We start from the raw sequence: 57,671 nt of genomic DNA on the forward strand, positions 1-57,671 counted from the left end.
CCCAGTCTTTCTCGATTTCGTAGATCGTCAGCAGCGCACGCTGGGCGTCGCGTGCATATTCCCCGGCGTCGAGCCGGCGCAGCGCTTCTTCCGCACGATCGAGCAGACCCGCCTTCAGGAAGTCCTGGCCCAGTTCGAACAGCGCATGATCACGCTCGTTCACGGGCAAATCGGCGCGGCTCAGCAGGTTCTGGTGAATCCGGATCGCGCGGTCGGTTTCGCCGCGCCGACGAAACAGGTTACCGAGCGCGAAATGAAGCTCGATTGTCTCCGGATCGAGCTTGACGACTTCGATGAACGCATCGATGGCCTGATCCGGCTGCTCGTTCAGCAGAAAATTCAAGCCGCGGAAATAAGACCGCGGCAAATTCGCGCTTTCGGACAACAGTGCCTTCAAGTCGTAGCGCGACGCCATCCATCCGAACGCAAAAGCGACGGGAACGGCGAGCAGCCACCAAAAATCGAGATCCATGCGAAGGGTCGGAAAGGCGTGAGTAAAAGGAGCGCGAGGCGGCCCCGTCCTTAGATGACGGGCGGCATCGGCGGCTCGACGACGACAGCCGGCGTCTGCTCGCGTGCGATACGCAGGTCGCGCCGCAAGCGGCCATTTTCGAGCTTCAGACGCACGACTGCGGGCAGCGCCGAGACCAGCCCGGCAAGCAGGCCGACAGCAAAAAATCCGAGACCGATCAGGATCAGCGGCGCTTGCCATGCGTATCCGGCGAAGGTGATCGTGGTGCTCTGCGTATTGCCTAGCGCGAGAACGAGCAGCACGACGAACACAAGCACACGGACCAACCAGACGATAAATTTCATGAACGCTCTCTCGACGTCGAATGCGGTTGTTCTTGTGGCGCCCGGTGCGCAGGCGGCTCATGCGACGCGGCTCAGTGCCCGGCAATGATGTCCGACGCAACGGCGCCCGACGCAACGGCGCCCGACGCAACGGCGCCCGACGCAACGGCGCCCGACGCAGCGGCGCCCGACGCAACGGCGCCCGACGCGCCGGCACCCGCACAAAAGTGCCCGTATTGTAATGGAAAGGATGTCGGGCCGGCCGCCCTGGCTGGCCCGCGAAGCCGAACCCAGACCGTCGCGCTGTCCGGCGAGAGCAGGACGAGCGCGTTCCGTGCCCGCCACACCCTCATCGACGCGCGTCCCGAGGCAGTAGTCGGCCACTGGAGCATCGAACCCGATGAACCAATAAAAAAGCGCCCGAAGGCGCCTTTTCGAAACGTTTGCCGGTTTTCACTGTGGGCCGTGGCGTCGACGATGCGACGGCAGCGTCACTCTTCGCACAGCACATCGCGCCCGCTCGGGGCGCGCCGCGCTTAGAGATCGTCGTCCGCCTGGCCGAGCTTCAACGGCTCGCCAGCCCGACCGTCCACCCGCTCGCGCAATTCCTTGCCGGGCTTGAAGTGAGGCACGTGCTTTTCAGGCACCTCCACCTTCTCACCCGATTTGGGATTACGCCCGACGCGGGACGGACGACGGTTCAGACCGAAGCTGCCGAAGCCGCGAATTTCGATGCGATTGCCTTTGGCCAAAGCCTCCGACATCGCATCGAGCATCGTCTTGACCGCGAAATCCGCATCCTTGAGAACAAGTTGCGGAAATCGCGCTGCCAACTGGGCGACCAATTCCGATTTGGTCATACTGCGGCAGACCTCTCAACGCTTACTGATTTTGGCCGTCAAGCTTGGCCTTGAGCAGCGCGCCGAGGTTCGTCGTGCCCGATGCCGCCGAGCTCGTGTCGGCCGCCAGGCCGCGGATCGCTTCTTGCTGCTCAGCGGAATCCTTGGCCTTGATCGACAGGTTGATGCCACGCGACTTGCGATCGATGTTGATGATCATCGCATTGACCTTGTCGCCTTCCTTCAGCACGTTGCGAGCATCTTCGACGCGGTCTTGCGCGATTTCCGACGCACGCAGGTAGCCTTCGACCTCAGCCGACAGCGCAACGACTGCACCCTTGGCATCCACCGTCTTCACCGTGCCGTCGACGATCGAGCCCTTGTCGTTCATGGCAACGAAGTTGCTGAACGGATCGCCTTCGAGCTGCTTGATGCCGAGCGAGATGCGTTCCTTCTCGACGTCGATGCCGAGCACGACCGCTTCCACTTCGTCGCCCTTCTTGTACTTGCGCACAGCCTCTTCGCCGGTTTCGCTCCACGACAGATCCGACAGGTGGACCAAGCCGTCGATACCACCAGGCAGACCGATGAACACGCCGAAGTCGGTGATCGACTTGATGGCGCCGCTGATCTTGTCGCCCTTCTTGAAGTTGCGGCTGAAGTCGTCCCAAGGATTCGGCTTGCACTGCTTCATGCCGAGGCTGATACGACGACGATCTTCGTCGATCTCGAGCACCATGACTTCGACTTCGTCGCCGAGCTGAACGACCTTCGACGGAGCGACGTTCTTGTTCGTCCAGTCCATTTCCGAAACGTGGACGAGGCCCTCGATGCCCGATTCCACTTCGACGAACGCGCCGTAATCGGTGATGTTCGTGACCTTGCCGAACAGACGCGTACCCGACGGGTAGCGACGCGAGATGCCTTCCCACGGATCGTCGCCGAGTTGCTTGATACCCAGCGAGACGCGGTTCTTCTCTTGGTCGAACTTGAGGATCTTGGCCGTGACTTCCTGGCCGACCGACAGCACTTCGCTCGGGTGACGCACGCGACGCCATGCGATGTCGGTGATGTGCAGCAGACCGTCGATGCCGCCGAGGTCGACGAACGCACCGTAATCGGTGATGTTCTTGACCACGCCGTTGACGATCGCGCCTTCCTTCAGCGTCTCGAGCAGCTTCGCGCGCTCTTCGCCTTGCGTCGCCTCGATGACGGCGCGGCGCGACAGCACGACGTTGTTACGCTTGCGGTCGAGCTTGATGACGCGGAACTCGAGCGTCTTGCCTTCGTACGGCGTCGTGTCCTTGACGGGACGCGTATCGACGAGCGAACCCGGCAGGAACGCGCGGATGCCGTTGACCATGACGGTCATGCCGCCCTTGACCTTGCCCGTGATCGTGCCGGTCACGAGTTCGTTGTTGTCGAGCGCCTTTTCCAGCGACAGCCACGATGCCAGACGCTTGGCCTTGTCGCGCGACAGGATCGTGTCGCCATAGCCGTTTTCGAGCGCGTCGATCGCGACCGAAACGAAGTCGCCCGCCTGCACTTCTACCTCGCCCGCGTCATTCAGGAACTCTTCGAGCGGGATGTAGGCTTCGGACTTGAGACCCGCATTGACGACCACGAAGTTGTGGTCGACACGCACGACTTCGGCGGAAATCACTTCGCCGGCGCGCATGTCTTGCTTGGTCAGCGACTCTTCGAAGAGGGCCGCAAATGATTCGGTGTTCGGGTTGGAAGTTTGCAGGTCGGACATAAAAATCGTAAATGCATGGCTTCGCGAGTGGTCTCGAGAATCAGGGCCGGCAGCCTGGCCGGACACGCTGCGACATCGATGCGAGCGCCATACGGGGTTAAGGGTTGATTCCACGCCTGAAACGCCGACTGACGTTCCGGGCACCACCTACCGCTCCCGATACCATCCCACCACTTCTTCGACCGCCTGGTCGATCGATAGCGAAGAGGTATCGAGCAGCTTTGCGTCTGCCGCGGGCTTGAGCGGCGCGACGGCGCGATTGCTGTCGCGCTCGTCCCGGTCGCGCAAATCCCGGAGCAAGTTCTCCATACTAGCAGAAAAGCCTTTTTGGATCAATTGCTTATGCCGTCTGGCCGCGCGCGCTTCCACGCTGGCCGTCAAAAACACCTTGAGCACCGCGTCCGGGAAGATGACGGTGCCCATGTCGCGCCCGTCGGCAACGAGCCCCGGCTCCTTGCGAAACGCCCGCTGACGCGCCACCAGCGCCGCGCGCACGTCCTGGTGGACGGCGATCGCCGACGCCCGGTTACCGACTTCCTCGGCGCGGATCTCGCTCGACACGTCGACGCCGTCGAGTTGCGCGCAGCCTTCCCGAAACGTAATGTGCAGGTCGCTTACGAGCGCGGCGAGCGCTTCATGGTCGGCGGGCGCGATGCCGTAACGCACGCTCGCAAGGGCGGCGAGCCGGTACAGCGCACCGCTGTCCAGCAGATGAAAGCCGAGTCGGGCGGCGACGAGCGCCGCAACGGTGCCCTTGCCGGAAGCGGTCGGGCCGTCGATAGCGATGACGGGAGTCTGGTGAAAAGGACGGGTCGGTTTCATCTAAGGAGAGCAGATCAAGCGCGAACGAGCGACTTGAAGCGGTCAAAATATTCGGGAAAAGTCTTGCCGACGCACTTCGGGTCGTTGATGCGTACCGGCACGCCGCCGAGCGAAACCAGCGAAAAGCACATCGCCATGCGGTGATCGTCGTAGGTGTCGATCTGCGCGTTCGGCGTGAGCCGCGCGGGCGGCGTGACGACGAGGAAGTCTGCGCCCTCCTCGATCGTGGCCCCCACCTTGCGCAGCTCCTTGGCCATCGCCGCGATGCGATCGGTCTCCTTCACGCGCCAACTGCCGATATTGCGCAGCACGGTCGTGCCGCGAGCGAACAGCGCACAAACGGCGATCGTCATTGCCGCATCGGGAATCAGGTTGAAATCCATGTCGACCGCTTCGAGCTGACCGTGATCGTGGCCCACGCCGCGCACCTCGATCCAGTCTTGCGCGATCGTGACGTTCGCACCCATCGCGGTCAGTGCGTCGGCAAACGCGACGTCGCCCTGAATGCTGTCGCGGCCAACGCCGGCGACGCGCACAGGGCCGCCCCCGATCGCACCGGCGGCCAGGAAGTACGACGCCGAAGAAGCATCCCCCTCCACCATGATCGTCCCGGGTGACTGATAGCGCATGCCGGCAGGCACCGTAAAGCGCTGCCAGCCTTCGCGCGCGACCGTCACGCCGAAGCGCGCCATGAGCTTGATCGTGATTTCGATGTAGGGCTTCGAAATCAGCTCGCCCTCGACTTCGACGACGATCTCGCCGCTCTTGCTGCGCACGAGCGGAAGTGTCATCAAAAGCGCCGTCAGAAACTGGCTCGAAACGTCGCCGCGCACGCGGATCGGCTCCTCGACGGCGATCGCGCCGGCACGGATGCGCAGCGGCGGATAGCCCTCGTTCGCCTCGTAATCGATGCGTGCGCCAATCTGGCGCAGCCCGTCGACGAGATCGCCGATCGGCCGCTCATGCATGCGCGGCACGCCGTGCACGCGGTAGTCGCCGCCATTGACGGCGAGCGCCGCGGTCAGCGGACGGATCGCCGTGCCGGCATTGCCGAGAAAGAGATCGGCCGTTTTCGCCTGGAACGCACCGCGCGTGCCCTGTACGACGCAGACGTCGGCGTCAGCGTCGCGCGTCAATTTGACGCCGAGCTTCTCGAGCGCCGCAAGCATCACGCGCGTGTCGTCCGAATCGAGCAGGTTCGAAATCTTCGTCTCGCCTTCGGCAAGCGCTGCCAGCAAGAGCACCCGATTCGAAATGCTTTTCGAGCCGGGCAGATTGACCGTGCCCTGCGCGCGCGAATACGGTCCGAGATCGAGGTAATCCATGAGATGTCCTTTTATTTCGGGGCAAGACCGACGGGGACGCCGGCTTGGGCACCGCGCTCCTGCCATTGCCGACGGGCTTCGCGCGAACGGGCGAATACGGCCTCGAGTGCCGCGCCATCGCCGGCGACGATCGCTGCGCGCAAGCGCGCCAGCACGTCCGTGTAGCCGTCGAGTTCGTCGACGAGCGCTTCGCGGTTGGCCAGGCAGACATCGCGCCACATTTCGGGACTCGAGGCCGCGATGCGCGTGAAGTCGCGAAAACCGCCGGCCGCGAACGAGAATTTCAGCGCCGCGTCAGGCGTGTTCAAAATGCGCTCGACGAGCGCGAACGACAGCAAATGCGGCAGATGGCTGACAGAGGCAAACACGCGGTCGTGCTGTTCGTGGCTCATCGTGCTGACGATCGCCCCTGTCGCACGCCAAAGCGATTCGATGCGCTCGACGTCTTGCGGGCGGTTCTCGGCAAGCGGGCACAGCACGACGTTGCGTCCGACATAAAGATCGGGCAACGCCGCTTCGACGCCGCTCGACTCGCGCCCGGCAATCGGGTGGCCCGGGACGAACTGCGCGGCCCGGGCGCCAAGCGCGGCGCGCGCCGCGCCGACGACGTCCGACTTGGTGCTGCCTGCATCGGTGACGATCGTCTGTGTATCGAGGAACGCCGCGATGCGTTCGAGCAACGGCTGCGTCTGCGCGACGGGCGCGGCAAGCAGGACGAAATCGGCGCCGGCCAGCGCGGCCGCCAGCCCGGCGTCGTCATCGAGCGCCGCGACTTCGTCGACGACGCCGAGCGCGAGGGCTCGCTCGACGGACGCACGAGACCGGCCGACGCCGACGATGCGCCCGCATCGGGCCGCACCGGCGCGCTCGCGCAGCGCGCGAGCCAGCGAGCCCCCAATGAGCCCCACGCCGATGATCACGAGTTTGTCGAAAGTGCAAACGGTCACGCGTTACTCGCAAGCTGAAAAATGGCGCGCACAAGGCGCGCGACACTGACCATGGTCAGCCAGGCTCGATATTCGTCGCGCAATCAACCCTGCGCGAGCGCCTTCCCTAGGGCAGCGATGAACGCCTCGTTTTCCTCGGGCAGGCCGATCGTCACACGCAGCCACTGCGGCAGCCCATAGTTGCCGACCGGGCGAACGATCACGCCTTGCCGGAGCAGGGCGAGGTTCACGCGTGCGCCGGCGCCGTCGTCGTTGCCGACGCGCACGAGCACGAAGTTGCCGAACGACGGCACGTATTCGAGGCCGAGCGTGTCGAACGCCTCGGCCAGACGACGATAACCCGTTGCATTCAACTCGGCGGTCCGTTCGAGGAACGCGGCATCGCCGAGCGCGGCGATGGCCGCCGCCTGCGCGATCGTGTTGACGTTGAACGGTTGCCGCAGTCGATTCAGCAAATCGGTCAGTTCGGGCTGAGCGATCGCGAACCCGACGCGCAGCCCCGCAAGGCCGAACGCCTTCGAGAACGTGCGTGAAACGACCAGGTTCGGATAGCGACGCACCCACGCGATCGAATCGTAGCGATGCCGGGCCGCAAGATATTCGGTGTAAGCCTCGTCGAGCACGACGACCACGCGCCTGGGCACCCGTTCGAGAAATGCTTCGAGCGCAGGGCCTTCGATAAACGTGCCGGTCGGGTTGTTCGGGTTGGCGATGAACACCAGCCGCGTGTCGTCTTCGATCGCCGCAAGCATGGCGTCGAGGTCATGTCCGTAATCGACGGCGGGGACGACGATCGCGCGCGCGCCGAGACCCTGCGTGGCGAGCGCGTAGACGGCGAACGAATACTGCGAATAGACGACCGATTGCCCTTTCTCGACGAACGCATGCGCGGCGATTTCGAGGATGTCGTTGCTGCCGTTGCCGAGCGTGATCCATTCGGCTGGCACCCCATAGCGCGCCGCGAGCGCGGCCTTGAGCTCGAAGGCGTTCGCGTCGGGATAACGCCCCAGCTCGGCGGCCGCCCGCGTCATGGCGGTTTGCGCCGACTCGGGTATGCCAAGCGGGTTTTCGTTCGAAGCCAGCTTCACGATGCGTGCTTCGTCGAGCCCGAATTCGCGCGCAACCTCCGAAATCGGCTTGCCGGCGACGTACGGCGCGATCTCGCGCACGTAGGAAGGGCCATACTGCATTGTCATGTTGATCTCCAAAGCGGGCGGTGGGGATTCACGAGATCCAGCGATGCGAGCCGGCATGCGCTCTGGCAAGCGAGCCGCTCGCAGCTCCGACGGCGGCACACGCCCGTGCCCGCATTAACGCGAGCGCGGATAGGAACCGAGGATCTTGAGGAACGCGGCCTTTTTCTCCAGCTCGGCGAGCGCCGCAGCGACGGACGCATCCTCGCGATGACCTTCCACATCGATGTAAAAGTAGTACTCCCAGGTGCCGACACGCGCCGGCCGTGACTCGAAGCGCGTCATCGACACGCCGTGACGGGCCAGCGGCTCGAGCAACTTGAACACTGCGCCCGGCTCGTTCTTCACCGAGACGATCAGAGACGTTTGGTCGTGCCCGCTGCGGCCCGCCGGCGCGTGGCCGATCATGACGAAACGCGTGCGATTGTGCGGGTCGTCCTGAATCACCGGATGCGCGATCTGCAGCCCGTAAAACGAAGCCGCGCGATCGCTGGCGATCGCCGCCACCGTTGGATCGTGAGCGGCCATGCGCGCTGCTTCGGCGTTGCTCGAAACCGCTTGCCGCTCGACGTGCGGCAGGTGCGTCGCGAGCCAGCGCTGACATTGCGCAAGCGCCTGCGCATGCGCACAGACCCGGGCGATGCCCGTCAGCGCTCCGCTTTGCGTGAGCAGGTTGTGCCGGATCGGCAACGCGAGCTCGCCGCCGATCAACAACCGGGACTGCAGCAGCAAATCCAGCGTGCGCGACACCGCACCTTCGCTCGAATTTTCGACCGGCACGACGCCGAACTCGGCGCCGCCCGCCTCGACCGAGCGAAACACCTCGTCGATCGACAGGCACGGCAAGCCTTCGATCGAATGACCGAAGTACTCGTACATCGCCTCTTCGCTATAGGTGCCCGCGGGGCCGAGATACGCCGCCGTGACGGGGTGCTCGAGCGCGCGGCTTGCGGCCATGATCTCGCGCCAGATCGCGCTGATGTGATCGCCCGCAAGCGGTCCCGCGCTCATGCCTTGCAAGCGCGAGATGACCTGCTGCTCCCGCTCGGGCCGGAATACGGGCGCGTTGTACTGCTTTTTGACCTCGCCCACTTCGAGCGCGATCGCCGCGCGCTGGTTGAGCAGCGCGATAAGCTGCTCGTCAATCGCATCGATTCGATCGCGCAGCGGCTTCAGTTTTGAATTGAGTTCGTCGTCCATGCGTAAAACGGCTGAGTATCGAAAACAAGCGGCTTTTCGGCCGCCCCGTCCCGCGCGATTCAGGCGCGAGTCCGTTCGAATTCCAACATGTACTCGACCAGCGCTTTGACGCCTTCGAGCGGCACCGCGTTGTAGATCGACGCCCGCATGCCGCCGACGGACTTGTGGCCCTTGAGCTGCATCAGCCCGCGCGCCTTCGCGCCGGCCAGGAAATCTTCGTTGCGCGATTCGTCCGCGAGGAAGAACGGTACGTTCATCCGCGAACGCGACTCGCGTTCCACCTTGTTCATGTAGAAGCTGCTCGCGTCGATCGTGTCGTAAAGCAGCTTCGATTTCTGGAGGCTGCGCGCCTCCATTTCCGTCACCCCGCCCTGCCGCTTGAGCCACTTGAAGACGAGGCCCGCGATGTAGATCGCGTACGTGGGCGGCGTGTTGTACATCGAATTGTTTTCGGCAACGATGCGCCATTCGAATGCCGACGGGCAAATCGATAGCGCGCGGTCAAGCAGATCCTCGCGCACGATGACGATCGTCAACCCGGCCATGCCGATATTCTTCTGCGCGCCGCCGAACAGCACGCCGTATTTGGCGATATCGAGCGGGCGCGAGAGCACATGCGACGAGATGTCCGCCACGAGCGGAATATCGCCGAGATCGGGGATCTCGAACGTCTCGACACCATGGATCGTCTCATTCGTGCACAGGTGGACGTAGGCCGGATCGTCCGACAATTGCCACTCGCTGCGCCGCGGAGCGCGTGTAAAGCCATCCGCCGTCTCGCCGCTCGCGGCAAGATGCGGCTTGCAGTACTTCCCTGCTTCCTTGAACGACTTTTGCGACCACGATCCCGTGATGACGAAATCGGCTACGTCCCGCTTGCCGAGCATATTCATCGGCACGATCGCGTTCTCGCCGAGCCCGCCGCCCTGCAGGAACAGCACGCGGTGGCTGGCTGGCACCTGCATCAGATCGCGCAGGTCGGTCAGCGCCTCTTCATGGATCGACATGAACTCGCGGCCGCGGTGGCTCATTTCCATCACACTCATGCCGCTGCCGTGCCAATCGAGCATCTCGTCGGCCGCCTGACGCAACACCTCTTCGGGCAAAGCCGCTGGCCCGGCCGCGAAATTGAAGACGCGCATCGTGAGAACCTCTGCAAATGGATGAATGGACGCGAGCCGCGGCCCTCGCCGCCAACGGAACGCGCCGGCGCATTCCTCAAATAGATAATGGCCGTTCGCGCATTTCGCGCAAACGGCCATTATCGCACCGCCGACCGAAAACCGCTTGAGCAGGCCCCAAAACCGGCCTACATCAACAGGCCCAAGCGGGCCTGTGCGGCTTACTTGCCCGGCTTGACCGCGGCGACTTCCTTATCGGCTTGCGTGCGCGTGGCCTGGATCGATTGCGGCATGTACTTCTGCATCAACCCGCCGACGACATCGCGGCCGACCTGGTCTTGCACCTGAATGAACTTGCGACCCGTCGGGCTCTTGTAGAACGTCGTCAGATCCTTGATTTCCTGCGTCGAATAGTACTTCGCGTAAGCGTCGTACTGCGCTTGCATGGCGTCCTGACGGAAAGCGTCCGTCGTGAACACCTGGCCCGCGGAATCAACGAGCTTCTGCACGGCAGTCTTCTGCAGCGCCGGCACGGCCGCCTGCTTTTGCTTGTCGCTCAGCGTCTTATTCTCCGAGAGCGCTTCCGAAAGGATTTCAGGCACGTACTGCTTGGCTTGCATCTGCGCGCTGTTGCCAATCGCGCCGACGAGCTTTTGCGCGTCGATCGCTTCGAGCAGTTCCTTGATCGCAGCCTGCTTGGCCGGATCGACCGGCGCAGCGGCCGCAGCAGCGGAAGACGCCGGCGCCTGGGACTGGAGCGCTTGCGCCATTGCGAAAGTCGGCACGAAAGCAGCCAGCAGCATCCATTGCTTGAATCGTAGTTGCATCATCACTCCCTCTAAAAAATGAATCGTCAGCGCGCGAAGCCCGTCAGGCCCGGTGCGATGCAGCGCCACGGTCGACCGCGGCCAGCATGTTCACCGATAGCGCGATCGCTCGTGCGGTTCGTTGTCTTTCGTCAAAAACCAAGGGCTGCGCCGTGCGACACGCACAGCGGGCGAAAACTGCCGCACGCCCGCCACCCGTTGCCGCTCCGCGCGCATATTACTGCGCGTCGTCCTCGCCCGCTTCCTCGTCGGCCGCCGCACCGTCGACATCGACGTCGATATCGACATCCGGATCGGCTTCGGCGATTTGCTGAAGGCCGGACAGCTTCGTACCCTCGTCAAGGCTGATGAGTGTAACACCCTGAGTCGCCCGGCCCATCTCACGAATCTCCGCCACACGTGTGCGAATTAACACACCGGTGGTGGTGATCAGCATGATCTGGTCGTCGGCGTCGACGAGCGTGGCGGCGACCACCTTGCCGTTACGCTCGGATGTCTGGATTGCGATCATGCCCTTGGTGCCGCGCCCGTGCCGCGTGTACTCCGTGATCGGCGTGCGCTTGCCGTAGCCGTTTTCGGTGGCAGTCAGCACCGACTGCGTCTCGCTGCCGGCCACGAGCATCGCGATGACCTGCTGCCCCTCTTCCAACTGCATACCCCGCACGCCGCGCGCCTCGCGGCCCATCGGGCGCACGTCGTTCTCGTCGAAGCGGACGGCCTTGCCGGCGTCGGAAAACAGCATGACGTCGTGCTGGCCGTCGGTGATGTCCGCGCCGATCAGGTAATCGCCCTCATCGAGACCGACCGCAATGATACCTTTGCGCAATGGTCTGCTGAAAGCCTCGAGTGGCGTCTTCTTGACCGTGCCCAGCGCAGTGGCCATGAAGACGAACTTGTCGGCCGAGAATTCCTTGACCGGCAGCACCACGTTGATCTTCTCGCCTTCCTGCAGCGGGAACATATTGACGATCGGGCGGCCGCGCGAGTTCCGCGATCCCTGCGGCACTTCGTACACTTTGACCCAATAGACGCGGCCGCGATTCGAGAAGCACAGAATATGATCGTGCGTGTTCGCAATGAACAACGTATCGATCCAATCGTCTTCCTTCATTTGCGTGGCCTGCTTTCCGCGCCCGCCGCGCTTTTGCGCCCGGTACTCGGAAAGCGGCTGCGACTTCACATAGCCCGAGTGCGACATCGTCACGACCATGTCCTGCGGCGTGATCAGATCCTCGGTATTGAGCTCGGTGGCGTTCAGCTCGATCTTCGAACGGCGCGCATCGCCGAATTCCGCTTTCACCGACGTGAGTTCGTCGCCGATGATGGCCGTAATCCGTTCGGGCCGCGCGAGAATGTCGAGCAGATCAGCAATTTGAGCCATGACTTCACGGTATTCGCCGATGATCTTGTCTTGCTCGAGCCCGGTCAGGCGCTGCAAACGCATTTGCAGGATTTCCTGCGCCTGCGTGTCGGACAGCTTGTACAGGCCGTCGCCTTGCATGCCGAAGGCCGGATTCAGCCCCTCGGGACGGTAAGCCTCGCGCCCGCCGGCTGCCGCGTTCTCGCTCTCGGCGCGCGCCAGCATGTCGCGCACGAGCGACGAATCCCACGCGCGCGCCATCAATTCCTGCTTGGCGATAGGCGGCGTCGGCGCGGCCTTGATGATCGCGATGAATTCGTCGATGTTCGCCAGTGCGACGGCCAAGCCTTCCAGGACATGCCCGCGTTCCCGCGCCTTGCGCAATTCGTATACAGTGCGCCGCGTCAGCACCTCGCGCCGGTGCGACAGGAACGCGTCAAGCATCTCCTTCAGGTTCAGGAGCTTCGGCTGGCCGTCGACGAGCGCCACCATATTCATGCCGAACGTGTCCTGCAGCTGCGTTGCCTTGTAGAGATTGTTGAGGACGACCTCGGGCACTTCGCCGCGCTTGAGCTCGATGACGACGCGCATCCCGCTCTTGTCGGATTCGTCACGGATATCGGAAATGCCTTCGAGCTTCTTTTCGTTGACGAGCTCGGCGATCCGCTCGAGCAGCGAGCGCTTGTTAACCTGATAGGGCAGCTCGTCGACGATGATCGCCATGCGCTGGCCGCGGTCGATCTCCTCGAAGTGGGTGGCCGCGCGCATGACGACGCGGCCGCGCCCCGTGCGGTAGCCGTCGCGCACGCCGGCCACGCCATAGATGATGCCCGCCGTCGGGAAATCGGGCGCGGGGATGATTTCGATGAGCTCGTCGACGCTGGCCTGCGGATTCTTCAGCAGATGATGGCAGGCGTCGACGACTTCGTTCAGATTGTGCGGCGGGATGTTCGTCGCCATCCCGACCGCAATGCCCGAGGAGCCGTTGATCAGCAGATTGGGAAGGCGCGCCGGCAGAATCAGTGGCTCGTTCTCGCTACCGTCGTAGTTCGGCCCGAAATCGACGGTTTCCTTGTCGATGTCGGCCAGCAGCTCGTGACCGATCTTCGCCATGCGGATCTCGGTGTATCGCATGGCAGCGGCATTGTCGCCATCGATCGAGCCGAAATTGCCCTGGCCGTCCACGAGCATGTAGCGCAGCGAGAAGTCCTGCGCCATGCGAACGATCGTGTCGTAAACAGCGGTATCGCCGTGCGGATGGTATTTACCGATGACGTCGCCGACGATACGCGCCGACTTCTTGTACGCGCGGTTCCAGTCGTTGTTGAGCTCGTGCATCGCATACAGCACGCGGCGATGCACCGGCTTCAGGCCGTCCCGGACGTCGGGGAGCGCGCGTCCCACGATCACGCTCATGGCGTAATCGAGATACGAACGGCGCATTTCCTCTTCGAGGGAGATCGGCAGAGTCTCTTTGGCGAATTGATCCATTATCCGTATCGTTTTCGGGGCGCGAGCGAAGCGAAAAACCGAAAAACCCAGCCGACCGCCCGCTCCCGCTGACCCGGCAGGAGGCGCCGGGCATCACGCGATTCTAACATGGCCAGCATCCCCGCCCGGGGCCATGCATGTACTCCCCCTATGCACGCCCCGGCGGCGCGCCCCAGAAACGCCCGTCGCGCGCGTTCGCCGCCGCACGCCGACATCTGCCGACGTCTGCCGACGTCTGCCGAAATCAATTGTTACGACTTTGTTGTGCGCGTGGGCATGTATCGTGCGACCCTTGACCGCCCCGAAAAGCCCGTCAGGCTTCGCTGTTGCGGCAGCACCACATTCGAAACCAGCGATTTGGGACGGCGGGATTTTTTTTTCGTAAGAAGGGAACGATATGGCAAAATGCCAACGCACTTGGTTAGACGCTGCTCGAAGTGTCCACAGGGTCGCGCATTTTTGTGCCGCACCAATGTTATACTTCGAGCAATGTATGACTAGTCTTCGTCATCCAAGCTCGCAGTAAACCTGCGGTAATCTCAATTTCGAGAGGAGAAATATGAATAAATTTTCAAAGCTCGCGTTCATTGCAGCTACCGCAGTTGTGGCTGCATCCGCATCGGCGCAATCGGTGCCGGCGTCGCGACAAGCTACGAACGACAACTGGGTGAACGGCACGGGCGAATACGTGTGGATGAACGGCACGAACGAGCTTTGCTGGCGCGATGCCTTCTGGACGCCGGCCACGGCTAACGCGAAGTGCGACGGCGCACTCGTCGCGCAAGCGCCGACGCCTCCGGCTCCGGTCGCTCCGGCTGCCCCGGCAATCACCAGCCAGAAGGTCACGTACCAGGCTGACACGCTGTTCGACTTCGACAAGGCTATCCTGAAGCCGGCTGGCAAGCAGAAGCTCGACGAACTCGCTGGCAAGATCGAAGGCATGAACCTCGAAGTGGCCGTTGCCACGGGCTACACGGACCGCATCGGTTCGGACAAGTACAACGACCGCCTGTCGCTGCGCCGCGCGCAAGCTGTCAAGGCTTACCTGGTCAGCAAGGGTGTGCCGGCCAACAAGATCTACACGGAAGGCAAGGGCAAGCGCAATCCGGTTACGACGGGCTGCAACCAGAAGAACCGCAAGCAACTCATCGCTTGCCTGGCTCCGGACCGTCGCGTGGAAGTCGAAATCGTTGGCACGGCAAACAAGCAGTAAGCCACGCTTTCGCTTCACAAAAAACCCCGCTTCGGCGGGGTTTTTTTCTGGCTGCGCCGCAACGTGCGATAAGGCTGCGCACGCCGGCCGGCCCTGGGTGGCGCCGTTCTGGCCAAGCCCGAGTCTCCCTGGACTCATGCGCAGAACGACGCACGCACCACTTTTGCGGCAGCGCGCAACCCTCGATATACTCAGCCTAATCCTGGCCTCTCCCATCCTTGCAAGCTTATGACGAATGCCGATCCCCACGAGCTACGAAAATTCAGCGACCTTGCGCATCGCTGGTGGGATCCGAATGCCGAATTCAAACCGTTGCATGAGCTGAACCCTGTGCGTCTCGCCTGGATTGATGCGCATGCCCATTTACCGGGAAAGCGCGTGCTCGACGTCGGCTGCGGCGGCGGCATCCTGTCGGAATCGATGGCCGGCCTCGGCGCGCAGGTCAAGGGTATCGATCTGTCGAACCAAGCCCTCGGGGTAGCCGATCTGCACAGCCTGGAAAGTGGGATCACCGTCGAGTATGAGGAAATCGCCGCCGAAGCGCTCGCCGCGCGCGAGCCGGACTGCTACGACGTGGTCACCTGCATGGAAATGCTCGAACACGTGCCCGATCCCGCCGCGATCGTTCGCGCGTGCGCAACGCTCGTCAAACCTGGCGGCTGGGTGTTCTTTTCGACACTGAATCGAAACGTGAAGTCGTATCTGTTCGCCGTCATCGGCGCGGAGTATGTCGCGCAGATGCTACCCAAGGGCACCCACGATTACGCTCGGTTCATTCGTCCGTCCGAACTCGCGCAGTTCGCGCGCGCGGCCGGCTTGCGCGAGGCGGAAATCAAGGGGATCACTTACCGCCCGCTGGGCAAGCACTTCGCCCTGTCCGACGATACGAGCGTCAATTATCTGTTCGCGTGCCGGCGCGAACCTTGACGTAGACGACGCGGAAAACCCCGCAAGCTTGCCGCGTTACGCTTTTGCACGAGCCCCATTCGCCTCTCTCCTGATGAGCCAAACGTCCACACCATCCACTCGGCACGACAATGCGCCGCAGGTCGCACGATGCCGCGCTGCCCTATTCGACCTCGACGGCACACTGGCCGACACGGCACCCGATCTTGTCGCCGCCGTCAATAAGATGCGACGCGTCCGAGGATTGGAGTTGGTCCCGGTCGAGCAATTGCGCCCTCTGGCTTCGGCCGGCGCGCGCGGGCTGATCGGCGGCGCGTTCGGCATCGACCCAACGCACCACGAGTTCGCGTCGATGCGTGAGGAGTTTCTCGCGAACTACGAAGCCGATTTGTGCATCGAGACCACACTGTTTCCGGGCATCACCGAATTGCTCGATGCGCTCGACGCGCGCGGGGTGCGCTGGGGCATCGTGACGAACAAAGTCGGCCGGCTCACCGTGCCGCTGGTCGAGCAACTGGGCTTGGCCGCGCGCGCCGGCTGTATCGTGAGCGGCGACACGACGCCGCACTCGAAGCCGCATCCGGCACCACTACTCCATGCGGCCGAAACACTCGCGCTGCCGCCAGAGCGGATCGTGTACATCGGCGACGATTTGCGAGACGTCCAGGCAGGCTTCGCGGCCGGCATGGCCACCGTCGCGGCAGCCTATGGCTATTGCGGCACCGACCTGCCACCGGCTATGTGGCATGCCCAGCACATCGTCGATTCGCCCCGTCAGCTGCAGCATCTGCTCGACTCGCTCGCTTCGCTCGGCTGACGCTGATAGCGCGATCGACAGCAAGGCGGGCGACCGGGCGCGGGGTACTGAGGCGGCCGCCGCGTCGCCTCCTCTTGAATTCGCGCTAATCCGCACCATCTGGTGTTCTGTGGGATAATCCCACCTTACACACAGGGGCCGACCTGGTTTCGACGTGGGTAACGAAGCAGTTCAGGGCATACCGAGGACCCGTCACCTCGTAAATCAATGGGACTTAAGTAACCGCAAACGATAACTCGTTCGCTGTAGCGGCTTAACCCCGCTCGCCTCGCACTAGTTCGCTGACGGGCTAGGGTCGCAAGACTGGCGAGGTCATTTACGTCAGATAATCCTCGGTGGTGTCACGACGCCGGGGCCGAAAACCAAGTGACTCGCCGTAACGAAGCGTGTTCGTCCGCGTCGGTGCGGTTAAATCAAACGACAGAACTAAGTATGTAGAACTGGCTGTGGACTATTTGCGGACGCGGGTTCGATTCCCGCCGGCTCCACCAGCATTTGAAAGGCCAACCGGATCGGTTGGCCTTTTTCATTGGCGCTTGCGAGCGCACATCCCCATCTCGCACGGCGACCCTGCCTGGCTGCCGGCGAGCGCCCGAGCCCATCGCGTGGATGCGCCGCTTTCCCCGTTCCTTGCCGACACGTACGCATTGCACGCCTTTGCGCCACCGGCGAGCGCGGTTAAACTGGCACGCCCTGTCGACCCCACAGGTTTGTTTGCCGATGAAAGCCTTCTCCCTCGCCACCGCCGTTATCGCCCTCTCAATCACGTTGACGGGCTGCGGCTCCGCACAGCAGTCCGGAACGAGCGCACGTGCCTCGGACGCGCCGATGGTCTTCTCCTCCGCCCGCTCGCCCCGCTCGATCGCCAACTGCCTGTCGAGCCGCCTCACCGGTGTCGATCGCCGCATGGGCGCCGGCTATACCGAGCTTGGGCTCGGACGCTCGGCGAACGGCTACGCATGGCTCGTTACACTGAAGCCATCCGCCGTCGGATCGAATGTGACGGTGGAAAAAGTCATCGACAACGATTCGGTATCCGAGCCGGAACTGCGCTTCGCGATCGCACGCTGCACGACCTAGGCGTCGACCGGGCCGGCCAGTTCGTAAGACGTGGCGCGGCCGCCCGCATCCGATTTTTTCAGAAGCCCTTTCGCGAGCAGGTCGCTAATGTCGCGCAACGCTGTATCGGGTGAACACTTGGCGATGGCAGCCCATTTCGCAGATGTGAGTTTGCCCTCAAATCCGTCGAGCAATCGATTCAGCAGTTTCGATTGCCGCGCGTTCAACGAGACGCTGCCCCAACGCTGCCAGAAGCGCGCTTTTGCCAGCACCGCATCCAGCGTCTCCTGTGCCAGGCCGATCGCACGATGCAGCACGCCGAGAAACCAACCGAGCCATTCAGTAATGTCGAGCGAGCCCTTTTGGGTTTGCTCGAGGATGGCGTAGTAAGCGTTGGTTTCTCGCTGTATTTGCGCCGATAAGCTAAAGAAGCGCTGCGGACTGTTGTCAGCTCGCGCCAGTAGCAGATCGCCGATCGCGCGAGCAATACGTCCGTTGCCGTCGTCGAACGGATGTACCGTGACGAACCATAAGTGGCCTATTCCTGCCCTGATCAATCCGGGTTCGTGCGCAGGCGCATTAAGCCAGGCGATCAGCCGCGCCATTTCGCGCTCGAGCCGGTCGGCCGGAGGGGCTTCGAAATGAACGCGTTGCCGACCGATCGGGCCGGATACGACCTGCATCGGTCCATGCATGTCGTCCCGCCAACCGCCGACGCCGATTCTTGATAGACCCGAGTAGCCCGTCGGAAACAGTGCCGCATGCCAGCCAAACATACGCTCGCACGTCACCGGGGCATAACAATTGGCGGTCGCGTCCAGCACCATGTCGACCACGCCTTCTATATGGCGGTCGATCGGTGCGAGCGCGCCGATATCCACACCGAGTCGTCTCGCGATCGATGAGCGTACAGAGCCCACGTCGAGCCGCTCGCCCTCGATTTCGCTGGTCTTGACTACATCGGCGGTCAGCGCCGCGAGCGTTGCCTCGTTCCGCAGGAGCACGCCGACGTCCGCAAGCCGCCCGAGCAGTACCCCTTGGGCTCGGCTGACATCCGCCAACGACTTGGCCAGCGCGGCCAAGTCGTAGCGCAAATTCGGCCAGTCATCGGCCTGCCAGATGTATGTGTAATCTCCGCAATTCATGCGGAGATTATTGGGGCTAATCTCCGCAAATGCAAACTGCCGGCCCTGCGCCGAGCACCCGCGCCCCTACTGCGGGTCGTCAGGACATTGCAGGTTGCACCCGTTGGGATCGCCGTTGTCGCCTCGCTTACGCAACTGCGTGTCGCGCGTCTGATACTTCTTCGAAGGCGCCGATGCGGCGAATTCCATCTGCGGATGTTCCTGGAGCCTGAACTGGTCCTGCAAGATGCCGCCGGGCAGGCCCGGCGAGTTTTGAGCGAAGCCCAATGACGCAACCATGGAGAGCGCCCCTGCCGCTGCCGCAGCGACGCAAAGTCTGACAAGCGATTTCATAGCATTGCCGCGCCGGACGGCGCGTTCCGAATCCGTCATATTTGGAAAGCTGCAAGCGTAACGCAGATCGGCGCGTTCATGCAGCGGCCGCCATTACAGCCGTAACCGATGAGGTGAGACAAGGCACCGCGCTGCGGCACATCGCGCATCGGCGACCGCCGCTTGCGCGCGCCCCGCATGCCGCCCTAAAGCGGTGCGCCGCGCAAACCCGCCGCTACGTCGACGATCGCGCCGCAATGGGTTGGGTCGTAGCCTTCGAGACCGGCCACGCCCGCGCGGAAATCGTCGCTGCGAAGCACGGCGAGCGCGGCAGCGACGGGCTGCGCCGACAACCGGCTGCGCTCGCAGGCGAAGTAGTAATCCTCGTCCACGATCGGCAGGAAATCGAGTGCGAAATGATGAGCGGCCGGCGCCACGCCGAGGCCGGCATCGGCCATGCCGCTCGCGACGAACGCGGCAATTGCCGTGTGCGTCAGTTCCGTCGATGCGTAGCCGTTGATGCGCTCCGGATCGATGCCGATACTGTTGAGCGCCAAATCGAGCAGCAACCGCGTGCCGGATCCCGGCTGACGGTTGACGAAGCGGATATCCGCACGCGCGAGATCGTCGAGGCCGCGCACCCCTTTCGGATTGCCTTTGGCCAGGAAGAGGCCTTGTTTGCGCGCGGTCAGGTAAACGAGCACATGCCGGCGCGGGTCGAGCCAGCGCCGATAAATGTCGGCGCACAGATCCCGGAACGCCCCGCGCGGCAGATGAAAGCCGGCGAAATCGCATTCGCCGCGCGCGAGCGCCATCACGGCTTCGGCGCTTTCCCGGTATTTGATTTCCACGGCGCTCCCTTCGCGCGCATTCATTTGTGTGACAAGCGCCGCGACGGCATAGCCGTGCGAAGCATGAATGCGCGTCGTGCCGGTCGCGCCGAGCTGCCGATTCAATTGCGCAGCCACTTCTCCCGCAAGCTGCTTGAGCGGCCCGTCGAGCCGCTCCGTGCAGGCGCGCTGCCCCTGCACGACCGCCCGGCCCAATGCCGACAGCGCCGAGCCCTTGCCGCGCTCCTTCGAAATCAGTTCGCCGCCCAGACGCGCCTCGATCGCGCGCAACAGCCCCCAGGCATGGCGGTAAGACAACTGCCGTTCGCCGGCAGCCTGCGCGATGCTGCCCGTCTCGTCGATCAGCGCCAGCAGCGGCACGATGTCCGTCAAACTCGCCTCGCGGCCCGCGCTGTCGCGGACGATCAATTCCGCGACGCATTTGATCTCTATCATTTATGCTGTCCGATTTCCTATTGCACAACACACGACCCGCGCCTATTGTTGCGAGACAACGGCCACAGCCGAGCATATATGCACGCCATATGACTAGCAAGTGCATATAGTGGACGACGCAGAGGAGCCGGAGCCTAAGAGGAGCCCCACCTTGGAACATGCCAGCGCCCTGGCGCCGAATGACCTCGTCCGGCGACACGTCTCGCCGGGCGCATCGCTCATCGCGGTGCTGCACGCCATACAGGATGAAGCGGGCTTTGTCCCGCCCGAGGTCATCGCGCCGCTCGCGCGCGCCTTCAATCTGTCCCGCGCCGAAGTCCATGGCGTGCTCACGTACTACCACCACTTCCGCACGCACCCGCCTGCGCCAGTGACGGTCGCGTTGTGCCGGGCCGAAGCGTGCCGCAGCATGGGCGTGGAAGCGCTCGCACAGCACATCGAAGGCCGCACCGGGTGTCGCTTCGACGCGCATCGGGACACGGCCGCGAACGATGCGCCCGTCGAACTCGAATCGGTCTATTGTCTGGGCCAATGTGCGCTGTCGCCGTCGATGACGATCAACGGCGAACTGCACGTGAAAGTCACGCCGGACAAATTCGATGCGCTGTACGAGACGGCCCGTGCTTGCGCAACGTCCACGCTCCCAAGCACCAAGGAGAACGCATGACGACGCGTGTTTTCGTTCCTCGCGACTCGTCGGCGCGCGCGCTGGGCGCCGACGCAATCGCCAAGGCAATCGTCGAAGAAGCCGCACGTCGCGGCCACCGCATCGAACTCGTTCGCAACGGCTCGCGCGGCTTGCTGTGGCTCGAACCGCTCGTCGAGGTGCAAACACCCGAAGGGCGTATCGGTTACGGGAACGTCGAGGCTGACGACGTCGCCGCGCTGTTCGATGCCGGGTTTCTGACGGGCGGGGCGCACGCGCGCTCGGTCGGCCTCGTCGAAGACATTCCCTATCTGAAGCAGCAACAACGTCTGACGTTTGCGCGTCTGGGGATAACCGATCCGCTGTCGATCGACGACTACCTCGCGCACGGCGGACTGGCCGGCCTGAGAGCCGCGCTCGCCATGAGCGCCGAAGCCGCCTGCCAGACGGTGCTCGATTCGGGCCTGCGCGGCCGCGGCGGCGCCGCGTTTCCGGCCGGCATCAAATGGCGCACCGTCCGCGAAGCCAAAGCGACACAAAAGTACATCGTCTGCAATGCAGACGAAGGCGACTCGGGCACGTTCTCGGATCGCCTCGCGATGGAGGGCGACCCGTTTGCGCTGATCGAAGGCATGATCATCGCCGGCGTGGCCACCGGCGCGACGCGCGGCTACATCTACGTGCGCAGCGAATACCCGGATTCGATCGACATGCTGAACGCCGCGATCGCCATCGCGCGCGCGGCGGGCTGGCTCGGCGAGCGCGTACTCGACTCGGCGCATGCGTTCGAACTCGAAGTCGCGAAAGGCGCCGGTTCCTATGTCTGCGGCGAGGAAACCGCGCTGCTCGAATCGCTCGAAGGCAAACGCGGCGTCGTGCGCGCCAAACCGCCGGTCCCCGCGTTGTCGGGGCTGTTCGGGCAGCCTACCGTCGTCAACAATGTCATCACGCTGGCAACGGTGCCGATCATCTTCGCGCGCGGCGCGCAGTTCTACCGCGACTTCGGCATGGGCCGCTCGCGTGGCACGCTTCCGTTCCAGTTGGCCGGCAATATCAAACGCGGCGGGCTCGTCGAACTCGCGTTCGGCGTCACGCTGCGCGAGCTCGTCGACCGGTTCGGCGGCGGGACGGCGAGCGGCCGCCCCGTGCGCGCCGTGCAGGTAGGCGGCCCGCTCGGCACCTACCTGCCCGAAAGCCAGTGGGACATCCCGCTCGACTACGAAGCGTACGCGGCCGTGGGCGCGGTCGTCGGCCACGGCGGACTCGTCGTTCATGACGATACGTCGAACCTGGCCGAGCTCGCGCAATACGCGATGCACTTTTGCGCCGTCGAATCCTGCGGCAAATGCACGCCGTGCCGCATCGGCTCGACGCGCGGCGTCGAGGTCATCGCGCGCATCCGGAACGGCGACACCTCGGAAAAGCAAGTGCAGTTGCTGCGGGATCTCTGCGACACGATGGTTGCAGGCTCGCTCTGCGCGATGGGCGGCATGACGCCCTACCCCGTGTTGTCCGCCCTTGATCATTTCCCCGAAGACTTCGGTCTTCGCCCCGTTCAGCCGAAAGCGGCTGCGGCTTGACGATGGAGCCTCTCATGTCCGATGCGCCCAACCATAACCGTTCCGCCTCGACGACGTCCGGGGGCTGCGGTTCTGCGCACTGCGCATGCCGAGCCGGCACCGCTGCGCCCCTGAACGACATCGACTACGGCACGCCACGCCGCCACGCCGACACCGACGTCACGCTCGAGATCGACGGCGAGACCATCACGGTCCCGGCGGGCACGTCGGTCATGCGCGCCGCGGCCGAAGCCGGCGTCAATGTGCCCAAGCTTTGCGCGACCGATTCGCTCGAACCGTTCGGCTCCTGCCGCCTATGCCTCGTCGAAATCGAAGGCAGGCGCGGCTATCCGGCGTCCTGCACGACGCCCGTCGAAGCGGGCATGCGCGTGCGCACCCAAAGCGACCGCCTGCAAGCGCTGCGCCGCAACGTGATGGAGCTTTACATCTCCGATCACCCGCTCGACTGCCTGACCTGCCCCGCCAACGGCGACTGCGAATTGCAGGACATGGCCGGCGTCGTGGGTCTGCGCGAAGTGCGTTACGGCTTCGACGGCGCGAATCATTTGAACGACGCCAAGGACGAATCGAATCCGTACTTCACCTACGATCCGGCCAAGTGCATCGTCTGCAATCGCTGCGTGCGCGCGTGCGAGGAAACGCAAGGCACGTTCGCGCTGACGATCGCCGCCCGCGGCTTCGAATCGCGCGTCGCGGCCAGCCAGAATCAGCCGTTCATGGAGTCGGAGTGCGTATCGTGCGGCGCCTGCGTCGCCGCTTGCCCGACCGCCACGCTCATCGAAAAGACCGTCACATTCGCAGGCCAGCCCGAGCATTCCGTCATCACGACATGTGCTTATTGCGGCGTCGGTTGTTCGTTCAAGGCCGAAATGAAAGGCTCGCAGGTCGTGCGCATGACGCCCTATAAAAACGGGCAGGCCAACGAAGGCCACGCTTGCGTGAAGGGCCGCTTCGCCTGGGGCTATGCCACGCACAAGGATCGCATCACGAAGCCGATGATCCGCGCGAAGATCACCGACCCGTGGCGCGAAGTGACATGGGAGGAAGCCATCGCCTATGCCGCCTCCGAGTTCCGCCGGATCCAGGCGCAGCACGGGCGCGATTCGGTCGGCGGCATCACGTCTTCGCGTTGCACGAACGAAGAAACCTACCTCGTGCAGAAGCTCGTGCGCGCCGCGTTCGGCAATAACAATGTCGATACCTGCGCGCGCGTCTGCCATTCTCCGACAGGCTACGGTTTGAAGACGACGATCGGCGAATCGGCCGGGACGCAGACGTTCGCGTCCGTCGAGCACGCCGACGTCATCATGGTCATCGGCGCGAACCCGACCGATGGTCATCCGGTGTTCGGCTCACGTTTGAAGCGCCGTCTGCGTGAAGGCGCCAAGCTCATCGTCGTCGATCCGCGCCGCATCGATCTCGTCGACGGCCCGCACGTCAAAGCCGACTATCACCTGCAATTGCGTCCAGGCGCCAACGTCGCCCTCGTCAATGCGCTCGCGCATACGATCGTGACCGAAGGCCTGCTTGCCGAGACCTTCATCGCCGAGCGCTGTGAGCCGCTTGCGTTCGCACAATGGCGTGCGTTCATCGCACAGCAGGAGAATTCGCCCGAGGCGACGGAACAGATCACCGGGGTACCGGCGGCGCTCGTGCGCGAGGCCGCGCGGCTCTACGCGACAGGCGGCAACGCCGCGATCTACTACGGCCTTGGCGTCACCGAGCACGCGCAAGGCTCGACGATGGTCATGGGCATCGCGAACCTGGCGATGGCAACGGGCAACATCGGCCGCGAAGGCGTCGGCGTCAATCCGCTACGCGGCCAGAATAACGTCCAAGGCTCGTGCGATATGGGCTCGTTCCCGCACGAGTTGCCTGGCTATCGCCACATCGGCGGGGATGAGGTCCGTCATCAGTTCGAAGCCGCCTGGGGCGTCACCTTGCAGCCCGAGCCGGGCTTGCGCATTCCGAACATGTTCGACGCCGCGCTCGACGGCAGTTTCAAAGGCCTGTACTGCCAGGGCGAAGACATCGTTCAATCGGATCCCGACACGCAGCACGTCGCGGCCGCGCTCGCGTCGATGGAATGCATCGTCGTGCAGGACATCTTTTTGAACGAGACGGCGAAGTATGCGCATGTGTTCCTGCCGGGTTCTTCATTCCTCGAAAAAGACGGCACCTTCACGAACGCGGAACGCCGGATCTCGCGCGTGCGCCGCGTCATGCCGCCGCTCGCCGGCTACGCCGACTGGGAAGTCACGCTGATGCTCTCGCGCGCGCTCGGCTACGAGATGGATTACGCGAATCCGTCGCAGATCATGGACGAAATCGCGCGGCTGACGCCGACGTTCCACGGTGTCTCGTATGGCCTCATCGATCGGCTCGGCAGCGTGCAATGGCCATGCAACGAGCAGGCGCCGGAAGGCACGCCGACGATGCATGTCGACGAGTTCGTGCGCGGCAAGGGCAGGTTCGTCATCACTCAGTTCGTCGCGTCGCGCGAGAAGGTCACGCGTCGCTACCCGTTGCTGCTGACGACGGGGCGCATCCTTTCTCAATACAACGTCGGGGCGCAAACGCGCCGCACGGAGAACTCGCGCTGGCACGAGGAGGATCGGCTGGAAATCCATCATCACGACGCGGAGGAACGCGGCATCAAAACGGGCGATTGGGTCGGCATCGAATCGCGTGCAGGGCAAACGGTGCTGCGGGCGCTCGTCAGCGAGCGGATGCAGCCCGGCGTGGTTTATACAACGTTCCACTTCCCCGAATCGGGCGCGAATGTCATTACGACCGACAGTTCGGATTGGGCGACAAACTGCCCCGAGTACAAGGTCACCGCCGTCCAGGTTCAGCCCGTGCAACAGCCGTCGCAATGGCAACAGCAATACGAGCGATTCAACGAGACGCAACTCGAATTGCTGCGCGAGCGAACGCTTGCCGGCGAGACGAGCGGCAAATGAGCACGATGACCGGCAACGCAACTTTGACGAACGAAGGCGGGGCGCGATGAACGTCGAGCATTTGATCGAAATGGCCAATCAGATCGGCGAGTTCTTTGCGTCGATGCCCGATCGCGAAGAGGCGCTGGCCGGCATTGCCGATCACATCCGGCGCTTTTGGGAGCCGCGCATGCGACGCGCGATCCTCGCCTCGCTCGACGATCCCGCAGCGAGCGAGGCGATGTCGCCGATCGTGCGCGAGGCGCTCACGCGGTCACGCGAGGCACTGATGCCGCTTGCCGTCTCGTAACGGTCACCTCGTTCAAGGCGCGCCGGTGCCGCCGCCGAACCATGTCTCGCAATGGCGCGCGAGCGCGCTCGCATCGGAAGCCGGGCGGCCCCGAGCGCAAATGTAGCCGTCGGGGCGCACAAGATAGAACGCCGGGCGCGTGCGTCCATATGCATGCAATAGCGACGGCGCCTCGCCTTCGCTCGCATCGGTCACGCGCCAGATGCGCACCACGCCTCGCAACGTCCGCTCGACGGACGATATCAGGCGGTCGAGTTCGGGGTCGGCTTCTACGGGCGGCAACACGAGCGTACCCGTCGCGTCGAGCATCGCCTCGGTGCCGGCCGGCAACGAGACAAGCACGAACAGCGAGAACAAGCCCGGATCGTGCAGGTCGTACAGGCGGCCTGTGCCGGGCGCACGACCGAGCGGGCCGTCCACGACATGCACGAGCGCATCGGGCGCCCGCTCTCCGGCACGCGGGCCGCCGTCCAGCACGCGTTCGAGCGTCAGCGGGCTGCGCCGGTATTGAATCGCAAGCTCGCTGACCATCAACCGAGCCGCATCGCGCAGCGGACCGAACGCAGCCAGGACGGGCATCACGCGCTCGCGCAAGAGCTTCATCGGCCCGCGTTCAGCTTCGGCCAATTGCGTAATGAACGCGGTCTGGCGCAACACGTCGCGCTCGATCGGATGACGCTCGAGCTGGTACGTATCGATCAGCGGCTCTCCCGCCTCGCCTGCCACGCACCGCGCGAGCTTCCAGCCCAGATTCAGCGCTTCCTGGATGCCTGTATTCATGCCTTGCGCGCCCGCGGGACTGTGGACGTGGGCGGCATCGCCGGCCAGGAATACGCGCTGCGTACGCAGGCGCTCGACCATCCTGCTATTCAGATGGAAATACGACGACCAGCCGAGCGACGACATCGTCAGCGGATGATCGATCCGTCGCGCGGCCACCGCGCTGCACAGATCGAGCGAGGGCGGAGGGTCGCCGCCGCCTGCCTGCGCCGGTTCGGCGCGCGGCTCGTGCTCGGCGACACGGCCCGCGAAATCCGAACTCGCGCCGCCGCCCGGTTTGAACGTTGCCCCGCTCGACGACATCAGGCCGAGCATCGGCCTGCTGTCGGCGTGATCGGCGTGATCGGTGCCCTCGACGTTATCGGCGATGAAGCGGTGGCGACCGGCGCCCATCGGAATGACGGCAGCGAGCCCGTCGCGCGATGCGAACAGATGAAACTCGTCGTCAGACAAGTCGGAATCGACCTGCACATCGGCCAACAGAAAGCTCTGCTCGAGCGTTTTGCCGGCGAAGCGCATCCCGAGCAAATGGCGCGTGACGCTGTGCGCGCCGTCGGCGCCGATCAGATACGCGGCACGGCACGTTTCCTGGCGCCCGTCGGCGTGCAGGAGCTGCGCCTCGACCGACGATGCATCCTGCTTCAGGCCGACGAGTTCCACACCGCGCTCCACCTGGACGCCGAGCGTCGCGAGATGCTCGGTCAGCAACCGCTCCGTGATCGATTGATCGAGACAGAGCAAATAGGGATAACGCGTTTGCAGTGGGTCGAAATCGAGGCGCGCGAGCCGATGACCGTTCGAATACAGGTTGGCGGCGCGCAGGCGGTGACCGAGCGCGAGAAAGGGCTCGACGACGCGGTGCTGCTCGAACAGCTCGAGGGTGCGCGCCTGGATACCGATCGCGCGGGAATGCGGCGACGGGCGCGGCGCGCGATCGACGAGACGCACGTTCGTGTGCGCACGCGCCAAGCTCATCGCGCAGGCGAGCCCGGTCGGCCCTGCCCCGACGATCAGCACCGGCAGCGCGTTGGGGGTAACGGCGGCCATGCGTGTCCTCCGGCGAACGACGAGATGCCGCCAAGTGTACGCCGGCCCGCCTCCCTCTGCGCTCGAAGTCATCTGGCGCAGATGTCCCGGGCGATTCGTCACAGCTCAGGCACCTCGCCTGTGGCCAACACCCGAAAGAGGTGAACGTTTCCGAGTATGGGACAATGCTGCGTTTGCGCAATTGCCTGCCGTCATGGATTCTTTTTTCGCGCGCGCCTATGCGGCGCATCGTGACGGACGACTCGTCGATGCCGAGCGCGACTACCGCGCGGCGATCGAGGCCGACCCCGTCCACACCGACGCCCTCCACCTGCTGGGGGTGCTCCGCCATCAGCAGGGGCGTCACGAAGAAGCGGCCGATCTCGTCAGCCGCGCCGTGGCGCTGCGCCCGGACGATGCCGCGCTGCAACTGAATCTGGGCAATGCGCTGAAAGCGCTGGGGCGCCTCGATGGCGCCATCGAGCGCTTTCGCAATGCGTTGACGCTCGCTCCCGAATTCCCGCTTGCGCATTACAACCTCGGCAACGCGTATGCACAGGCGGGGCGGCATGAAGATGCGGTCGATGCATTCGAGAAATCATTGCGCCTGCAGCCGAACGACGCCTCGACTTTCAACAATCTCGGCAACGCGCTGCACGCGCTCGGCCGCAGCGACGAAGCGATCGCGGCGTTCTCTCGCGCGCTGGCGCTGCGCCCCGGGCATGCCGGCGCACACAACAACCTCGGCATGGCGTTTGCGGCGCTCGCTCGCCCCGACGATGCGGTCGCACAGTTTCGCGCAGCGCTGGCGGCCGAGCCGCGCTATCTCGCGGCGCACTTCAATCTGGGCAATACGCTCGACGCCGTAGGTCGCCATGACGAGGCGGTCGAGGCATTCGCAGCGGCACTCGCATTACAGCCGGCTTTCCCGCCCGCGCTGCTGGGCCTCGGCAATGCCCTCGCAGCGCTCGGCCGCCACGCCGAAGCGATCGCCCGCTTCGAGCGAGCCGTCGGGCTCGATCCGCAATTGGCGCTCGCATGGCTCGGCCTGGGCAACGCGCATCATGCGCTCGGCGCACATCAAGCGGCGTTGCGGGCCTTCGACCAAGCGCTGCGCTTACGTCCGGACCTCGCTTCGGCGCACCTCAATCGCGCGCTGACGCTGCTGACGCTAGGCGACTTCGGGCGCGGTCTGCCCGCCTATGAATCGCGCTTCGCGGTCGCGGCGGCAGCGACGGCCACCGGCCGCCTCGCAGCCGCGCCGCCCGAGCCGCCCGTCCCACCACGTTGGCGCGGCGAACCGATCGCTGACAAGACGCTCTGGATCGAAGCGGAGCAAGGCTTCGGCGACACGCTGCAATTCCTGCGCTTCGTGCCGCTCGCATGCGAGCGGGCAGGCCGCATCGTGCTCACCGTGCAGCGTGAACTCGCGCCGCTCGTCGAACCGCTGGCGCAAACCTGGCGCGTCACGCTGACGGTCGCCGGCGAAACGCGGCCCCAAGCCGACCTGCACTGCCCTCTGCTGAGCCTGCCGCTCGCGCTCGGCACCCGACTCGACGCGCTGCCCTCTTCCCGCCGCTACCTCGAGGCGCCCGCTGCCTATCGCCGCCGCTGGCGCGGTTCCTTGGGCGGTCATGCCAAAGTGAAGATCGGTCTTGCGTGGTCGGGCCGGATTCAGGCGCACGAAAACCGCGCGCTGCCCGTCACCCTGCTCGCCCCGCTGTTTGCGTTGGCGGGAATCGATTGGCTCGTGCTGCAGCCGAACCTGAGCGACGACGACAAGCTCGCGCTCGATACGGCGGCGCGCTCCGCGTCGATTCACCGGCTCGATACGCGTATCCGCGATTTCGCCGACACCGCCGCGATCATCGACAAGCTCGACGCAGTCGTCTCGATCGACACGTCGATCGCCCACTTGGCCGGCGCGCTGGGCAAGCCGCTTTGGCTCATGCTGCCGTTCGCGGCCGATTGGCGCTGGTTCACGAACACCGACCGCAGCCCCTGGTACCCGAGCGCCCGGCTCGTGCGGCAGCCTGCGCCGGGGCAGTGGCAAAGCGTCGTCGAGCAAGTGGCGCTCGCGGTTTCGAGCGAGTTTTCGAACCGCTAAACGCAGACGCGGCGCGCGAGCGAATCGCCCTTGCGCCGCGCAACCGATGTAGGCCGCGATGCGGGGGCGGTCAACACGCCAACTGAGCGCGCGACCGAACCGCCGTATGGGGCCGCGGAGAAATCCCGCGCGGCCGCCTCAATGCACGCCGCCGCGTTCGCGAATTTGCGGCCAGGCGAGCTTCATGTAATACAGCATCGACCAGATCGTCAGAACGGCGGCGAGGTAGATAAGCCAGAGGCCCCAAACCCGGGTGTCGATCGAGAACGAGCCGCCCACCGGCACATTGCCGTAGTAAAGCAGCATCGGGATGGCGACCATCTGGCAGGCTGTCTTGAACTTACCCAGCTGGTTGACGGCGACGCTCTTGGACGCGCCGATGTGCGCCATCCACTCGCGCAGCGCGGAAATCGCGATCTCGCGGCCAACGATTACGAGCGCGATCGCCGATTCGATGCGAGACAACTGCACGAGCACGAGCAACGCAGCCGTGACCATCAGCTTGTCGGCGACGGGATCGAGAAACGCGCCGAACGCCGAAGTCTGGTTCCATTTGCGCGCGAGAAAGCCGTCGAACCAATCGGTCAGCGCGGCCAGCACGAAGATCGCCGACGCGGCCATGTTGCGATCGACCGCACTCATCATCGAATCGGGGACATAGAAGACGCCGACGACCAGCGGAATCAGGACGATCCGTAGCCACGTCAGAAAGATCGGAAAGTTGAACGGCATGGACGAAGGTCGGCGTTGGAGTAAGGGAGCGGGCCAGGGAGACGCCATTGTGCCGCGTCGCCGAACCTGCCACAAGCCAGGCGCCGGGACCGCGGCGCCGGACAGACCGACAGCTCAGTGCAACTGCCGGTAGATTTGCTCGGCGAGCGAGCGCGAAATACCTTCGACGCTCGCCAGATCGTCGACGCTGGCCGCGACGACGCCGCGCAGGCCGCCAAAGCGCGCAAGCAACCGCTGACGCCGCTTCGCCCCGATGCCCTCGAGCTCTTCGAGCCGCGACGTCTGGCGCGCCTTGGCGCGTTTCGCGCGCATGCCCGTGATCGCGAAACGATGCGCCTCGTCGCGGATTTGCGCCACGAGCATCAGGGCAGCGCTGTCCTTGCCGAGTTCGAGCGAGGGGCGACCGTCGGCGAAGACGAGCGTCTCCAGGCCGACTCTGCGGCCTTCGCCTTTCGCTACGCCCACGAGCATCGAGCGATCGAGGCCGAGTTCGGTGAATACCTGCCGCGCCACTTCAACCTGTCCCTTGCCGCCGTCGATCAGCACGATGCTCGGCAACACGCCGCCGGCCGCGACGGGTTCCGCCGGATCGGCCGCCAGCTCGGGATCGGCCGCGTTGCTGGCGGCAAGTTCGACGAGTTTTTCGTAACGCCGCGTGAGCACCTGCCGCATGGCGGCGTAATCGTCGCCCGGCGTGATGCCCGTGATGTTGTAGCGGCGATATTCGCCCGACTGCATCTTGTGATCGCGATAAACGACGCATGACGCCTGAGTCGCCTCGCCCATCGTATGGCTGATGTCAAAGCACTCGATGCGCAGGTGCGCAAGATCGTCGCACTCCAGGTTGAGCACATCGGCCAGCGCACGCGTACGCGCTTGCTGAGAACCGCGTTCGGACAAGAGCCGCGCGAGCGCGAGCCGTGCATTCTGCTCGGCCATCGTGAGCCAGACGCGCCGTTGTCCCTGGGGCTGTCGCACGAAGATCACCTTGTGCCCGGCTTGTTCGGTCAACAGGTCGACGAGTTCGCGATTGGCCGGCGCATGACTGACCACGAGCACCGGCGGGACGCGATTGCCGAGATAGTGCTGGGCGATGAACGCCTCCAGCACCTCCGTCTCGATCCCTGCATCGAGGGAGGCGGCGGGATCGCCCGCCTCGACCGCCTGCGCGATGGCTTCTGCCTCTTCCGGCTCAGCCAGATGAGCCTGACCGGGCGCCTGCACCTCTTCCGATGCCGACGCCGCATCCTGCTCCGCTCCGATGGTCGACTCTGACGCCTGCGCCTGCGACAGCGCGACATCGGCAGGCTCGATGGCTTCCTGTTGCGCGTCGCCGGACAATGCCTCATCGCCCGCGACGCCGCTTTCGACGTGCGCAGGGAAATAGGCTTTATCGCCGAGATGACGGCCGCCGCGCACCATCGCAAGGTTCACACACACGCGCCCGCCCTGCGCCACGACGGCGAGAATGTCGACATCGCTGTCGCCCCCGACTTCGATCGCTTGCTGATGCAGCACGGTCGACAGCGAACTCATCTGATTGCGCACAGCCGCGGCCTGCTCGAACTTCAGTTCGGCGGCAAATGCATGCATCTTGGCTTCGAGTTCCTTCATGACCTCGTTCTGCCGGCCCAGCAGGAAGCGCGAGGCATTCGCGACGTCGCGCGCATAGTCCTCTTCGCTGATCGCGGCCACGCAAGGTGCGGTGCAACGTCCGATCTGATGCAGCAGGCACGGTCGCGTCCGATTGTTGAACACCGAATCTTCGCAGGTGCGCAACTGAAAGACGCGCTGCAGAATCTGAATGCTTTCCCGTACGGCCCAGGCGCTCGGGAACGGCCCGAAATACTGGTTCTTTTTATCGACCGAGCCGCGGTAGTAGGCCATGCGCGGAAAAGTGTGGCCGGTCAGCTTCAGATACGGGTAGGACTTATCGTCGCGAAACAGGATGTTGTAGCGCGGCGCCAGGGCCTTGATGAGATTGTTCTCGAGCAGCAGCGCCTCGGCCTCCGAGCGCGTGACCGTCGTCTCGATGCGCGCGATGCGCGTGATCATCATGGCGATGCGCGGCGACAGCTGCGTCTTGGTGAAATAGCTCGACACGCGCTTTTTCAGATCGCGCGCTTTACCGACATAGAGCACGGCGTCGTGCACGTCGTAATAACGGTACACGCCCGGCAGATGCGGCAATTGGGCGAGGAATTTCTTCGGCTCGAACGGCGGCTTGGGGGCGGCGGAATCGGTCATGCGTATAGGGGGCGAAGCGGCGCCCGGCATGGGGCGGCGTGCTTTAGAATCGCCAGTTTAGACCATTTGCGCGCGCGTTCGCGACGTCGGCGACCCATTGGCCGCATTGCCGTCTCGTCGATCGCCCGGTCCTTTTGTCGGTTTTCCCCGCCCATGCCCCCAGCCAACCCCGACACGATAGCCTGCGACCTCTTTTGCGCCGTCATCGACAACTTCGGCGATGTCGGCGTCTGTTGGCGGCTCGCGCGGCAACTCGCGAACGAATACGACTGGCAGATGCGCCTGTTCGTCGACGATCTGCATACGTTCGCACGCTTGTGCCCGGCGCTCGACGTCGCGCTTGCGAGGCAGCGCATCGACGGCATCGTCGTCGAGCATTGGCATGAACCTGCGCACGCCGGCGATACGTTGGCCGTGGCCGACATCGTCATCGAAGCGTTCGCATGCGAACTGCCGCCGGCCTATGTCGCCGCGATGGCACGGCGTGCGCGCACGCCCGTATGGATCAATCTCGAATACCTGAGCGCCGAGGACTGGGTGGCCGAATGCCACCTGAAGCCCTCGCCGCACGCCCGCTATCCGCTGACGAAAACGTTCTTTTTTCCCGGGCTCGGCCCCGGTACCGGCGGGGTGCTCAAGGAGTCCTCGCTCGACCAGGAGCGCATTGCATTCGAGACGTCCGCGACCGCGCGCGAGCAGTGGTGGCGTCAGGCGACGGGCGCCGGCCCCGCCGAGCCCGACGCCACCGTCGTTTCGCTGTTTTGCTACGACAACCCGGCTGCCGACGGCTTGCTCGAGCAGTGGCGCGACGGCCGCGAGCCGGTCGTTCTCCTCGCACCCGAGGGCCGCATTTCCGGCGCGCTCGCGCGCTTTTTTGGCGCCGCAACGTTCGCGGCGGGCGCCCACGCGGTGCGCGGGAACCTGCGGGCGTACTCGCTCGGATTTCGGCCGCAGCCCGAGTTCGACCGGCTGCTGTGGGCGAGCGACGTCAATTTCGTGCGCGGCGAAGATTCTTTCGTGCGGGCCCAGTGGGCACGCCGCCCTTTCGTGTGGCACATCTATCCGCAGGCGGATGCCGCGCACCTGCCCAAACTCGACGCTGCGCTCGCCCATTACTCGGTCACGTTGCCGCCATCGACGCAGGCAGCCGTCACTCGCTTCTGGCACGCATGGAATGGGGCGGGCACGCCCGACTGGGCCGATTTTTGGAGCCATCGGCAGGCATTGCGTGCGCGCGCCGACACGTGGGCGGACGAACTGGCGTCGGTCGGCGATCTGGCCGCCAACCTAGCCGGGTTCGCAAAATTTCAGTTAAAATAAGCGGTTATCCGACGGCGTAGTGCATTTACGAGACCACCGCACGGGGCGCTCATCGCAAACTCGCGCGGCGTCCATCGGGCACCTACCGGCAATGCAGACCGATTGAGCGATCGATGTCGATGCCGTTGAGCAACAGATCAACCACCTTATTCGCATAGGATCGTTTTTTTATGAAGATCGCACAGGAACTGCGCACGGGCAACGTCGTGATGATCGGCAGTGACGCCATGGTCGTGCAAAAGACCGAATACAACAAATCGGGCCGCAACGCCGCCGTCGTCAAGATGAAGCTGAAGAACCTTCTGACGGGTGCAGGCATGGAATCGGTCTACAAGGCCGACGATAAATTCGACGTCGTCGTGCTCGACCGCAAGGAAGTCACGTACTCGTACTTCGCCGATCCGTTGTATGTCTTCATGGACGCCGACTACAACCAGTACGAAGTCGAAGCCGAGATGATGGGCAATGCGCTCAACTACCTCGAAGACGGCATGCCCTGCGAAGTCGTGTTCTACAACGAAAAGGCCATCTCGGTCGAACTGCCCACCACGCTCGTGCGCGAAATCACGTACACGGAACCGGCGGTCAAGGGCGATACGTCGTCGGGCAAGGTGCTCAAGACGGCCAAGATCAACACGGGCTTCGAGCTGCAAGTCCCCCTGTTCTGCAGCACGGGCGACAAGATTGAAATCGACACGCGGACTGACGAATATCGTAGCCGCGCCTAACCGGCTTACCGCACGGCGCCGCTTCGGGCGGCGTATGCGGACCGTTATGTCGACCGAAGCGCCCCACGGGGCGCTTTTTTTTTCGTATGAGTAGTGTATGGTTAAGCAATCTTTACCGGTCGTTTTTTCACAGTGATCCGGAGGCGAGTGCCGCTCTTGCCGGATACGAAGTGTAAGTGCTTGTTCTAAAAGGGGGAACGATCTGGCACGCCAAATGCTTCCCTTGGACAGCCCGTCCGCCGTCAAAACGCGTTTCCCGCGCATGGCGCTTTTTGACTACGGCGTCGGCGGCTCTCGAATCCTTGATTGATTACGCCATCCATGCCACACGCCCTGATTGTCGAAGACGATCCTAATAGCTTGTCCGGTCTGAACGCGATCGTCGCCGCCGACGGCTTTTCGGTCGATACGGCGGCCACGCTTGCCGAAGCGCGCGCTGCACTGACGCGCTTTATTCCCGATGTCGTCCTGATCGACCTCAACCTGCCCGACGGCAGCGGCCTCGATCTGCTGCACAATCTGCCCGCACAGCCGGACGGCGTTGTCCCCGTGATTGTCATGACCGGTAACGCGACGGTCGAAAGCGCGATCGAAGGGTTGCGCCATGGGATTTGGGACTACCTGCTCAAGCCCGTCAACATCCCGCGTCTACGCAGCCTGCTCGCGCGCATTCCGCGGCCCTATGAGTTGACCGAGGAAGTCCAGTCGCTGCGCACGACCTTGCGTCGGCTTGGCCGCTTCGGGCCGATGATCGGCCGCAGCGATGCGGTCCAGCATGTCTACGATTCGATCGAACGGCTTGCGCCGACCGAATCCGCCGTTCTGATCTGCGGCGAAGCAGGCACAGGCAAGGAAGTCGCAGCGCGCACGCTGCATGAGATGAGCCGTCGCCGCAAAGGACCGTTCGTCGTATTCGACTGCCGCGCCTTCGCGCGCGATCCCGGCGCCGAGCGCGGTCTCGACAGCATGCTGTTCGGGCAGGAAAGCGCGATTCCCGCCATCGAGCGGCGCGAGCCCGGCCTGTTCGAGCAAGCCGCGGGCGGCACGCTGTTCCTGGACGAAATCGTCGAGCTGCCGTTGCCGCAGCAGGAGGCGCTGCTGCGAGCGCTCGATTCGCAAACTTACATGCGCGTCGGCGGCAGCAATCAGGTCAGCGTCGACTGCCGCATCGTGGCAGCCACGCGCAAGGCCGCTCGCGACGCCGTCGCGCACGGCGTTCTGCGCGAAGACCTGTGGCTGCGGCTCGACGCGGCCTCGATCGCGTTGCCGCCTTTGCGCGAGCGCGCCGACGACGCCGTCCTGATCGCGGAAGCGCTCGTCGACGAACTCAATCGCGAAATCAATGCGAGCGGACTCGCGACGGTGAACAAACGTATCGGGCCCAACCTCGTACGCGAGTGCCTCACTTACGATTGGCCCGGCAACGTGCGCGAGTTGCACGAACGTGTGCGCCGCGCCTACAACGCGTCGGGCGAAATCGTCGATTCGTTGCGCGCCGACGAGGCCAACGGATCGGGCGGCCGGCGCTTGAACGGCGGCAGCGTACAGGTCACGGTCGGCACGCCGCTGTCCGACGTCGAAGACCTGCTCATTCGCGCAACGCTCGATGCAGTGGGCGGCACGCGCCACCGCGCGGCGACGCTGCTCGGTATCAGTCCGAAGACGCTTTACAACAAGCTGCAGCGCATGAAGATGGCGTGACAGCCGGTGGCCGGCCAGCCGCTGCGGTCGGTTCGGCGTCGTCGTGCGTTGTGCCGGGCTTCCCGCGGCCTTCCCGCGCCCTTCCCGTGCGTTATACCCGTCCCGCCCGCTATCCGAAGGCCCGCTGCAAGAGCGCCTGGGCATGCTGGTACGCGCTCTGGCCCATCAGCTTGTGCCAACCCGGCGCTTTGCCACGCGGCCGCAGGGCCCTGAGTCGTCGCACGCTCTCTTTCGAGGGTACATACTTCAATTCCTGGAGCACGACCTCGGCGGCCTCGGGCTGATTGCAGACGAGCACCATGTCGCATCCGGCCTCGAGCGCAGTCTGGGCCGCCTGAGTCAGCGTACCGCCGGCGCGCGCCGCCTCCATCGACAAGTCGTCGCTGAAGATCGCCCCCGTAAAGCCGAGCTTGCCGCGCAAAATATCCTGCAGCCAGATGCGTGAGAAGCCGGCTGGCTTCGCATCGACTTTCGAGTAGATCACATGCGCCGGAATCACCGACGAGAGCGCCATGCCAAGCCAGTCGTATGGCATCACGTCTTCGCTCAGGATTTCGTCGAGCTCGCGCTCGTCCACGGGCAGCGCCACGTGCGAATCGGCTGCCGCGAACCCATGCCCCGGAAAGTGCTTGCCGCAGTTGCTCATGCCAGCCAGCGCGAGGCCGTGCGTCAGGCTCTTGGCAAGCAACGTCACCACGCGCGGATCGCGGTGAAACGCACGATCGCCGATCACCGAGGAACGCCCGTAATCGAGATCGAGCACCGGGGTGAAGCTCATGTCCACGCCGCATGCGCGCAGCTCGGCGGCGAGCACGTATCCCGTCGCCGTCGCCACCTTCGTCGCCGACAACACATCGCGATCCCAGAGCTCGCCCAGACGCCGCATGGCGGGCAACACGGTGAACCCATCGCTACGAAACCGCTGGACGCGTCCGCCCTCGTGGTCGACGGCAATCAGCAAATCGTCGCGCACGTCGCGAATGGCATCGGTCAACGCAACGAGTTGCGCGCGACACTCGAAGTGACGTGAGAACAGAATGACGCCGCCTGTCATCGGGTGCGAGAGGCGCCGTACGTCGTCGTCGGTAAGCACGGCGCCCTTGACGTCGAGCATCACCGGTCCGGGAGATTTTTTCATCGGAGCTGAGGGTAGGAAGAGCGAGGAAGAGAACGAAAAATCGAAGTTCGAAGCCTGGCCGCCGCGTTGCGAAAGCGAGGCGCGAGCGCGTTCACGTCGCGGCAGCAGCCAGTTCCGTTTCGGCGATGACGAACGCGACGGCGTAATCGCGCTCGTCGCTGACCGTCACGCGCGCCGTGATGCCGCGCGCGGCGAGCCACTCAGCCAGCTCGCCCGACGCCTGCAGCACAGGCTTGCCGCTCGCTTCGTTCAGGGTTTGCAGTGCGCGCCAGGTCATCGGCCACCGCATGCCGAGGCCGATCGCTTTCGAAAACGCCTCCTTGGCGGAGAACCGCGTAGCCAGAAACGCCAGGCCACGGGCCTGCGAACGTGCATGACGGGCCTGATAGACGCGCAGTTCGTCGGGGCCGAGCACCTTTTCCGCGAAGCGCCCGTTCGTGCGCGTCATCACCTGCGCGACGCGGCTGATTTGAATGACGTCGGTGCCGATGCCGTAGATCGTCATGAGCGTGCCGTCGTCGCTCAGTGCGTTGCGCCAAGACGCGCGGCCACCATGATGGCCTTCATCTCGCGCACCGCGTTGTCCCAGCCGACAAAAATCGCATGCGCGACGATTGCGTGGCCGATATTCAATTCGACGATCCCTTCGATCGCCGCAATCTGCTGCACGTTCGTGTAGTGCAGGCCGTGACCGGCATTGACCTTCAAGCCGAGCGACGCACCGAGTTCGACCCCGCGCACGACGCGCTCGTACTCGCGTCGCTGCTCGCCTTCGTCGTGTGCATCGGCATAGCGCCCCGTATGCAGCTCGATGACGGGCGCGCCCACCTCGTGCGCCGCACGGATTTGCGTCTCGTCAGCGTCGATGAAAAGCGATACGCGCGAACCCGCATCGGTCAACTGGCGGCAGGCGGCGCGGACAGACTCGAAATGGCCGGCTACGTCGAGGCCGCCCTCGGTCGTCAACTCGGCGCGCTTTTCCGGCACGAGGCAAACGTCATGCGGGCGCACGTCGCAGGCAATGTCGAGCATCTCTTGCGTGACCGCGCACTCGAGGTTCATCCGCGTCGACAGTTGCGGCCGCAACGAGCGCACGTCAGCGTCGACGATGTGGCGGCGATCCTCGCGCAAGTGCAGCGTGATGGCGTCGGCGCCCGCTGCCTCGGCATCCAGCGCCGCACGGATCGGGTCGGGGTAGCGCGTGCCGCGGGCGTTGCGCAGCGTGGCGACGTGGTCGATGTTGACGCCGAGGTCGATGACGGTCGGCGACGTCAAAAAGAAGCTCATAGGTTCTGCAAATCGAGAAGGATCTGGCGGGTGGCGAGCGGCGTGCCGCCCAGATAGGTGTTCAGCAAAAAGCGCATCAGCGTTTTGCTTTGCGCGACGGTCTGGGCACGATGGTAATCGTCACACTCCATATCGAGCAACGTCTGCCCCGACACGACAGGCCAATGGGCGGGCAATCCGTTCGCCGCCTCACGCACGCCGCGCTCGGGATCGAACACGTAGCGGCCTTCGGCCGTCACGGCCTTGCGCGCGACGGTGCGATCAAGCGCCATCGCATAGCCGGTTTCCCGCAGCAGGACGCGCTCGAACGAGCGCAGCACCTGCACGGGCGGTTCATCATGTGCAAGACGCGTCAGCGTGACGACGTAGTGGTGAAACAACTGCGGGTGGGGGTCTTCTCGCGCACAAAACTTCACGAGCAGTTCATTGACGTAGAAGCCGCACAGCAGCGCGTCGCCCATCAAAGGCAGCATGCCGCCCACCCACTCGGCACCCGTCAGCGTGCGCATCTCGGATTTGCCCGACCACGACATCGACAGCGGTTGAAACGTCTGCAAAACGCCGCGCAATGCCGAATGCGGCCGCTTCGCGCCCTTCGCGACGAGCGCAAGGCGGCCGTGGTCGCGCGAGAACACGTCGATGATGAGGCTCGTCTCGCGATAGGGATAGCTGTGCAGCACGAAAGCGGGCTGCTCCGCGATGCGGTGCGAGCCCGCTCGCGATTCCTGCGATTCTCGGAGCATTCGGCGCTCGGCGGCGGGCGCGCCCTCGTCGCCGGCATCGGATCGACGCGCGCTGCGACGCTCCTTCACACCCGGCGTGCCGGCCGCCTTCGATTCCGCCGATGCGGCGCGCGTGCGGGTGCGTGCGCGTGTTTTGACTCCGTCGCGCCGACCGTCCTCGCCACCGGGGCTTTCGTCGGCTTCCTTGACGGCTTGGTCGTCGGTCGAGAGAAGCGTCACCGACGCGTCATGGATCTCGTCATTCGTACCCATAGGCACGCAGGCCGGCTTCGTTGTCGGCCCAACCGCTCTTTACCTTGATGAACGTTTCCAGATAGACGGGACCGTCGAAAAGCTTCTCCATATCGATCCGCGCTTCCGTGCTGATCTGTTTGAGCTTGGCGCCCTTGTGGCCGATGATCATCGCCTTGTGGGTGTCGCGATCGACGAGAATCGTCGCGAATACGCGGCGCAGCCGCCCTTCCGTCTCGAACTTGTCGATCAGCACCGTGCTCGTGTACGGCAATTCGTCGCCCGTCCATCGAAACACCTTTTCACGCAAGATCTCGGCGGCAAGGAAACGCTCGCTGCGATCGGTCAGGTCATCTTCGCCGTAAATCGGCTCGCCTTCGGGCAGATACGGCTTGATCGTCTCGAGCAAATGCTTGACGTCCTCGGCGCGCTTGGCCGAAAGCGGCACGATCTCCTTGAATTCGCGCAGCGCGCTGGTCTTCTGCAAGAACGGATAAAGCGTCGTTTTATCGCTGACCCGGTCGAGCTTGTTCACGACGAGAAGCACCGGCGCCGATGGGGGAATCAGATCGAGCACCTTTTGATCGTCGGGCCCGAAACGACCTGCCTCGATTACGAACAGGACAGCGTCCACAGCCGTCAGCGTCGAAGTGACGGCACGGTTCAACGAGCGGTTCAGCGCGCCGCTATGCTGAGTCTGAAAGCCCGGCGTGTCGACGAAAACGAACTGCGCGTCGTCGAACGTATGGATACCCGTGATGCGATGCCGGGTCGTCTGCGCCTTGCGCGACGTGATGCTGATCTTTTGGCCGACGAGCGCGTTCATCAACGTCGATTTGCCGACATTGGGGCGACCCACGATAGCGACCATGCCGCAACGAAAGCCGGAGGAATTGGGGGTATCAGTCATGCGGAGCTGGCGATTCGAAAAGGGGCGGCACGGCGCACTGCCGGCGCCGAGGACGCTAAGGGGATCATGAATGGCCGGGCTCGGGTAAGCGCGGAGGCGCGGCGCCGGCAATGTCGGTGACAAGCTCCACCTCACCGCCTTTCACGGGTGCGCCGGCCGGCGATTGCACGGGGGCCGCGCCGGACTCGGATTTGCCATGCGCATCGGCAGGCCTCGGCGCAGGCGCGTCGACCTTCGCCGACGGCTCGTCGCCGCGCGAAACGGCCGCGTCGGGCTTGACCGACATCGAACCTTCGGCCTTACCGGGCGCCTCCGCTTTCACGGCCGAGTCCTGCGTGCGCAGCGCGGCCTTATGCTCGACATGGGCCGCGCGGATCATCGCGGGCGGCACATTCGGAAGGCGCTCGGCGCTCTCCGCAGCAGATGCCGTCTTCGCGCCCTCGCTGCGCGCGGATTTGTCCCGTTCGCCGCGCCGCTCGGGCGATCTGAGATCGAGCGCTGCCTGCACGCCCTTCACACCGGGCACGACTTCGGGCTCGCCGACCTTGGCCGAGCGCGCACCGCGCGAGCGCTTGGGCTTGGTTTCGAGCGCCGGCTGCAACGCCATCACTTCATCCAACGCCTTCTTGGCTGCCGCCTGCTCGGCGGCACGCCGGCTCGCGCCGGACCCCGATACCTTCACCTCGAGCTTGGGCACCGTACATTCGACTTCGAACTGCTGATTGTGCGCGGCGCCGTGCGTCGCCACCACCGTGTAGGTGGGCAATGCGATCTTGTGGCCCTGCAGATATTCCTGCAGCAGCGTTTTGGAATCCTTGCCGAGCGTGCGCGGATCGATGTGATCGAGAATCGGCACGTACAGGCGCTTGATGACGGTCTGGGCGGCGTCGAAACCGCCGTCGAGAAAGATCGCGCCGAGGATCGCTTCGAACGCATCGGCCAGAATCGACGGCCGCCGGAAGCCGCCGCTGCGCAGCTCGCCCTCTCCCAGGCGCAGGCTTTCGGAGATATTCAGGGCCTGAGCGATCTCATACAGCGACTGCTGCTTGACGAGGTTGGCGCGCACGCGCGACAGATCGCCTTCGTCCAATTTGCCGAATCGCTGATACAAAAGTGCAGCCACCGCGCAATTTAGAACGGAATCGCCCAAAAATTCGAGCCGTTCGTTGTGCGAGGCACTGTGACTGCGGTGAGTTAACGCCTGGCGCAATAATTCCGCATTGCGAAATTCGTAGCGCAACCGGCTTTCCAGCGGAGATAGCGGCATGTGCAGAGTATAACGCGCGCGCCCCGCCCGGCGATTCGGCGGGGCGAGACGCGAAAAACGTGGCCGGTCGTGCGCTCGTGCTTGTTACAGACGAGATGACGCGCACGAAGCGCGCGACGCGAGCGGTGCTCAGTTGAACGGGCCGATGCGTTTCAGATTGCTGAAGTTCATCCAGACGAAGAACGCGCGGCCGACAATGTTGCGATCGGGCACGAAGCCCCAATAGCGGCTGTCGGCGCTGTTGTCGCGGTTATCGCCCATCATGAAGTAATGGCCGGGCGGCACCTTGCAGACCACGCCCGCGCTGTTATACGTACAGTTGTCGCGGTACGGATAATCTTCGGCGCCGATCACAAACGGCGGCACGGCGGGGTTGTTCAGAATCCCGTGCTTGCGCCCATCGAGCGATTCCTCGAACTGCTTTGCATAGCCGATTCGTTCTTCGTCGAAATAATCGGGCAGCGGCGTCTCGGCGACAAGCTTGCCATTGATCGTCAGGCGCTTGTTTTCATAAGCGATGACGTCCCCGGGCAATCCGACCACACGTTTGATGTAGTCGACCGATTCGTCCTTCGGATAACGGAACACGACGACATCGCCACGGTGCAGTGGGCCGCCTTGCGTGATTTTCGTATCGGTGATCGGCAGCCGCAGCCCGTATTCGAACTTGTTCACGAGAATGAAGTCGCCGACGAGCAGCGTCGGCACCATCGAGCCCGACGGAATCTTGAACGGCTCGACCACGAACGAGCGCACGAGGAATACGACGAGGATGACGGGAAAAAAGCTGGCCGTGTATTCGAGCCACCAGGGCTGGCGCAGCTTTTCGTCGCGCAACCGGGCCCGCGTTTGCGGCGCGTTTTCATCGGCGAAGCGCTCGCCGACGCGCGCCTGCTGTCGGTCGAACTCGACGACGGCGGCCTCGGCCGCGCGCCGCCTTTGCGGCAAAAATACCAATTTATCGGCAACCCACGCGATGCCCGTCAGAATGACGAGCACAAAAAGAATCAGCGCAAAGTTCATGTAAGAGCGGTCCTGTTATTTGTCTTCGACGCGCAAGATAGCGAGAAAAGCTTCCTGCGGGATCTCGACGGACCCGACCTGCTTCATTCGCTTCTTGCCTTCTTTTTGCTTTTCCAGCAGCTTCTTCTTCCGCGTGATGTCGCCCCCGTAGCACTTCGCGAGCACGTTCTTGCGCAACGCCTTGATGTTCTCGCGCGCGATGATATGCGCGCCGATGGCCGCCTGAATCGCGACATCGTACATTTGGCGCGGAATGATCTCGCGCATCTTGGCGGCGACTTCTCGACCCCGATATTGCGACTGCGTCCGGTGGACGATGACGGACAGTGCATCGACCTTGTCGCCGTTGATCAGCATGTCTACCTTGACGACATCCGACGCACGATATTCCTTGAACTCATAATCCATCGACGCGTAGCCGCGCGAGACCGATTTGAGCCTGTCGAAGAAGTCCAGCACGATTTCCGCCATCGGGATTTCGTACGTCAGCTGAACCTGGCGGCCGTGATACTGCATGTTGATCTGATTGCCGCGCTTTTGCGTACAGAGCGTGATGACCGAACCGACATAGTCCTGCGGCATATAGAGGTTCACGGTGACGATCGGCTCGCGGATTTCCTCGATCTTCGAAGGATCGGGCATCTTCGCCGGGTTCTCGACCATGATCGTCGTACCGCCCTGCAGCACGACTTCATAGACGACGGTAGGCGCCGTCGTGATGAGATCCATGTCGAATTCGCGCTCGAGCCGCTCTTGCACGATCTCCATGTGCAACAGGCCCAGGAAGCCGCAGCGAAAGCCAAAACCCAGCGCCTGCGAAACCTCGGGCTCGTATTGCAGCGATGCGTCGTTGAGCTTGAGCTTCTCGAGCGATTCGCGCAGTGCGTCGTATTGATTCGCCTCGACAGGGTAAAGGCCGGCGAACACCTGCGGCTTGACTTCCTTGAAACCCGGCAGCGGTTCTTGCGCCGCGCGCGTCGCGAGCGTGACCGTATCGCCGACCTTCGCCGCCGTGAGCTCCTTGATGCCGGCGATGATGAACCCCACCTGACCGGCCGAGAGCTCGTCGAGATCCTTCGACTTCGGCGTGAACACGCCGATGTGCTCGACCGGATACTGCGCGCCCGTGGCCATCAGCTTGATTTTGTCCTTCGGCCGCAGCGTACCGTTGACGATACGCACGAGCATCACCACGCCGACATAGTTGTCGAACCACGAATCGATGATGAGCGCTTGCAGCGGCGCGGCCGGATCGCCCTTCGGCGGCGGCACCTTGGCGATCAACGCTTCGAGCACATCTTCGACGCCGAGCCCCGTCTTCGCGCTGCATCGTACGGCATCGGTCGCATCGATGCCGATGACGTCCTCGATCTCTTCGATCGCGTTCTCGGGATTGGCCGCGGGTAGATCGATCTTGTTGAGCACCGGCACCACTTCGACACCGAGCTCGATCGCCGTGTAACAGTTCGCGACGGTCTGCGCTTCGACGCCCTGACTCGCGTCGACGACGAGCAATGCCCCTTCGCAGGCCGACAGCGAACGGCTCACCTCGTACGAGAAGTCGACGTGGCCCGGCGTGTCGATGAGGTTGAGGTTATAGACCTTGCCGTCGCGCGCCCGATAATGAAGAGCGGCCGTTTGCGCCTTGATCGTAATGCCGCGCTCGCGCTCGAGATCCATCGAGTCGAGCACCTGCGATTCCATTTCGCGGTCGGACAATCCGCCGCACAGTTGAATAATGCGATCGGCGAGCGTCGACTTGCCATGGTCGATGTGCGCAATGATCGAGAAGTTGCGTATGTGATCCATTCAGGGCCGATCAAGCGAAAAAGGCGCGCTCGGACGACTGCGGAGCACGCCTTGTAAGTACGTGAAAAAACGGCCTATTTTAGCCGAAATGGGCCTCGGACGGCGGATTTCCCGGTGGGAAGCGCTCACGCGCAACAGGTAGGGCCCGTTCACGCCGATTCCTGGCTTGCGCCAGCCACCACGAATGATTTTCTCAATCGGTGGAACCCGCCCTGGCCAACGCCGAGCGCACGCGCTCGGCGTCGAGCCGATAACGGCTCAGCTCTTCGCCGTTGCAGACGAGCACGGGGACGAGTTCGTCGTAGCGCTCGACGAGCAGCGGGTCGGCGTCGACATCGACCACCTCGACCGTGGCCCCGAACGCACGCGCCAGCGGTTCAAGCTCGACCCGCATCTCTTCGCAAAGATGACACCAGGCCCGCGAATAGAGGGTCAGCAGGGGTGCGCGCACGGCGGCCGACTTCATTTGCCCGGTGTGTGCGGCTTGATCGGCACGAACTGCGTGTTCTCTCCGCGGCGCACGAGCACGGGCACCATTTTCTGCGAATCGAGATGCGCCGCAACCTGGTCGAACTGCTTCGCACTCGACACATCGGTATCCCCGATGCGCACGATCACGTCGCCCTTTTGCAGCCCGACGCGCGCGGCCGGTCCGTCGACGGCCTCGACCTGCACGCCGCCGGTGCTGAGCTTCATCGACTTCAGCTGGTCGGCCGACAGATCCGACACCGTCACCCCGAGCGGATTGGACGGACGCGCTTTCGCCGCCGGGGCCTCATGCGCGTCGGCCTTCGCCACTTTTTCCGGCAGCGTTTGCACGACCGTGATCGGCAATTCGCGCGATTGGCCTTTGCGCCAAATCGTTACCGTGGCCTTGCTGCCCGGCTTCGTGTCGCCGACCATGCGCGGCAGATCCGTGTCCGCTTCGACCGGAGCGCCGTTGAACTTCAAGATGATGTCGCCGGGCTGAATGCCCGCCTTGTCGGCCGGGCCGCCCGGCTCGACGTTGCTCACGAGCGCCCCTTCGGCGCGCGGCAGGCCAAGCGAGTCGGATACATCCTTCGTCACCTGCCCGATCGACACCGCGATCCGGCCGCGCACGACCTTGCCCGTCGACTTAAGTTGCTCGGCCACGCGCATCGCTTCGTCGATAGGAATGGCGAAGGCGATACCCATGAAGCCGCCCGTGCGACTGTAGATCTGGGCATTGATGCCGATCACCTCGCCTTGCATGTTGACGAGCGGGCCGCCCGAGTTGCCGGGATTGACGGCGGCGTCAGTCTGGATAAACGGCAGATAGTCGCCCGTCTCCCGCCCCTTCGCGCTGACGATGCCTTCGGTCACCGTATTGTCGAGCCCGAACGGCGAACCGATCGCGAGCACCCATTCGCCGACGCGCAGCTTGTTCGAATCCCCGATCGTGACGGACGGCAGGTTCGCGGCATTGATCTTGACGATGGCGATATCGGTGCGATCGTCGACGCCGATCAGCCTGGCCTTGAACTCGCGCTTGTCGGTGAGCGTGACGTAGATGTTGTCGGCGTCATCGACGACGTGCGCGTTCGTCATCACATAGCCGTCGGACGAGAGGATGAAGCCCGAGCCGACGCCGTTGTTCTGCTCGCCGCCGTCGCCGTTATCGGACTGATCCGGGCTGCCGCCGCGATCGCCGCGCCCCCCCTTGTCGCCGCGGCCACCGCCGCGCGGCGAGTTGGGCGCCTGCGGCAGCGGGATGCCGAAAAAGCGCCGGAAGAACTCGGACATGTCGCCTTCGTCCATTCCGGGCGGCACGGCGCGTTGGCCGCTGGCCGTCGACACACGAGAGGTCGTGCGGATGTTGACGACGGCCGGCCCGACCTTGTCGACGAGATCCGCGAAGTCGGGCAGGTTCGCGCCCGGAGCAATGGCCAACGCCGAGTGGGGCACGAACGACAGGCAAGCCATCGCTGCGGCGGCCGCGAAGAATTTGCGCACCGAGAGATTCGTCATAAGGAAGGGGAGCGGAAGCGTTACTTGGTAGCTTTGTATTCTATGGCAGACGCGAATCGCTGCAGCGTTGTTTGAGGCACTTCCCCCAACACCGTGACCCAGAAATCGCGATATTTCGTCACCAGCACGTGGGTCGCCCCGGTACTGCCCGCCCCTTCCTTGCGCGAATTATTCTCGGCGGGCTCGACGAAGACCGAGATTGTCGACAACCCGTCGGAAAACACGGCCTGGTCCACGGGAATCGGGGGCGCAGCGGCGTCGCGCGCGGCCATCGGCCGGCGCAATTGACGAATTTCGCGAAAACCGGCGACGTCAGGCTTGATGCGCCATCCTTGCGCCTGCATGTCGATGGGCGATACGGGCGGATGCACGACCGTCCAGCCGCTGGTGTTGTGCATGCCCGCGACAATGCCCGATTTCCGCGCAGGCACGCCGATGCGCACCTGCGTGAACGCAATCTGCTCGAGCACCTGGCCTGAGGCATCGAGCGTCTGCACACGCAGCAGCAGGCCTGTCTTTGCATCGGCCCAGAGCTTATAGGCGAAACGGTAAACATCCTTCGGATCGAGTTCGATCACCTGCGCATCGAGCCCCGCCACGCGGTCGCCGCTGAGCAATTTCGGGTCGTAGACGGACAGCACCTGCTCCGCACCGGCGCTCATCAGAGCGGGGAACGCGTCGCGGTTCAGACGCTTTTCCACGACACACAAATGCCGCTCGGGCACGAAAGTGTAAAGGTCGTCGTCGTGACGCAGGAGCTTGCGCGGCTGGCCGTCGAGGCTTTCCAGCGATTCGAATTCGCCCTCGCCGCGCACCGCGTAATGCTCGATCCGCGAAGATTGCACGAAATTGCCACGCTGATAGACGAAGACGCCCTCGTAGTTTTCACGTCGCGCCGCATCGTGAATTCGATCGAGCCAGGCGGAGGCCCGTTCACGGGCGGAGGAATCGGCCTGGGCGAGCGCCACGCGCGGGCAAACCGACAACAGCGCGGCCACGCAAATCAGCCACGCCGCCCCCTGCCCCCGGGCGGCGGCGCGCATCGTGCGCAATGTCTGCATCGGCTTATTGGCCTTCGGAAGTCTGAACGGCGGCGCGAATCAGCGGCATCGAGCCAGGCACCATCGGCTGCTGGGCGAATTGTTGGTGTGCTTCCAGATATTGGTCGAGACTGGCATCGCGGATGATGTTGCCGCTCTGCGCGCCTGCGCCCGACATCGCGACGGTCTGCACGCCGCCCGCGCGAGCATTGGTGGACGCCGTTTGGACCGCTCCCTGCGATGCGCCGTGCTGGAACTGCGGCAGGACGATCCAACTGAGCGTGGCCACCGCCGCAGCCACGGCAAGCGCGGGCGCGACACGCCGGCGCAGCGCCGATGCGCCGTGCCGGGCCGTCGCGCGCGCGGGAATCAGGATATGCGGCTCGGCTTCCAGCCGCGCCGCGAACCCGCTCAGAAAAGCACTGCTCGCAGCGGGATGAATCGCCAGATCGTCGGAGCGCAAAGCGTCGCCGATCAGGTGGTATGCCGACCATGTGGTTCGATCCGCATGATCGAACCCGGTCAGCATCTGGTCGAACGACTCGGAAGGATCAAGCCCTTCCCCATCGACAAATGCGGACAAACGCTCGCTGCGCGAGTTCCGTTGCGACTCCATCGAGACCGACCCCATGACGCTCCCCATCTTACAAACACCCCGTAGTGATACCACTTGACCCGGTTCTCGTTGGCATAGCCGAGCCTTTACCGTTTTACCGCGAGCGCTACCAGCGCTTGCCCTCCGGCGTATCGAGCAGCGGACGCAATTTTGACGCAATCGCCTCCCGAGCGCGAAAAATTCGCGATCGAACCGTTCCGATGGGGCACCCCATCATGTCGGCGATTTCCTCGTAGCTCAGCCCTTCGATTTCCCGAAGGGTAATAGCCACCCGAAGCTCTTCGGGCAGCAGGGCCATTGCAGCGTTGACCGTCTGTGCGATCTGCTTGCTCATCAACATCGACTCAGGCGTGTTGATATCCCTTAGTTGATCGGCGTCGGAGAAAGTTTCCGCCTCTTCGGCGTTTGCTTCGGTCGAAGTGGGCGCGCGCCGGCTTTGCGTCGCGAGATAGTTCTTCGCCGTGTTGACTGCAATCCGGTACAGCCACGTGTAAAACGCCGACTCGCCGCGGAACTGCGGCAGCGCGCGATAGGCTTTGATGAACGCATCCTGCGCGACGTCCTCGACCTCGGCCGGGTCGCGCACGAGACGCGAGATCAAGCGAATGATCTTGCGATGGTATTTCGAGACCAGGAGTTCGAACGCTGCCTTATCGCCCTGCTGCACGCGCTCGACCAGTACCTGATCGATTTCTTTTTCACTCACCTGATGGGGTCCGTTCACTTGGGAGGGGTGCATCGCGGAGCGCTATTGTAGCGTCCCCATCAAACCCTCATGCACCATGTGTAACCGTCGTTACGGCCGTTACAGATTGGTCTTACGCCGTGGTCTTACGCCGCAGCGCGGTGCCGCCGCGCCTACGCGGCATGACGGCCGCGTACGGCCAATTCGCGAAAAACCGCCGCATCGACGGAATCGGCCGCGACGATGAGGACGTTCGGCCGCCGCCCGTCCGCACCGTCGACGGCCAACACCAGCAACCGCTCGGCCCACTGCGTCGCGCCGACAATGCGCCCTTGAAGCCGCGCGCGCCCGCACCGATCGAACGCGGCGATTGCCTCGCCCGTCAATTCGAGCAGCGCCGGGTGCCGACGCTCGTGCCGCACGAGACACACGCCGAGCGCAGCGACGACGGTCACAGCCAGCCAAAGCGCATCGATCTTCCCGAGGTGCGCGGCGGCCGTGGCATAGGCAGCCCCCGCGCAAACGACGACGAACGCGAGCGACGCAAGGCGTATCGCGACCGAGCTGCGCAACGCGACGCGCCGCGGCCTGCCCGGTTCGCGATAGAAGCCTGCAGCCTCAGTCAACGGACCGCCGCGCTCAGATGCGCTTGAAGACGAGCGTGCCGTTCGTGCCGCCGAACCCGAACGAGTTCTTCAGCGCGACGTCGATCTTCATCTCCCGGGCCGTGTTCGCGCAGTAGTCGAGATCACATTCCGGGTCTTGATTGAAGATGTTGATCGTCGGCGGCGACACCTGGTGATGAACGGCCAACACCGTGAACACCGACTCGAGGCCGCCCGAGCCGCCGAGCAAGTGGCCCGTCATCGACTTCGTCGAATTGACGACGGTCTTCTTCGCGTGCTCGCCCAGCGCGCGCTTGATGCCGGTGGTTTCGGCGATATCGCCGAGCGGCGTCGACGTGCCGTGCGCGTTGACGTAATTGACCTCGTCACCGTTGATGCCGGCATTGCGCAGCGCCGCGGCCATGCAGCGACGGGCGCCATCGCCGTCTTCGAGCGGAGCAGTCATGTGATACGCGTCGGCGCTCATCCCATAACCGGCAATTTCGGCGTAGATCTTCGCGCCGCGCGCCTTCGCATGCTCGTACTCTTCGAGCACCATGACGCCCGCACCCTCGCCGAGCACGAAGCCGTCACGATCCTTGTCCCAGGGACGACTGGCCGTGGCCGGATCGTCGTTGCGCTGAGACAGCGCACGCGCCGCGGCGAAACCACCGATGCCAAGCGGCGACACGGTCGCTTCCGCGCCGCCCGCGAGCATGACGTCGGCGTCGCCGTATTCGATCAGGCGCGCAGCCTCGCCGATACAGTGCAGCCCCGTCGTACAAGCCGTGACGATCGCGAGGTTCGGCCCTTTGAGACCGAATTTCATCGACAGGTGGCCCGAAATCATGTTGATGATCGAGGCCGGGACGAAAAACGGCGAAATGCGGCGCGGGCCGCGATTGAGCAGTTCCGTCTGCGTCACTTCGATCAGCGGCAGGCCGCCAATGCCGGAGCCGACCACGACGCCGGCACGCTCCGCATTGGCTTCGGTGATTTCGATGCCGCTGTCCTGCATCGCCTGCATGCCGGCCGCCATGCCGTAATGGATGAACGTATCCATATGGCGGGCTTCCTTGGCGGGCATGTAATCTTCGACGTTGAAGCCTTTCACTTCGCCAGCGAAGCGCGTCGAGAAGTTCGTTGCGTCGAACTTCGTGATGGTCGCGATACCGGACTTGCCGGCGACCAGATTGGCCCACCCGTCGGCAACATTATTGCCAACAGGCGACACCAGTCCCAAGCCTGTTACAACAACACGGCGACGGCTCACGGTAACCCCTTTTTCATAAATGACAAAAGCAAAAGCCACAGCGACCCCAGGAAACTGCCCCTGTGACCCTGTGGCTAAGAATTCGACACCAGCATCGGCATCCGACGTGAAAACGCGTCAAACGCGGCCGGCGCAAACGCGCCAGGCGCGCGAAGCGTTACGCCTTGACGTTGGCGCGAGCGTAGTCGATCGCTTGCTGAACCGTCGTGATCTTTTCGGCTTCCTCGTCCGGAATTTCCATGCCGAACTCGTCTTCCAGCGCCATCACGAGCTCAACGGTATCGAGCGAGTCTGCGCCGAGGTCGTTCACGAACGAAGCTTCGTTCTTGATTTCAGCTTCGGCAACGCCCAGTTGTTCCGCGACGATCTTCTTGACGCGCTGTTCGATGTTGTCCATTACCCCTCCGAGGGAAAAAGTTCAAAATTGCAAGTGCGCGCATTTTATCAGGTTTGCCTGCTCAAAAAGCGCGCTCAGCTAAGGTTGAGGCTTCGCGCCGGAAGCGTTCGGCTACCGCCGGCGCGGATGGTAAACGAAATTCGTCAAGACATGTACATCCCGCCGTTCACATGCAACGTCGTGCCGGTGATGTACCCGGCCTGCGGCGAAGCAAGGAACGCAACGGCATGGCCGATGTCCTCGGCGCTGCCCAGCCGTCCGAGCGGGATTTGCGTCTTCAGTGCGGCTTGTTGCTCTTCGGGCAGCACCTTCGTCATATCGGTATCGATGAACCCCGGCGCCACGCAGTTGACCGTGATGCCGCGGCTGCCGATCTCGCGCGCGAGCGCACGCGTCATGCCCGCCACGCCGGCTTTCGCCGCCGCGTAGTTGATCTGCCCCGGGTTGCCCGCCGACCCAACGACCGAGGTGATATTGATGATGCGGCCGCCGCGCGCCTTCATCATCGGGCGCAGGACGGCGCGCGATAGCCGGAACACGGCCTTCAGGTTCGTATCGATGACGGCGTCCCACTCGTCGTCCTTCATGCGCATCGCCAGTTGATCGCGCGTGATGCCGGCGTTGTTCACGAGCACGTTCAGCGCGCCGAATTCCTTCACGAGCGAATCGATCAGGGCATCGACGGCCTGAGCGTCGTTGACTTCAAGCACGGCGCCGCGCCCGGCCAGGCCCTCGGCCCCCAGCGCCTCGGTGATGCCGGCGGCGCCGGCTTCGCTCGTGGCCGTACCGATGACGGTGGCGCCTTGTCGCGCGAGCACGAGCGCGATCGCCCGGCCGATGCCGCGCGAGGCGCCCGTCACGAGGGCAACGTGTTTATCGAGTGCTTTTTCCATGATGGTTCGGATGTTCCGCAATGACGCGGTGGATTTCTGGCAGGTTGTCGATCTTCTTCGTATCGGCCGCAGATGAGTCCGAAGGCTCAGGCTTCACGCGCCGAGCAGCTTCAGCGTCTCGTCGAGCGAGGCCGGATCCGTGATTGCGGCACCGACGAGATTGCCGTCGATGCGCTTGGTCAGCCCGGCGAGCACTTTGCCGGGGCCGCACTCGATCAAATGCGTCACGCCGTCCCTGGCCATGGCCTGTACGCATTCCACCCAGCGCACAGCCCCCGCCGCCTGACGCACGAGCGCATCTTTGATGGCGGCCGGTTCGGACACCGTGGCCACATCGACGTTGTTGACGACGGGAATCTGCGGCACCTTGATGTCGACGCCGGCGAGATATTCGCGCAGGCGATCCGAGGCAGGCTGGAGCAACGACGAATGGAACGGCGCCGAGACCGGCAGCGGCAGCGCGCGCTTCGCTCCTTTCGCCTTCGCCAGTTCGCATGCCTTTTCGACGGCAGCCTTGTGGCCCGCGATCACGACCTGCGCCGGCGCATTGAAGTTGACCGCCTCCACTACGCCGCTGCTTTCGCGCGCCGCTTCCGCGCAGACGGCATGCACCGTGTCGTCGTCGAGACCGAGGATGGCGGCCATGCCGCCAACGCCGACCGGCACGGCCGTTTGCATCGCCTGGGCGCGAAAGCGCACGAGCGGCACGGCGTCGCGAAAGGCGAGCGCACCCGCGGCGACGAGCGCCGTGTACTCGCCGAGGCTGTGACCTGCGACGACTGCCGGCGCGGCCCCGCCCGCTTCGCGCCAGGCGCGGTAGATCGCGTAAGCGGCCGTCAACATGACCGGCTGGGTATTCGTAGTGAGATTGAGTTCTTCGGCCGGGCCCTCGGCGATCAGCTTGGCGAGATCCTGACCTAGTGCGTCGGACGCCTCCTGAAGCGTCTCGCGGACAACCGCACGATCGGAAAATGCATTCAACATGCCGACCGATTGCGATCCTTGTCCCGGAAAAACGAACGCAAATTTCATATCGTTCCCAAAATGTGAGCCTTGTTGACGCGAGCGGCGCGCGCATTGCCCCCGGCCGAGCGCCGGTTGCCGGACCGCCCGCAGCCGATCAGTAGCGAATGAGCGACGCGCCCCAGGTGAAGCCGCCGCCGACGCCTTCGATGAGCACGTTCTGGCCGCGCTTGATGCGCCCGTCGCGCACCGCGAGATCGAGCGCGAGCGGAATCGACGCGGCCGACGTATTGCCGTGCTCGCCGACCGTCACGACCATGCGCTCTTGCGGCAAGCCGAGCTTGCGGCAAGTGTGCGACATGATACGGATATTGGCCTGGTGCGGAATCAGCCAATCGACCTGGTCGGGCGAAACGTCGGCCTTGGCGAGGGCCTCGAGGGCAACCTTCTCGAGCACGTTGACGGCCAACTTGAAGACCGCCTGCCCATCCATATGAAGGAACGCGCTGCCCGCGACGACGCCGCCGTTGACATGGCCCGGCGTGCAAAGAATGCTGGCGTAGCTCCCGTCCGCATGGAGCGCGCTCGAAAGCACGCCCGGCTCGTCCGACGCCTGCAGAATCGCGGCGCCGGCGCCGTCGCCGAACAACACGCACGTGGTGCGATCGTTGAAATCGAGAATGCGCGAGAACGTCTCGGCGCCGACGATGAGCGCCGTGCGGTGCTGGCCGCTGCGGATCAGCGCATCGACCGTCGCGACGGCATAGGCGAAACCCGAGCAAACGGCCTGGATATCGAACGCGGCGCCGCCGTTCTTGATCTGCAGTTTGTCCTGCAGCAGGCAAGCGGTGCTCGGAAACACGAAATCGGGCGTGGACGTGGCGACCACGATCAGATCAATCGTCTGCGGGTCGACATCGGCCGCTTCGATTGCACGTTGCGCCGCGATTAGCGCGAGATCGCTCGTCGTGACGTTGGCTTCGGCAAAATGACGCGCGTGGATGCCCGTGCGCGCGACGATCCATTCGTCACTCGTTTCGACGCCGCGCCGGGCCAGTCGATCCGCGAGCTCTTGATTCGTGACACGGCCGGGCGGCAGATAGCTGCCGGTGCCGAGCACGCGGGAGTAAATAGTCGGTTGGGCCATTTAAGCTTTCGAAGATACCGCGGCGTAAGGCTCGGCCGGACGGCCGGCAAGGTTCGCGTGACCGGCGCCGCCCGGTTCGCGCGCTGCTTGCGCGAGCGGCGCCGCGTTCTCTTCCATCGCGCGCGCCAGGCGTTCGAGCACACCATTTTTGACGGCATCATACCCGCGTTTGATGGCCCACTCAAACGCATAAGCATCGGCGGAACCGTGGCTCTTGATGACGAGCCCCCTTAGTCCGAGCAATGCCGCACCGTTGTACTGGCGATGATCGACGCGCTTCTTGAAGCGCATCAGAACGGGCAGCGCCAGGATGGCCATGAATTTGGTCAACAACGAACGACCGAACTCCTCGCGGATGATGTCCGAGAGCATCTGCGCCAATCCTTCCGACGTTTTCAGCGCGACGTTGCCGACGAAACCATCGCACACGATGACGTCGGCCGTGCCCCTGTAGATGTCGGTGCCTTCCACGTTGCCGCGGAAATTGAGCGTGCTCGCACGCAACAGCTCACCGGCGCGCTTGATCGTGTCGTTACCCTTGATGACCTCTTCGCCGATGTTCAAGAGCCCGATCGTGGGACGATCCTTGCCCTCGAGCGCAGAAACGAGCGCGTGGCCCATCTCGGCGAATTGGAGCAGATGCTGCGGCTCGCAATCGACGTTCGCGCCGAGGTCGAGCATCATCGTGTAGCCGTGGGGGTTGGGTAGCGCCGACGCGATAGCGGGCCGCTCGATGCCGGCGAGCGTTTTGAGCACGTACCGGGACACGGCCATCAACGCACCCGTATTGCCTGCGGAAATGCATGCTTGCGCCGCCTCGTCCTTCACGAGGTTGAGCGCCACCCGCATCGACGAGTCCTTCTTCTTGCGCAATGCGACTTCGACGGGGTCATCCATGGCGACGACCTCCGAGGCCGGCACGATGGTCAGCGCTGCGAGGTCGAGCGCCTTGCATTTCTTCAGTTGAGCACGAATCGGAGCTTCGAGCCCGACCAGCATCAACTGCGCGTCGGGATGCGAACGAACGAAGCTGACGGCAGCGGGAACGGTCACGGACGGGCCGTGGTCGCCTCCCATGCAATCTATCGTGAGCTTTATAGTCATGGACTGCGACGAATTTTCAGGCGCTATGCGCACGGCTGCAGCAAGGGCTGACCCACTCGCTCGAAGCCGACCGCACAGCATGGGACCGAAGCAAGCGCGCCGCATACGGTCGATGCAGGCGCTCAGTCGTTCGTTCGACAACAGCCGAAGCGCCAGCCCGGGCCCACCGCGAAACGCAGGGCCAAAGCACACCGAAGCGCCATCGTTGACCGACTGCGACGGACGGACCTGGAGCCAGACGCTCAAGCAGATACACCGAAGCGCGCACGCCGACCGACGCAAAAAAGCGGCAGTGAAATGCCGCCTTTTGTTTCGTTCGAGCCGCGAAATTGCCTGGCAAGCCGCTCGCCGCGCACAGGATCGCCGGACCAGGCGAACGCCGCGCGCCTACGCGTTTAGTCGTTCTTCGTCTTGACGACTTTCTTGCCGCGGTAGTAACCGTTCGGGCTGATGTGGTGACGCATGTGAACTTCACCCGTGCTCGGCTCTACTGCGAGCGGCGTCGTGGTCAGGAAATCGTGCGAGCGGTGCATGCCGCGCTTCGACGGCGACTTCTTGTTTTGCTGGACTGCCATGGTAACTCCTAAAAATTTTTGGGATTCTAACACAGCCCGATCGGCGTAACGCCACTGGCCAAACGGCCGGCGCGCCGCATCGTGCTACTCATGCAACGGTTCAATGTTTCTTGCCGTCATCTTCACCGCGCTTCAGTACTTCGAGCGCGGCGAACGGATTCGGTTTGCCGGCGTCTTCGTGCCCGCCGCCGGACTGCGGGGCCTCGCCATCGTCTTCGTCTTCGTCTTCGTCTTCGTCTTCGTCTTCGTCGCTTTCGCTCAGATCGACGGCGTGCTCGCCCGCTGCGCCCGTCACGAGACTTTCATGCACCAGCGGGCAAACGTCGTGCTTCGGCACGAGCGGCAGCGACAGCAGCAGTTCCTCCTCGATCAACCCGACCAGGTCGAATTGCCGCGAACCGACGATCACGTCGAGTTCCTCTTCATCGAGCGGGAACTCTTGCGCTTGCGCTTCCGTCTCGACGATCCGGTAAGCAGCCTCGATATCGAAGGCCTGCTCGTACGGCGTGAGGCACCGCTGGCACTCCAGCCACGCCGCACCGTGCAACGCGAGCCGCAGATAGGGCTGCGGCGCTTCCGTGCCGTCGTCTTGCAGCTCGGGCTGCGTCGAGCCTTCCGCCTGCCACGTGAACAACGTGTCGCGATCTGGCGCATCCGCCGGAACTTCGTTTAACATGCGCGGCAGTTGCGAGACGCGCACTGCGCCGGCAGCCTGCCGCCCGCTACGCGCGAATTCGAAAATATCGAACCCGTGCGGATCGACGAGCCCGCCAGCCTTACCGGAATGTTGGGACATGGTTCGCTCCTCGCTCTGCTCAAGTAGCGGTCTGCCAGCTTCAGCTGTGGGTTCCGCTGTGAGTTCTCATGCTGCGCGCTCTACCGCTGACGCTATCGGCTTTTGCTTCCGCTTTCGTTGCTGCACGCCTCTCGGCCTCAAGCCCTTAGGCCTCAAGCCCCTGGGCCTTCGCTGTCAGCCTTGCCCGTCAGCACCAAAGGTTCCGAGATTCGCAGCACGAACCGCACCGTGAAAAGCCGAAGACTATATTCGATTTACTGTTTGCAGTCAATCACTTAAACGATCCGGCACGAACCGCCGCCAATCGGGCGCCGGTTCGTGCCGCCCCAATTTTTCGCGTCCGACCATGCCCGATTCCCGCGTCCGGCCACCCCGGTTGATCCTCGCTTCCAGCTCACCCTATCGCCGCGCCCTGCTCGAACGGTTGCGCATTGTGTTCGACGTCTGCGTACCGGCCGTCGACGAAGCGCCGCACCCCGGCGAAACCCCGGCCGCAACGGCGCTGCGGCTTGCCCAGGCCAAAGCGCGCGCCGTGGCAGACCGCGAGGCGGCGTCCGCGCCGGTGCTCGTCATTGGGTCCGATCAAGTCGCCACGTACGACGGCCTGCAGATCGGCAAGCCCGGCACGCACGAAAAGGCGCTCGAGC

At 63.9% G+C, this 57,671-nt stretch carries 53 protein-coding genes and 1 other RNA gene (2 of these 54 running past the window's edge); 14 read left to right on the forward strand and 40 right to left on the reverse strand.

Going from position 1 to position 57,671, the window contains the following annotated elements; translation table 11 throughout:
- The 12 genes from lapB to gyrA form a co-directional block, all read right to left on the reverse strand.
- On the reverse strand, positions 1-472 hold the 5' portion of the coding sequence (lapB, locus tag C0Z19_RS12690; protein ID WP_102610186.1) for a lipopolysaccharide assembly protein LapB. The gene continues 704 nt to the left of window position 1, outside the view; 472 of the gene's 1,176 nt are visible here — the first part of the coding sequence; it begins with the start codon at positions 470-472; its stop codon lies beyond the left edge, outside the window.
- Positions 473-522: 50 nt separating this feature from the next.
- Entirely contained in the window at positions 523-816 is a 294-nt protein-coding gene (locus C0Z19_RS12695; RefSeq protein WP_102610187.1) for a LapA family protein, read from the reverse strand.
- A 515-nt stretch (positions 817-1,331) separates the two neighbouring features.
- A complete protein-coding gene (locus tag C0Z19_RS12705; RefSeq protein ID WP_102610189.1) occupies positions 1,332-1,655 on the reverse strand; it encodes an integration host factor subunit beta in 324 nt (107 codons plus the stop codon).
- 22 nt (positions 1,656-1,677) lie between these two features.
- Positions 1,678-3,390, reverse strand: coding sequence for a 30S ribosomal protein S1 (gene rpsA / locus C0Z19_RS12710; RefSeq protein ID WP_102610190.1), 1,713 nt, complete (start codon positions 3,388-3,390; stop codon positions 1,678-1,680).
- Positions 3,391-3,537: 147 nt separating this feature from the next.
- Entirely contained in the window at positions 3,538-4,212 is a 675-nt protein-coding gene (cmk, locus tag C0Z19_RS12715) for a (d)CMP kinase (protein ID WP_102610191.1), read from the reverse strand.
- A gap of 14 nt (positions 4,213-4,226) precedes the next feature.
- Positions 4,227-5,537, reverse strand: coding sequence for a 3-phosphoshikimate 1-carboxyvinyltransferase (aroA, locus tag C0Z19_RS12720; RefSeq protein WP_102610192.1), 1,311 nt, complete (start codon positions 5,535-5,537; stop codon positions 4,227-4,229).
- A gap of 11 nt (positions 5,538-5,548) precedes the next feature.
- A complete protein-coding gene (locus C0Z19_RS12725) occupies positions 5,549-6,484 on the reverse strand; it encodes a prephenate dehydrogenase (RefSeq protein ID WP_102610193.1) in 936 nt (311 codons plus the stop codon).
- A gap of 83 nt (positions 6,485-6,567) precedes the next feature.
- A complete protein-coding gene (gene hisC / locus C0Z19_RS12730; RefSeq protein WP_102610297.1) occupies positions 6,568-7,680 on the reverse strand; it encodes a histidinol-phosphate transaminase in 1,113 nt (370 codons plus the stop codon).
- Positions 7,681-7,794: 114 nt separating this feature from the next.
- Positions 7,795-8,877, reverse strand: coding sequence for a prephenate dehydratase (gene pheA / locus C0Z19_RS12735; protein WP_102610194.1), 1,083 nt, complete (start codon positions 8,875-8,877; stop codon positions 7,795-7,797).
- A gap of 59 nt (positions 8,878-8,936) precedes the next feature.
- Positions 8,937-10,019 carry a 3-phosphoserine/phosphohydroxythreonine transaminase gene (serC, locus tag C0Z19_RS12740; protein WP_102610298.1) on the reverse strand — a complete coding sequence of 361 codons (1,083 nt, stop codon included), beginning with the start codon at positions 10,017-10,019 and terminating at the stop codon, positions 8,937-8,939.
- Between the two features lie 200 nt (positions 10,020-10,219).
- On the reverse strand, positions 10,220-10,825 hold the full coding sequence (locus tag C0Z19_RS12745; RefSeq protein ID WP_102610299.1) for a DUF2059 domain-containing protein: 606 nt from the start codon (positions 10,823-10,825) through the stop codon (positions 10,220-10,222).
- Between the two features lie 217 nt (positions 10,826-11,042).
- The gene (gene gyrA / locus C0Z19_RS12750; protein ID WP_102610195.1) at positions 11,043-13,676 is read right to left on the reverse strand and encodes a DNA gyrase subunit A; all 2,634 of its coding nucleotides are present in this window, start codon (positions 13,674-13,676) and stop codon (positions 11,043-11,045) included.
- 559 nt (positions 13,677-14,235) lie between these two features.
- On the opposite strand from gyrA, the gene ompA reads away from it, so the two are divergent.
- The 5 genes from ompA (at position 14,236) to C0Z19_RS12775 (ending at position 17,692) form a co-directional block, all read left to right on the forward strand.
- The gene (gene ompA / locus C0Z19_RS12755) at positions 14,236-14,889 is read left to right on the forward strand and encodes an outer membrane protein OmpA (RefSeq protein ID WP_102610196.1); all 654 of its coding nucleotides are present in this window, start codon (positions 14,236-14,238) and stop codon (positions 14,887-14,889) included.
- Between the two features lie 228 nt (positions 14,890-15,117).
- Positions 15,118-15,816: a bifunctional 2-polyprenyl-6-hydroxyphenol methylase/3-demethylubiquinol 3-O-methyltransferase UbiG gene (gene ubiG / locus C0Z19_RS12760; RefSeq protein ID WP_102610197.1), complete on the forward strand. Its 699-nt coding sequence runs from the start codon at positions 15,118-15,120 to the stop codon at positions 15,814-15,816.
- 73 nt (positions 15,817-15,889) lie between these two features.
- Positions 15,890-16,612: an HAD-IA family hydrolase gene (locus tag C0Z19_RS12765; protein WP_102610198.1), complete on the forward strand. Its 723-nt coding sequence runs from the start codon at positions 15,890-15,892 to the stop codon at positions 16,610-16,612.
- Positions 16,613-16,746: 134 nt separating this feature from the next.
- Positions 16,747-17,103, forward strand: a transfer-messenger RNA (tmRNA) gene (gene ssrA / locus C0Z19_RS12770).
- Between the two features lie 229 nt (positions 17,104-17,332).
- Positions 17,333-17,692, forward strand: a complete 360-nt coding sequence (locus tag C0Z19_RS12775; protein ID WP_102610199.1) for a hypothetical protein — start codon at positions 17,333-17,335, stop codon at positions 17,690-17,692.
- On the opposite strand, the gene C0Z19_RS12780 is transcribed toward C0Z19_RS12775, so the two are convergent.
- From C0Z19_RS12780 to C0Z19_RS12790, 3 genes are all read right to left on the reverse strand, one after another.
- The gene (locus C0Z19_RS12780; RefSeq protein ID WP_102610200.1) at positions 17,689-18,816 is read right to left on the reverse strand and encodes a Fic family protein; all 1,128 of its coding nucleotides are present in this window, start codon (positions 18,814-18,816) and stop codon (positions 17,689-17,691) included. The genes C0Z19_RS12775 and C0Z19_RS12780 overlap by 4 nt on opposite strands.
- A 66-nt stretch (positions 18,817-18,882) precedes the next feature.
- The gene (locus C0Z19_RS12785; RefSeq protein WP_102610300.1) at positions 18,883-19,149 is read right to left on the reverse strand and encodes a hypothetical protein; all 267 of its coding nucleotides are present in this window, start codon (positions 19,147-19,149) and stop codon (positions 18,883-18,885) included.
- 185 nt (positions 19,150-19,334) lie between these two features.
- Positions 19,335-20,414, reverse strand: a complete 1,080-nt coding sequence (locus C0Z19_RS12790) for a substrate-binding domain-containing protein (RefSeq protein ID WP_102610201.1) — start codon at positions 20,412-20,414, stop codon at positions 19,335-19,337.
- Positions 20,415-20,565: 151 nt separating this feature from the next.
- On the opposite strand from C0Z19_RS12790, the gene C0Z19_RS12795 reads away from it, so the two are divergent.
- Genes C0Z19_RS12795 through C0Z19_RS12810 form a run of 4 tightly spaced genes read left to right on the forward strand, consistent with a single transcriptional unit; the run spans position 20,566 to position 25,892 of the window.
- Entirely contained in the window at positions 20,566-21,081 is a 516-nt protein-coding gene (locus tag C0Z19_RS12795) for an NAD(P)H-dependent oxidoreductase subunit E (protein ID WP_102610202.1), read from the forward strand.
- Entirely contained in the window at positions 21,078-22,640 is a 1,563-nt protein-coding gene (locus C0Z19_RS12800) for a formate dehydrogenase beta subunit (RefSeq protein WP_102610203.1), read from the forward strand. Before C0Z19_RS12795 ends, C0Z19_RS12800 begins: the two co-directional genes overlap by 4 nt.
- Before the next feature lie 14 nt (positions 22,641-22,654).
- The gene (gene fdhF / locus C0Z19_RS12805) at positions 22,655-25,603 is read left to right on the forward strand and encodes a formate dehydrogenase subunit alpha (protein WP_102610301.1); all 2,949 of its coding nucleotides are present in this window, start codon (positions 22,655-22,657) and stop codon (positions 25,601-25,603) included.
- A gap of 46 nt (positions 25,604-25,649) precedes the next feature.
- Positions 25,650-25,892, forward strand: coding sequence for a formate dehydrogenase subunit delta (locus C0Z19_RS12810; RefSeq protein WP_102610204.1), 243 nt, complete (start codon positions 25,650-25,652; stop codon positions 25,890-25,892).
- A gap of 12 nt (positions 25,893-25,904) precedes the next feature.
- Here C0Z19_RS12810 and C0Z19_RS12815 read toward each other — a convergent pair whose 3' ends face one another.
- Positions 25,905-27,719 (reverse strand): FAD-dependent monooxygenase, encoded by a 1,815-nt coding sequence (locus C0Z19_RS12815; RefSeq protein WP_102610205.1) that lies wholly within the window; start codon positions 27,717-27,719, stop codon positions 25,905-25,907.
- Positions 27,720-27,912: 193 nt separating this feature from the next.
- On the opposite strand from C0Z19_RS12815, the gene C0Z19_RS12820 reads away from it, so the two are divergent.
- Positions 27,913-29,805: a tetratricopeptide repeat protein gene (locus C0Z19_RS12820; RefSeq protein WP_102610206.1), complete on the forward strand. Its 1,893-nt coding sequence runs from the start codon at positions 27,913-27,915 to the stop codon at positions 29,803-29,805.
- Between the two features lie 138 nt (positions 29,806-29,943).
- On the opposite strand, the gene pgsA is transcribed toward C0Z19_RS12820, so the two are convergent.
- Together pgsA and uvrC are read right to left on the reverse strand one after the other, a co-directional pair.
- A complete protein-coding gene (gene pgsA, locus C0Z19_RS12825; protein WP_102610207.1) occupies positions 29,944-30,537 on the reverse strand; it encodes a CDP-diacylglycerol--glycerol-3-phosphate 3-phosphatidyltransferase in 594 nt (197 codons plus the stop codon).
- Between the two features lie 114 nt (positions 30,538-30,651).
- Positions 30,652-32,784 carry an excinuclease ABC subunit UvrC gene (gene uvrC / locus C0Z19_RS12830; protein ID WP_102610208.1) on the reverse strand — a complete coding sequence of 711 codons (2,133 nt, stop codon included), beginning with the start codon at positions 32,782-32,784 and terminating at the stop codon, positions 30,652-30,654.
- Positions 32,785-32,937: 153 nt separating this feature from the next.
- Between uvrC and earP the strand changes: the two genes are divergently transcribed.
- The 3 genes from earP (at position 32,938) to C0Z19_RS12845 (ending at position 36,533) form a co-directional block, all read left to right on the forward strand.
- Positions 32,938-34,104: an elongation factor P maturation arginine rhamnosyltransferase EarP gene (gene earP / locus C0Z19_RS12835; protein ID WP_102610209.1), complete on the forward strand. Its 1,167-nt coding sequence runs from the start codon at positions 32,938-32,940 to the stop codon at positions 34,102-34,104.
- Between the two features lie 170 nt (positions 34,105-34,274).
- Positions 34,275-34,832, forward strand: a complete 558-nt coding sequence (gene efp / locus C0Z19_RS12840) for an elongation factor P (RefSeq protein ID WP_102610210.1) — start codon at positions 34,275-34,277, stop codon at positions 34,830-34,832.
- Between the two features lie 321 nt (positions 34,833-35,153).
- Positions 35,154-36,533: a sigma-54-dependent transcriptional regulator gene (locus C0Z19_RS12845; protein ID WP_102610211.1), complete on the forward strand. Its 1,380-nt coding sequence runs from the start codon at positions 35,154-35,156 to the stop codon at positions 36,531-36,533.
- A 109-nt stretch (positions 36,534-36,642) separates the two neighbouring features.
- Here C0Z19_RS12845 and nagZ read toward each other — a convergent pair whose 3' ends face one another.
- From nagZ to C0Z19_RS12955, 22 genes are all read right to left on the reverse strand, one after another.
- Complete coding sequence (nagZ, locus tag C0Z19_RS12850; RefSeq protein WP_102610212.1) at positions 36,643-37,671, reverse strand: beta-N-acetylhexosaminidase; 1,029 nt, start codon at positions 37,669-37,671, stop codon at positions 36,643-36,645.
- Between the two features lie 91 nt (positions 37,672-37,762).
- Positions 37,763-38,176 carry a holo-ACP synthase gene (acpS, locus tag C0Z19_RS12855; protein WP_102610213.1) on the reverse strand — a complete coding sequence of 138 codons (414 nt, stop codon included), beginning with the start codon at positions 38,174-38,176 and terminating at the stop codon, positions 37,763-37,765.
- Positions 38,177-38,193: 17 nt separating this feature from the next.
- Positions 38,194-38,958, reverse strand: a complete 765-nt coding sequence (pdxJ, locus tag C0Z19_RS12860; RefSeq protein WP_102610214.1) for a pyridoxine 5'-phosphate synthase — start codon at positions 38,956-38,958, stop codon at positions 38,194-38,196.
- On the reverse strand, positions 38,955-39,953 hold the full coding sequence (gene recO / locus C0Z19_RS12865) for a DNA repair protein RecO (protein WP_102610215.1): 999 nt from the start codon (positions 39,951-39,953) through the stop codon (positions 38,955-38,957). The genes pdxJ and recO overlap by 4 nt, the downstream gene beginning before the upstream one ends.
- Positions 39,940-40,803 (reverse strand): GTPase Era, encoded by an 864-nt coding sequence (gene era / locus C0Z19_RS12870; protein WP_102610216.1) that lies wholly within the window; start codon positions 40,801-40,803, stop codon positions 39,940-39,942. The genes recO and era overlap by 14 nt, the downstream gene beginning before the upstream one ends.
- Positions 40,804-40,906: 103 nt before the next feature.
- Positions 40,907-42,109: a ribonuclease III gene (rnc, locus tag C0Z19_RS12875; protein ID WP_102610217.1), complete on the reverse strand. Its 1,203-nt coding sequence runs from the start codon at positions 42,107-42,109 to the stop codon at positions 40,907-40,909.
- A 129-nt stretch (positions 42,110-42,238) separates the two neighbouring features.
- Positions 42,239-43,132, reverse strand: a complete 894-nt coding sequence (gene lepB / locus C0Z19_RS12880) for a signal peptidase I (protein WP_102610218.1) — start codon at positions 43,130-43,132, stop codon at positions 42,239-42,241.
- 15 nt (positions 43,133-43,147) lie between these two features.
- Entirely contained in the window at positions 43,148-44,941 is a 1,794-nt protein-coding gene (gene lepA / locus C0Z19_RS12885) for a translation elongation factor 4 (protein ID WP_102610219.1), read from the reverse strand.
- A gap of 193 nt (positions 44,942-45,134) precedes the next feature.
- Positions 45,135-45,392: a glutaredoxin family protein gene (locus C0Z19_RS12890; RefSeq protein ID WP_425330247.1), complete on the reverse strand. Its 258-nt coding sequence runs from the start codon at positions 45,390-45,392 to the stop codon at positions 45,135-45,137.
- 11 nt (positions 45,393-45,403) lie between these two features.
- Positions 45,404-46,930 carry a DegQ family serine endoprotease gene (locus C0Z19_RS12895; RefSeq protein WP_102610221.1) on the reverse strand — a complete coding sequence of 509 codons (1,527 nt, stop codon included), beginning with the start codon at positions 46,928-46,930 and terminating at the stop codon, positions 45,404-45,406.
- Between the two features lie 20 nt (positions 46,931-46,950).
- Complete coding sequence (locus C0Z19_RS12900) at positions 46,951-47,991, reverse strand: MucB/RseB C-terminal domain-containing protein (RefSeq protein WP_102610222.1); 1,041 nt, start codon at positions 47,989-47,991, stop codon at positions 46,951-46,953.
- A gap of 4 nt (positions 47,992-47,995) precedes the next feature.
- A complete protein-coding gene (locus C0Z19_RS12905) occupies positions 47,996-48,601 on the reverse strand; it encodes a sigma-E factor negative regulatory protein (protein WP_102610223.1) in 606 nt (201 codons plus the stop codon).
- A 91-nt stretch (positions 48,602-48,692) separates the two neighbouring features.
- Complete coding sequence (gene rpoE / locus C0Z19_RS12910; protein ID WP_102610302.1) at positions 48,693-49,292, reverse strand: RNA polymerase sigma factor RpoE; 600 nt, start codon at positions 49,290-49,292, stop codon at positions 48,693-48,695.
- Between the two features lie 152 nt (positions 49,293-49,444).
- Positions 49,445-49,897, reverse strand: coding sequence for a protein YgfX (locus C0Z19_RS12915; protein WP_102610224.1), 453 nt, complete (start codon positions 49,895-49,897; stop codon positions 49,445-49,447).
- Positions 49,898-49,910: 13 nt separating this feature from the next.
- Positions 49,911-51,149, reverse strand: coding sequence for a beta-ketoacyl-ACP synthase II (fabF, locus tag C0Z19_RS12920; RefSeq protein WP_102610225.1), 1,239 nt, complete (start codon positions 51,147-51,149; stop codon positions 49,911-49,913).
- A 157-nt stretch (positions 51,150-51,306) separates the two neighbouring features.
- Positions 51,307-51,546, reverse strand: a complete 240-nt coding sequence (acpP, locus tag C0Z19_RS12925; protein ID WP_004197638.1) for an acyl carrier protein — start codon at positions 51,544-51,546, stop codon at positions 51,307-51,309.
- Positions 51,547-51,689: 143 nt separating this feature from the next.
- Positions 51,690-52,439, reverse strand: coding sequence for a 3-oxoacyl-ACP reductase FabG (gene fabG, locus C0Z19_RS12930; protein WP_102610226.1), 750 nt, complete (start codon positions 52,437-52,439; stop codon positions 51,690-51,692).
- A 93-nt stretch (positions 52,440-52,532) separates the two neighbouring features.
- A complete protein-coding gene (gene fabD / locus C0Z19_RS12935; protein WP_102610227.1) occupies positions 52,533-53,471 on the reverse strand; it encodes an ACP S-malonyltransferase in 939 nt (312 codons plus the stop codon).
- Between the two features lie 88 nt (positions 53,472-53,559).
- Entirely contained in the window at positions 53,560-54,549 is a 990-nt protein-coding gene (locus tag C0Z19_RS12940; protein ID WP_102610228.1) for a beta-ketoacyl-ACP synthase III, read from the reverse strand.
- On the reverse strand, positions 54,550-55,653 hold the full coding sequence (gene plsX / locus C0Z19_RS12945) for a phosphate acyltransferase PlsX (RefSeq protein WP_102610229.1): 1,104 nt from the start codon (positions 55,651-55,653) through the stop codon (positions 54,550-54,552).
- Positions 55,654-56,048: 395 nt separating this feature from the next.
- Positions 56,049-56,228 (reverse strand): 50S ribosomal protein L32, encoded by a 180-nt coding sequence (gene rpmF, locus C0Z19_RS12950; RefSeq protein WP_010105341.1) that lies wholly within the window; start codon positions 56,226-56,228, stop codon positions 56,049-56,051.
- A gap of 100 nt (positions 56,229-56,328) precedes the next feature.
- Complete coding sequence (locus tag C0Z19_RS12955; RefSeq protein WP_102610230.1) at positions 56,329-57,024, reverse strand: DUF177 domain-containing protein; 696 nt, start codon at positions 57,022-57,024, stop codon at positions 56,329-56,331.
- Positions 57,025-57,370: 346 nt separating this feature from the next.
- On the opposite strand from C0Z19_RS12955, the gene C0Z19_RS12960 reads away from it, so the two are divergent.
- Positions 57,371-57,671, forward strand: partial view of a Maf-like protein gene (locus C0Z19_RS12960; RefSeq protein ID WP_102610231.1) — the 5' portion only. 320 nt of this gene lie beyond the right edge of the window; the window shows 301 of its 621 coding nt (coding positions 1-301); the start codon lies at positions 57,371-57,373; the stop codon falls past the right edge of the window.

Origin of the sequence: Trinickia soli, assembly GCF_002879855.1 — a bacterium.
In the GTDB taxonomy this organism is placed as follows: Bacteria; Pseudomonadota; Gammaproteobacteria; order Burkholderiales; family Burkholderiaceae; genus Trinickia; species Trinickia soli.

Excerpts from the sequence above, each read along its gene's own strand:
- fabD (WP_102610227.1), bottom strand. The coding sequence starts at position 53,471 with ATGAAATTTGCGTTCGTTTTTCCGGGACAAGGATCGCAATCGGTCGGC.
- rpmF (WP_010105341.1), bottom strand. The coding sequence starts at position 56,228 with ATGGCAGTCCAGCAAAACAAGAAGTCGCCGTCGAAGCGCGGCATGCAC.
- C0Z19_RS12775 (WP_102610199.1), top strand. The coding sequence starts at position 17,333 with ATGAAAGCCTTCTCCCTCGCCACCGCCGTTATCGCCCTCTCAATCACG.
- era (WP_102610216.1), bottom strand. The coding sequence starts at position 40,803 with ATGGTCGCTATCGTGGGTCGCCCCAATGTCGGCAAATCGACGTTGATG.
- C0Z19_RS12955 (WP_102610230.1), bottom strand. The coding sequence starts at position 57,024 with ATGTCCCAACATTCCGGTAAGGCTGGCGGGCTCGTCGATCCGCACGGG.
- C0Z19_RS12905 (WP_102610223.1), bottom strand. The coding sequence starts at position 48,601 with ATGGGGTCGGTCTCGATGGAGTCGCAACGGAACTCGCGCAGCGAGCGT.
- lepA (WP_102610219.1), bottom strand. The coding sequence starts at position 44,941 with ATGGATCACATACGCAACTTCTCGATCATTGCGCACATCGACCATGGC.
- C0Z19_RS12745 (WP_102610299.1), bottom strand. The coding sequence starts at position 10,825 with ATGCAACTACGATTCAAGCAATGGATGCTGCTGGCTGCTTTCGTGCCG.
- C0Z19_RS12845 (WP_102610211.1), top strand. The coding sequence starts at position 35,154 with ATGCCACACGCCCTGATTGTCGAAGACGATCCTAATAGCTTGTCCGGT.
- acpS (WP_102610213.1), bottom strand. The coding sequence starts at position 38,176 with ATGACGATCTACGGCATCGGCACCGACGTCATTCAAATCAGCCGCGTC.
- C0Z19_RS12780 (WP_102610200.1), bottom strand. The coding sequence starts at position 18,816 with ATGAATTGCGGAGATTACACATACATCTGGCAGGCCGATGACTGGCCG.
- pdxJ (WP_102610214.1), bottom strand. The coding sequence starts at position 38,958 with ATGAGCTTCTTTTTGACGTCGCCGACCGTCATCGACCTCGGCGTCAAC.
- plsX (WP_102610229.1), bottom strand. The coding sequence starts at position 55,653 with ATGACTATAAAGCTCACGATAGATTGCATGGGAGGCGACCACGGCCCG.
- earP (WP_102610209.1), top strand. The coding sequence starts at position 32,938 with ATGCCCCCAGCCAACCCCGACACGATAGCCTGCGACCTCTTTTGCGCC.
- C0Z19_RS12785 (WP_102610300.1), bottom strand. The coding sequence starts at position 19,149 with ATGAAATCGCTTGTCAGACTTTGCGTCGCTGCGGCAGCGGCAGGGGCG.
- nagZ (WP_102610212.1), bottom strand. The coding sequence starts at position 37,671 with ATGAAAAAATCTCCCGGACCGGTGATGCTCGACGTCAAGGGCGCCGTG.
- C0Z19_RS12765 (WP_102610198.1), top strand. The coding sequence starts at position 15,890 with ATGAGCCAAACGTCCACACCATCCACTCGGCACGACAATGCGCCGCAG.
- C0Z19_RS12895 (WP_102610221.1), bottom strand. The coding sequence starts at position 46,930 with ATGACGAATCTCTCGGTGCGCAAATTCTTCGCGGCCGCCGCAGCGATG.
- recO (WP_102610215.1), bottom strand. The coding sequence starts at position 39,953 with ATGGGTACGAATGACGAGATCCATGACGCGTCGGTGACGCTTCTCTCG.
- uvrC (WP_102610208.1), bottom strand. The coding sequence starts at position 32,784 with ATGACCGATTCCGCCGCCCCCAAGCCGCCGTTCGAGCCGAAGAAATTC.
- lepB (WP_102610218.1), bottom strand. The coding sequence starts at position 43,132 with ATGAACTTTGCGCTGATTCTTTTTGTGCTCGTCATTCTGACGGGCATC.
- C0Z19_RS12790 (WP_102610201.1), bottom strand. The coding sequence starts at position 20,414 with ATGATAGAGATCAAATGCGTCGCGGAATTGATCGTCCGCGACAGCGCG.
- ompA (WP_102610196.1), top strand. The coding sequence starts at position 14,236 with ATGAATAAATTTTCAAAGCTCGCGTTCATTGCAGCTACCGCAGTTGTG.
- pgsA (WP_102610207.1), bottom strand. The coding sequence starts at position 30,537 with ATGCCGTTCAACTTTCCGATCTTTCTGACGTGGCTACGGATCGTCCTG.
- C0Z19_RS12900 (WP_102610222.1), bottom strand. The coding sequence starts at position 47,991 with ATGCAGACATTGCGCACGATGCGCGCCGCCGCCCGGGGGCAGGGGGCG.
- rnc (WP_102610217.1), bottom strand. The coding sequence starts at position 42,109 with ATGCCGCTATCTCCGCTGGAAAGCCGGTTGCGCTACGAATTTCGCAAT.
- rpsA (WP_102610190.1), bottom strand. The coding sequence starts at position 3,390 with ATGTCCGACCTGCAAACTTCCAACCCGAACACCGAATCATTTGCGGCC.
- serC (WP_102610298.1), bottom strand. The coding sequence starts at position 10,019 with ATGCGCGTCTTCAATTTCGCGGCCGGGCCAGCGGCTTTGCCCGAAGAG.
- C0Z19_RS12800 (WP_102610203.1), top strand. The coding sequence starts at position 21,078 with ATGACGACGCGTGTTTTCGTTCCTCGCGACTCGTCGGCGCGCGCGCTG.
- gyrA (WP_102610195.1), bottom strand. The coding sequence starts at position 13,676 with ATGGATCAATTCGCCAAAGAGACTCTGCCGATCTCCCTCGAAGAGGAA.
- C0Z19_RS12940 (WP_102610228.1), bottom strand. The coding sequence starts at position 54,549 with ATGGCCCAACCGACTATTTACTCCCGCGTGCTCGGCACCGGCAGCTAT.
- acpP (WP_004197638.1), bottom strand. The coding sequence starts at position 51,546 with ATGGACAACATCGAACAGCGCGTCAAGAAGATCGTCGCGGAACAACTG.
- C0Z19_RS12810 (WP_102610204.1), top strand. The coding sequence starts at position 25,650 with ATGAACGTCGAGCATTTGATCGAAATGGCCAATCAGATCGGCGAGTTC.
- aroA (WP_102610192.1), bottom strand. The coding sequence starts at position 5,537 with ATGGATTACCTCGATCTCGGACCGTATTCGCGCGCGCAGGGCACGGTC.
- fabG (WP_102610226.1), bottom strand. The coding sequence starts at position 52,439 with ATGGAAAAAGCACTCGATAAACACGTTGCCCTCGTGACGGGCGCCTCG.
- ubiG (WP_102610197.1), top strand. The coding sequence starts at position 15,118 with ATGACGAATGCCGATCCCCACGAGCTACGAAAATTCAGCGACCTTGCG.
- efp (WP_102610210.1), top strand. The coding sequence starts at position 34,275 with ATGAAGATCGCACAGGAACTGCGCACGGGCAACGTCGTGATGATCGGC.
- hisC (WP_102610297.1), bottom strand. The coding sequence starts at position 7,680 with ATGACAATGCAGTATGGCCCTTCCTACGTGCGCGAGATCGCGCCGTAC.
- C0Z19_RS12815 (WP_102610205.1), bottom strand. The coding sequence starts at position 27,719 with ATGGCCGCCGTTACCCCCAACGCGCTGCCGGTGCTGATCGTCGGGGCA.
- C0Z19_RS12820 (WP_102610206.1), top strand. The coding sequence starts at position 27,913 with ATGGATTCTTTTTTCGCGCGCGCCTATGCGGCGCATCGTGACGGACGA.
- C0Z19_RS12695 (WP_102610187.1), bottom strand. The coding sequence starts at position 816 with ATGAAATTTATCGTCTGGTTGGTCCGTGTGCTTGTGTTCGTCGTGCTG.
- C0Z19_RS12705 (WP_102610189.1), bottom strand. The coding sequence starts at position 1,655 with ATGACCAAATCGGAATTGGTCGCCCAGTTGGCAGCGCGATTTCCGCAA.
- fdhF (WP_102610301.1), top strand. The coding sequence starts at position 22,655 with ATGTCCGATGCGCCCAACCATAACCGTTCCGCCTCGACGACGTCCGGG.
- pheA (WP_102610194.1), bottom strand. The coding sequence starts at position 8,877 with ATGGACGACGAACTCAATTCAAAACTGAAGCCGCTGCGCGATCGAATC.
- cmk (WP_102610191.1), bottom strand. The coding sequence starts at position 4,212 with ATGAAACCGACCCGTCCTTTTCACCAGACTCCCGTCATCGCTATCGAC.